Raw genomic sequence first — 57,671 nt, forward strand, 5'->3', positions numbered from 1 at the left:
AAAAAAAGAATACTGGTTTCTCATGTAAATCCATTTAAATTGTTCTCGTCATAAACGTGCTGTTCGGGTCCAATATATAATCTGCGAATGGTTCGCAATATTCAAATCCGAAGTCTTCGTACATCTTCCTTGCCGGGATAAATGAATCCATTGAACCCGTCTCCAGACTGATTCGCTTATAACCACGGTCTGTGGCAACCTCCATAATATGAGCCAAAATTTTTCTCGCTACGCCTTTTCTCAGATGAGCCGAAGCGGTACGCATCGACTTCAACTCTGCATGCTCTGGATCAAGTTCTTTGATAGCCCCGCAGCCGAGCAAGTCGTCCCCTTCCCAAGCACACCAGAAAGTAATTTCGGGCTTCTTGAGTCCATCCAGATTCAACGCATGAATACTCTCTGGGGGCGAATCCGCTGCCATCCCTTGCAAGTGCTCAGCGATTAATGCCTTAACTTGTACTCCACTTAAATCATCCACTTTGATCTCCATAACGTACCACTCCCGCCGACATTTTTATTGGTTTTATCACTGAATGTATATCAATCATTTCATCTTACTACCATGTTAGGTTTTATGACAAGAGGTTACTTATATCCACTGAAATACGCTATTGTGATCCACCTGTAATTTCCAGTATGATGAGGCTATCAGATACAAAAGGGGCGAGGTCTATTGCGAAATATACATAGAGTTAAACGCGGAACTATTGGTGAAGCAAGCTTAACTTAATTTAAAGGAGACCCCTATGACACTAACTACGGACAACCTGTTTTATAGCAAACGATTAAAAATGACTCCCCCACGTGCTGAAGACGTGCAGACCATGCTGCAATGGAACGAAGACCCGGAGTACCTTCGGAATGTGGATACTGATCTGGCCATTCCCTATTCAGAGAAACAGTTGGAAGATGAGGGCGAAACGAAGAACAAGGAAGTTTACTTCAGACTGCGCACGCATGAAGAGGATACGCTGATTGGTTTTGTCGTCATTCACAGTATTGAATGGAACAACCGCTGCGGACAGCTTGCCATTGGCATCGGACTTGCCAAACATCGCAACAAGGGATATGGCACGGAAGCGTTGAATCTTATTTTACGATATGCGTTTCATGAGATGAATCTGGACCGGGTTGGCCTTGATGTCATCGCCTACAATGCCAAAGCAATCCGTTCCTATGAGAAGGTTGGTTTTCAGTTGGAAGGTCGGGCACGCTCAGCTGTATTTCGTGATGGTAAGCGTTACGACCGTTTAATGATGGGAATCCTAAGACCAGAATGGGAAACACACAATCAGATCCATACGGAGGGTGAACAAGTATGACCAAGAATGCGGAAGTTACTGCGTTTATTGAACAGATTCAGATCCCCTGGCAAGTACAAGTCGCTGAACAATTGCGCCAGTGGGTGCATGATACCATCCCTGACGTACAAGAACGCGTGCAATACAAAAAACCTCATTTTTTGAAAAACGGAAAGTACGCTGCGGTCATCTCGCCATCCAAACAAGCCATGTCCTTCACCATCTTCAATGCAACTGGACTTGATCTCCCCGATGGGATATTTGAAGGCCCGGAAGAACGAAAAACGATCAAACTCAAGGAAAAAGATACGCCTGATTATGAATGGCTGGCGGGATTGCTGAAGCAGGCATCTGCGGACTTGTAGACGGGTGTAGTGAAGAGGCACATACACCGCAGTAGTAACTTAGGTGGTAATGTGCGGTTGGTGTATATGGGGTGAGTTTAGTTTTGGGTTTGGGTTTGGGTTTGGGTTTGGGTTTGGGTTTGGGCCAAGCGCTAACGAATCGGACACACCTTATATCGCAGTTTTAAAAACATATGAAATTCTAACGAATCTCAGCAGTCTTATTACAGAAACCCCCTTCGATTTTCTTCGAAAAACCATGACAATAGAAGCAATAACGTGGCTACGATTCGTTAGAATTTTATACTGCTGCAAATTCACCCAATAAGACGTGCTAGGTTCGTTAGACTGTGTGAGTACGACAAGCGGCCTCTGCACGTAGAAAAAACAACCCATTCTCACTCTGGCGGCTAAATAAATAGCATAAACGACTGGCTGTAGCAAAGATATCTCACATCCATCCTACGCAGGGCAAAGGGGCATCCCATGAAGTTCCAAGAACTTCGGGATGCCCCTTGGTTATAGTCTGTCTACTACTGTCATTCCAACCTTAACAGCGGTGTAATATTATTATAATAAAATGACTGCTTATAATAGCTTCTACTAGCTTCCACCATCAAGATTGCTGATACGATACGGCGGTCATCTGACACGGCTCACATATGAACATGTAATACATACCCTCACCATATTTCTCAACCTCGCCCCAGTCCAGTTGTGCGACAGCCTTCATTCTCGTGGAACAGCGTGGACATGTTGGGTACTCCGCATCTTGAACCCATCCCGGATGGCCGCCGACCTGAGATAACGATGGCTCCATCGCCCACTCACTGGCATGGAATGCATGACGCGATGCATTCGCAATCCAAAACTGCTGGCCAACATCCGGTGCAAGTTTACCATAGTCGTCCAGGTCAATCTCGTCCATTCCCGCAGGCATGACATTATGTGAACTCCATAACGGTTCCCCTGCCGCGTCCATCTCCATGTAAACCACACCGTAACTGCTGCATATCACGCAAGTCCGTATCTGAAGTTGCTGAGCATGCCAAGAAACGTCATTCAATGCTGGATGCTTAACATCCAGACTAATTAAGGTGGTTAACGCATTGCCACACCATGGACAGCAATTGGTGCTAGGGTTCAGCATCGAGAGTGAATTTCCGGTTAACTCCACGTTAGGTCCTTCATTCTCTTTTACTTTATAGAGTGAATAACTTGGGGTGATGAATAATTCCCTGCGCTGCCCGTCTTTTGTAAGCTCCCAACCAGCTTCAGTGGTGTAATGCTCAGGTGCCACGTATAACTCGTTCGCCCAAGATGGAGGAGATTGTCTCCACTGCCGGAACTGCTGCACAACAACATCATCACCGATATGGGCCAGCATGAGCAATATGTGGTTCCGATTCTCATCATCGGTGTTCACCTGCTGCAAGAGATGATCACGAACCTCACCCGAGGCACTTTTATACAAAATGGCAGGATAATAGATCTCCTGTTCCAGCAGCTCAGGAATTTCGGCAGTCAACGATATATCATGGTAGCAGACCAGATATACCAGAATGTCTTTGCCCGTATCTTCATCACCTGTACAAATCCGTTGCATCGCGTAATCCTTCATCTGATCTTGTTGCTCTACAGACAAAGATAGATATACCTGTTCCTTGGATTGTTCATAGGGCGTATAACGAATTAGTGGATCGCGAACCTGAGGTTTGTGCATGATTTTCAAAATTTCGACTGGGTCTGTGATACCTGCATACAAGTTCACGTCACGTCGATTCGCTTCAATGTATCTCTGACGCTCCTCGCGTTCCATCTCCTGCTTGCAAGGCATGCAATAACCACCCGTTTTCAACGCTGTTGCTGGTAAAATGGTATTTGCACACCCTTCCCGTATACACGGAATTCGTTCTGTCATATTCCAACCTCCTTCAACTATTGGCAATGGAAAACACGCCACAATGTGACGTGCTTGTCCCTTACTTCATATTTAAATGCTGTCGGTCTTATATCGTAAGATGCAATCAGTGATGTCCCAACTGGTCCTTGGTAAATTCGTAAAAGGCAAGCGCATCTTCACTGCTGGCAAAGCCTGCCTGAGCTATCTTTTCACTGCCGCCACCTTTGCCTTGGTATGCTCCAAGATTGCCTTTAAAGAAAGGTCCACAAGCCCATTCGGGCGGCTGTCCGTTCTGTGCCAGAACTACTTTGGCCTCTGAGATACTGGCAAAGAGTACAAGCCCCTCATGGTCTGCCGTCAGCTTCGTAGCCAGGCTCTGCATATCCTTGAGCGATTTATCTTCAAAGACCTGAGCAATCACCAGCCCTTGCCGAGCGGCCAGAAGTTCCTCCGCATAATAGGCATCGTTCGTTGTTTTCACTGCATTCAGCTCAGTTTGCAGCTGCTTTTGCTCCAGCTCCATTTTCTCAATGCGCTCCAATAACTCGTCCTTGCTGGTCTTTAATTTAACCATAATGCTATTGAGCACGTTTTGTGTAGCTGTGAATTCATTTAGAGCCCTTGTTCCACATTTGAAATAAATGCGGGTACCGCCCTTCACTTTTTCAGTTTTCAACAGTTTGATGATCCCAATCTCACCTGTCGCCGACACATGCGTTCCACCGCAGGCGTTATACTCCACACCCTCGATCTCGACGATGCGAATGTCTTCCGTTACCGTAGGTTGCTTCACCAATGGTAACTGTGCAGCTTCTTCTGCTGTAACCCAAGACGTGTTGATGCGAGCGTTACGATAGATCTGACGATTCACTTCTTGTTCAATGGCGGTTAATTGATTCGCTCCCAGTTCAGCCGTAGCCACATCAATCGTGTCATACTCCGTACCAAGATGGAAACTGAGTGTCATCGCTTCAGTAAGCTTTAGCGTGATTGCCGATAACAAATGCTGACCCGTATGCTGCTGCATATGATCGAATCTGCGCTCCCAGTCAATCTCACAATGTACCTCAGTCTCTTCAGGGGTGCGTTCCAGCTTATGCCATACTTCGCCATCTTCAATGTTCACATCCAGAACAGCGATGCCACCAATTTGTCCCAGATCACAAGGCTGTCCGCCCCCATGCGGGTAAAAAGCAGTCTCCGCCAGCGTGACATATACGCCATCTTCCTTGTCCACTCTGCCTGTAATTGTTGTATGCCACTCTCTTCTATAAGCAGAGTCATAATAGATTTTTTGCGTCATTGAATCATCCCGATCCCTTCTCGTTCAAATGGTTTTTTACCGATCTGCACCTAACCTCCAGATTACACTATCTGGAACTGTGAATCCAATTTAAGGCACACAAGATCGCTCCTCCATATCAAAAAGACCGCTCTGTAAGCCAAGCTACAGAGCGGTCCCCTTACTTATATCCACGTTTAATGTAACGTTGGATATGGTTTGACCCATGATTACACCGGAACGGAGATTGCAGACATATTACTTATTATAGACACAAGAGCGAAGCAGACAGAAAGGACCTGAAGAAGCGAAGCGTGCTCCCTTATCACCGGATTTCTACCTTCAGGGGAAAAATCATTAAAATTCGGGGATAAGAGAGATCGAAAGGTTTTCTGTCTGTGTAGTTCCTGAGTGTCAAATCAAGTATGGTCTGCAATCGGAGTGGTCAAGTGTAATCCTAGGTGCATTCCATGTCTTTTTTTACATTAAACTAAATTCCAAAACAATGCCGTATTCGCCACCGTAACCATGGTGAACAATAATGTGTTCACAAATGCGGCGAGCCATACGTTATTCGTTTTTTCAAACAATTTACGTGCATACACAGCAGCGATGATGAGACAAGGCACCAGTGCAAAGAGCAGAATGCCATTCAATGCCTGACCTGGATACAACGCCACACCTGTCATAAAGTCTTTGCCGTATTGCACTAGCAACCACAGCACCAACCCGCCAACATTCAGTACCATGGCCAGGAACATACCCCCACGTTTACCACGTGTATTGGCATTCAGGGCAACCGCGCTGACAAAGTAATATATCAGGAAGAACGGTGTATACCGCAATGCGGTAATGAAGTGTTCACTCTCGAACGTACGGACCGCAAACGTCCAGATCCGGAAATCTGTTCCGAAGATCGCCTGTACTACGAATAACAATGCGTACCCAATGACTACTGCGAGTACTGCGGTTACCAAGCTGGCAATGATCGTAACAGGGTTCAGGCTGATCCCATAATCGCTGAAGCGGGTTCCTGCATCCTTTTTGGAAAAATAGTGGAATGCAAAGGTCACCAGAATCATAATTAACGCCGACACCAGCGCCCAGTAAACAATCTGGTTCGTAGTCGGTTCATTGAAGTAAGAACTTGTAACCACAATCTTATCTGCATAGTTGAAGATGATCCACATCACGAGAGATACGATAGCCAGAATTACGCTGCCTACCGCAATATTTTTCATCCGGCGGCTTGATGTATAGTCGTTCTTCTTGCTTCCAGCCATCACGAACCCGATAATGGCTCCAAGCACACTCACGGCAAGTACAATCAGAGCGATGATGCGAAGCACATTCAATCCATTTGCTTCTTTATCCATCAAGGTTGGGAATAAGACCGCTGGAATCAGGGTGCTGAATGCGATAGCAAGCCAATAGATTGACTTTTGTTTCCCACTGACTGCTGCGGACACCGTTGCAATCTCTCCCGTTACCGTTTTGCGCAAGAACGGCAGTCTGATCAACAACGTAATCAGCGGCACAATCATCAAGAAGAATCCAATCAGAGCGACAAAGTTAAATGCCTCTTTCGCCCACCAGATCTGATTGCCCGAATCCAGATTCACATTGGTCTGATTAGGCGACGTCACACCATTAAATGCATGTGCATAGAAGTCGATTAGATGCCCAGTTGTTGTACGCGAGAAATGGTTCCATGGGTGAGTCTGATTAGGCGTAAACAGAATATGCTCACCCGTTTGGGAAGGACGTACCACTTTTCCGTCTACGGTCAGATCGCCGGATGGTACCTTGGTAAATGTATCGGTCGTGCCTCTTGGCGCATCAGGAGCAAGGCCAAGGAAGGCTTTACCCGAAGCCGTTGCTGCAAAATCCTTGCGAGTCACCGTACCTTGTACTTCTTTCTCTGCGGCTGTTTTCTCTTCATCCGATTTGTTGAAGAAAAACTCGTCATATTTCCCCGCGACCATGCCCACCGTCCGACTGCCAAATGCAGCCTGAAGCTGATCCTGTGGCGCAACCGCCGCAGCGTAAGAGTAATCCGCACCTGCTGAGATGCCTGTGTAGATCATACGGTATCCTGTTTGAAGGGAACTCATCTCGTCCATGTACATTGACAACAGCGTTGAGAACCCACCCATGGAGTGACCGCTGACTGCCACGTAGGCATTGCCTTTCTCATCTTTCTTGGTGAAGTCCTGCTCATAAATATATTTGGCTGCATCAAACTGCGAGTATATCCAGAACGTTCCGAACAGATCCTTTACCGGAATATCTGCACTCCAGCGGGAATCCCCGTGGTCATACATGTCCAGTGCAAGCACAATATAGCCGCGTCGGGACATCTCAATAGCAGGTGCATCCTGCATTTCTTTCGTATTCAGATATCCATGTGTTGTAATAATGACCGGACGTTTATCATCCGCACCTGCCCCTTTAGGCATGTAGAGCAGACCCGATAGCGTGCCATGATCGGCTTGGAATTTGATCTCTTTGACCTTAACGGAATAAAAGGAAGAGTTGAACATTCCAGCAAACAAGCTGCCGAAAATGACCAAAATGAGTGATAAAACCAACAACCCCTGCGGTTTTTTTAAGAATGATGTGACTGTTCTCATAAAGGTCCCCTTAATAAATATAAAATACTAGATAAATGAATGAATAATAGTGCATTGTAGATACGTCCAAAGAGCTATTCAAATTAGATGTAAATGATAACATGTAAAAATTGACTTAGCATGGCCTAAAAAAGGCACACATAACGGCGCCGGACGTCCGGCGCCATTACCTGTGTCACTTGCTGCATATTAGCTTAACGTTTGCTGACTCAATCTCTATACCTGTCTAATGAATGACGCTGGGCAAACCCGTGACCAATCTTATTTCATCGACTCGGATAATTCTGTGAAAATAACACCCAGCGCATACGCGCCAGCATCTGGGTAGCCCAGACTACGATCACCGACGGCGCCTGCACGTCCCATACGTGCCACGATGTCTTCGGTTTTCTTCGCACCTTCAACGGCTGCTGCTGCACCTTTGGCAAATGCTGTTTTGAAGTCATCGCCAGACTCCGCACTTTGAGTCCAGGAATCGGCACACGGAACGAGTGCATCAATCAAGGTTTTATCACCTACAACGGCACCACGTCCGAAGGAACGTTCTCCTGTAGACTGAATCCCTTGCACCGCTGCATGGATCATCTCGGCGAATTCAGCAACGTTTAATTGCTGTTTATCCCCTACTGCTTTGCCAGCCGCACGGAATGCCGAACCCCAGATTGGGCCGGATGCGCCGCCACAATATTCCATGATGACCAAGGAACATGCATCGAGGAATGATCCGATGTCTTTTTTATCTTCGTTAATGATGTGATTCCATTCGCGTTTCAACTGGCGGAAGCCTTTTGCCACACTCATACCGAAATCGCCATCACCGGCATGGGAATCCAGTTCACAGAATGGTACTTCATTCTTGATAATGATCTCACCCATTTTATCGATCAGATAGACGACATTGTCCAGTGAAAATTGATTGCCTTTGATGACCGCAGCTGATGCATCCGTCTCCACTTCGTAAGATACAGAAGCGTCTTCACCCACAACAGCTTCCAGCGCTTCGGAATACGCCACTTGTGCTACTGGAGGGCCGGATACTTTAAATGCAGGTGTATCACTTTCCTTGAACAACAGCGTTTTTAGTTCATCATCCAGTTTCAGGATCGTAACCGACGCACCCGCCATATCGATACTTGTCATGTAGTTGCCTACAAACGTAGTAGCGACCTTCAGACCTGCATGTCCAGCAAGCTCACGCTGAACGGAATTGTTGAGCAGGTACAGTTCTTGCAGTGGTGTTGCACCAAAACCATTCACGAGCACCGCAATCTCAGCGGATGCATCCTTATCTAACTTCATGTCTGCGAGCAATGCTTCGACCATGCGGGCTGCCAATTCATCCGCTGATACCAATTTCTCCCGGCGAATCCCTGGCTCACCATGTATCCCTACGCCGAATTCCATCTCATCTTCAGCAATTTCGAATGTAGGCGTACCTTTAGCTGGCACGGTACATGATGTGAATCCAAAACCAATACTGCGCACGTTCTGAGCTGCTTTATCGGCAACGGATTTCACATCTGCCAGACTGCGACCTTCTTCGGCTGCTGCTCCGGCAATCTTGTGAACCAGTACAGTTCCGGCAACGCCGCGACGTCCTACCGTGTACAAGCTGTCTTGTACAGCGATGTCATCCTCAACGCGTACATATTGTACGTCGATACCATCTTCTTCAGCCAGATGTGCTGCATTCTTGAAGTTCATCATGTCGCCGCTGTAGTTCTTGATGATCAGGAGTGTACCCTTGTTGCTGGCTGTTGCCTTGATCGCTTGATAAACCTGGATTTGGGAAGGAGATGCGAATACATCTCCACACACCGCTGCATCCAGCATGCCTTTACCCACATAACCTGCGTGAGCCGGTTCATGTCCACTGCCGCCGCCACTGATTAGGCTAACTTTATCAGCCTGAATCTCTCTGCGTTTAATGACTTTATATTTTTTCAGAAATTCAAGCTCCGGGTGTGCAAGCGCAATCCCGTTGCACATTTCCATAACAACATGTTCGGCCTGGTTAATAATTTTCTTCATTATTTTACCTCCCGGCGAGCCGCTTTGTACTCACGGCCCATGCGGTCAGCCGCTGCAATGGCAGCAGCTACTTCAGGAACGGTGATTGGGAACGGCATGGCGTGAATGGATTCTTCCGGAATACAAGCGATCTCTGCCACTTTCAACAGTTCTTCCTGACTAATCGTATCTACACCGATATCCGCCAAGCTGATCGGCAGTCCCACTTCGAGACAGAAGTCCATGACCTCATGCAGCTCTTCAGTTGGTGCATTTTCAAGAACGAGTTGTGCAATTGTACCGAAGGATACTTTTTCACCGTGGAAGAAGTGATGTGTGCCTTCCAGAACAGTCAAACCGTTGTGGATTGCATGTGCTGCGGCCAGACCGCCACTTTCGAATCCAAGACCAGACAACAGAATGTTGGTCTCAACGATATTTTCCAGCGCTTGTGTCACAACGTTACTGTCACTTGCTACTTTTGCCTTTGCACCATCAGTCAGCAGCATTTCATAACACAGTTTTGCCAGTGCAAGTGCCGCATTGGTACCTACTGCAGATGGGGTGTACCCTTCGCGGGAACCCATTGGCAGACTTGCGTTTACACGGGAATAGGATTTTGCTGTTGCTCTTGCTTCGAAGTATGTAGAGAGCGCATCTCCCATACCGGATACGAGGAAACGTGTTGGTGCATTGGCAATTACGGTTGTATCAACGAGAACCACACTTGGGCTTTGTTTGAAGTAAGCATAGTCATCAAAAGAACCATCCGGTGTGTACAATACAGCGGAGTGACTTGTTGGTGCGTCTGTTGCCGCAATCGTTGGGCAGATGATCAGTGCTTCGCCTTCTGCTACACATTTGGCCGCATCAATGGCTTTACCGCCACCAAGACCGATCGTAGAGTCACATCCTTTTTCCTTTGCGATCGCTTGCAGACGAGCAACTTCCTCACGGGAACATTCACCTTTAAAACCGCTTTCAACAAACGTAATATTAAATTTCTCTGCTGTTGCATCCAGCTTTGCTTTGACACGCTGTACATCATCGGGATGTGCAATCAGCAAAGCAGATTCTCCGAAGGATTTAACAAAGTACCCCAGGTTCAACAACTCGTCTTCGCCTTGTACATATTTAGTTGGGCTGATAAATGCTTTTCTCATAATATTATATGCCTCCTAAGGATATAAAATAGTGTAGTGATTACATCAAATTTTAATTTCTTACAATTGACCTTAATATAACGCATGAGCAGCAGGTTTACAGTGGACTTTGATAACAAATTATTATAATTTACAATCGTAATTTTTTGCTTTTTGGCACAATCATGGTATCTTAATGTCATGGGATGGTTGAATTTTGACCTCCCATTATACATTACCCGTCATCATTACTTCTTAATATGTACAACTTGCTAACTTTTAACGGCCTAAATTATGAATCAGGTTAGCCTATGGAGGTTGCACCAATGATTAAAGAATATCTGCATATCAATAAAATTCTCGACCTTAATAAATGGAAGCGCCTACAAGATTCTCTCGCAACAGTAACCAAACTGGCAATCCTCACCGTTGATTATAAAGGCATTCCCGTAACCAGTCACAGCAGCTGTCAGGCTTTCTGCCAGAATGTCCGTAAAGACCCGGAGCTTCTCCCCTACTGTCAAAAATGTGATTCACGCGGTGGTCTGGAAGCCGTTCGATTGAATGAACCTTATGTGTATTTATGCCATTTCAATATTATTGATATCGCGATTCCGATCACGATTGATGGCAAATATATCGGCGCCGTCATGGCAGGACAAGTGAAACTCGCCGATCCGGAAAAGGGTAGCGACTTGGAGCAAATTGTCACGTCCAAAAACGTACCCATGCATGCAGCCAAGCTGGAGGAATTAAAGGATGATTACGCCCAGCTACCTGTGATGACCTATGAAGAGATTGTGAAAATCTCTAACATGTTATCCCTGCTCTGCAACTACATTGTGGAAGAAGCGCTAAACAAAAATCTGTTAGTTGAAATGTTCGAGAAAGCTTCAGGCAATCAGGAGACTCTAAACCTCTCCACCATTCTGCCGGGTTACTCCATTCGTAATATCGAGTCGATCAAAAAAGAGATGACCAATGCGATAGCGGATGCTTATCTCAAAAATAGCCCAAGTGACACGGAAAGCTCCAGTCCGGTGCTCCAGCCTGCTTTTGAATACATTCACAGTCACAAGAGTGAACAAGTTTCACTCAAACAAATGGCCGATCTATGCCACCTGAGTCCGAGTTATTTCAGCAGACTATTTGCCAAGGAAACGGGTGAGAACTTTACTACCTACCTGGCTAAACTCAAGATTAAGTGGGCCAAACAATTGCTGGAGGTCACCGACATGCCTGTCTCACAGATCAGTGATGAGCTGGGATTTAATGAATCGGGATATTTTATCAAAATATTCAAAAAGTTCGAGGAAATTACGCCTGCTCTCTATCGCAAATACCTCCAGGAGAAAATGTAGATTCACTGATACTTTTTTCGTATCAAAGATGAGGTTAAAAGATATTTCACCTATTAATCTGCCATTGTTACAATGGAGTCCAGATGACTTAGGGAGGCGACATGAATGGAATATCGCAAATTAGGAAACAGTGGATTAACCGTCAGTGAGATTTCACTGGGCAACTGGATTACGCATGGAGCGCAAGTCGAGGATGGAATAGCAGAAGCTTGTGTGCGAACCGCATTGGATGCAGGTATTACCACATTTGATACCGCAGATGTGTACTCCAATACCAAGGCAGAATCCGTACTGGGACAGGCTCTTAAGGATATACGAAGAGAAAGTATTGAACTATGCACCAAAGTCTGTCACCCAACCGGCACAGGTCATAATGACCGCGGACTTTCACGTAAACACATCATGGAAGCCTGCAATGGTTCATTACGGCGGCTACAGACGGATTATATCGATGTCTATTACGCTCACCGTTATGACTACAATACTCCGCTGGAAGAGACTTTTCTGGCATTCTCCGATCTGGTGCGTCAGGGCAAAGTTCATTACATTGGCGTAAGTGAATGGAACGCGGATCAGATTGCACGAGGAGCCGCTTTGGCGAAGGAACTTCATATACCCTTCATTGCAAGTCAGCCGCAATATTCGATGTTATGGCGTGTGATTGAGCAAGAAGTGGTGCCTGCAAGCGACCAAGCAGGACTTGGACAGATTACATGGTCTCCTCTTGCTCAGGGTATACTATCAGGCAAATATGCGCCTAACGCAGCATTGCCCACCGGATCTCGCGCAGCTGCTGAGGCAGGAGCACCCTTTTTCAATAAACTGGCTGGACAGTGGTTACGTGAAGATGTTCTTACCGCTGTGCAACAGCTTGTTCCACTCGCTAAAGAGATTGGTCTAACTCTCCCCCAACTCGCTGTGGCGTGGGTTCTTCAGCATACGTATGTCAGTTCCGTCATTATCGGTGCATCCCGGCCAGAGCAGGTACTTGAAAATGTAAAAGCTTCTGGTGTGAAACTGGACCCTGCGATCATGACTCGTATTGATGAAATATTGAATCCATGGATTGAGCGTGATCCAGCCAAGACGGGTTAAACACATTCATCAACAAAGTTCATAAAACGTGATACCACTTCCTGATTCATATCCGTCCGCCATGCCGTGTACAACGGTACGGAGGGCGGATTTTCTTCTAATGGAAGAAAGACTACACCCTTACGCTGGAACACATCCACCGATGACGGAACAATGGAAATGCCCATGCCCGCCGCAACGAGATTCACAATCGTATACATCTGGATCGCTTCCTGCGTAATTCGAGGATCTACGCCATGCTCCCTGCAATAATCCAAAACGAGACGATGGAACGGGGAACCCAGATGCCTTGGGAATAAAATAAAATCTTCATCCGCCAGTTCTCGAATTGAAACTTGAGTCTGAGAAGCCTTCGGGTGATGATCTGGCAATACAGCAATCAACGTTTCCATCTGGCAGGGGCGGAACGAGACATGACGAGTATCTTCCTGATATCGCAAAAATCCAATATGGATCTGTCCGTCTTCCAGTGCCTGCAATTGTTGGGATGAAGTCATCTCACGCAGCGTCAATTCAATCTGAGGATACGCAGCGCGAAATTTCCTAAGAACATCCACCATAATGCTCCCCGAAGCCGAATCCACAAAGGCTATGGTTATATGCCCGATGATGCCCTGATCTGCTTTTTGCGTAAGCTGAATGGATCGTTCGAGCTGGGCCATGATTAGCCTGGCCTGTTCCAGAAATACCGCACCTGCCGGGGTGAGACGAACCATTTTTCTGGTGCGCTCCAACAACTTCACGCCAAGCTCATCCTCTAAATTCTGAATCTGCTGGCTCAGCGGTGGTTGCGTCATATTTAATTTTTCCGCTGCACGGTGAAAATGAAGTTCTTCTGCCACGGTGATAAAGTATCTTAACTTCCGAATATCCATAAGCCAATTGCGCATCCTTCCGTCTACCTTGTTAATTCATCTGTTCCTGAACCCAGATTGCCGACTCAGCCAGCATCGTCATCAATTCATTAAAGTCCACAGCAATTTCCCGCAGAGGAGTTTCCCCTGCATCGTGGATCAACATCAGTACCTTGCCTGAATTTTGATCCAGTATAGCCATACTTCCTTCACCAAATCCACCAATCGGGAAAGGCTGGAGGTCAGCTGGCAGCTCGTATTCTTTCTCATATTCACGGTATACTTCCAAAAAATCCGGATAAGCCCAGCTCAGTTCTTTCACCGAATACAAGGCAGGGTCGCCGAAATTACATGCACCGAATTCAAGCAAAAGTGCGCGATATGCTGCGGGCAGTTTTACATTATGCTTTTGTTCAAAATCCTCAATGCTCTGTTGCGTTTCAGGAGTACACCCTTCTCCCATTGTTGTATCGTAAGCCTTCACCAAAAGATCACGAATCGGTTCCAATTCTATCGACTTCACTTGAACTCCCCCTTAAGATACCTTTCCCCACTGATCAGCCGTTGTGAATTCAATAGTTCTCCTTGAAGCGCAACACCTTACCCAAACAAGAGTCGAGCATTAAAATCAAATTCTTATCTCACCTGTTTACGCAACTCTTGATCCAGCCATTCCAGTGCTGCACGCAGCTTGTCCTGAGGAACTTTCTCATAACGATCACCCGTAGACAGTTCAAAGGCACAGCTGTTTCCACTTGTTTTGTTCAGATATGAAGTCATTCCTATGCCATACTGCTGAGCCATTTGCACAAGAATTGGTTCAACTTCGGCCGCAGCGAGCGCAAAGTGCACATGGAACATATTTGATACCGGTACCTCGGGTAAGGTATGTATCCCGTGACACGCATTCAGTAGGGAAGCGAGTTCTTGAGCCTGCTCGTAATACAACTCCATTTTGCCAATCCGTTCATTGAAATAATATTGAGAACTCAGAATATACGGATACAGACCGATCAGATCTCCGCCGTGCCGACGTTTCCATACTTTCGATTCTTGCATCACATCCGGATCACCCGCCAATATAGCCCCCGCAATACCTCCAATGCCTTTATAAAAGGAAACATACACCGTATCAAACAAACTGCAAATCTCCGCAGGTGTTTTCTGATAATAGGGAGTGATCTCAAACAGGCGTGCCCCGTCCAGATGTAGCTTAATCCCGCGTTCACGGCAATAGGCCGAGATCGCTTCCAGTTCTTCATACGCCGGTAATTGCCCACCAATCTCACGTTGCGGAAGTTCCAACAGCAGACAGGCAATGTCCTGATCAAGCGCTTGTACATCTTCCAAACAAATCAAACGATCCTTGTCCGCAAGTAAAATTGTTTCAATCTGATGCAACTCTTTCAGTCCGTCTTCCTCATGGATTTCAAGATGACACAGGGGGTGGTAAGCTACTCGTTTTACACCTTTGCGGTCACACCAGATTCGTAATGCTATCTGCTGCGCCATCGTTCCACTTGGAAAAAATACCGCCGATTCCTTGCCAAGAACGTCAGCCATCTGTTGCTGAAATTCTTCAATGAGTGGGCCGTTCCCGTAGTGGTCACTGAACAACTCCCCATCGATCTGGTCCAGTACGTTCTGAAGTACCTTCACTTGGCGACTGCCATGACCACCTACAATAAAGTCTGCCTGATTAAATGCATCACCCAACGTTAACGCAGTTTCTTTCAAGATCACTCACTCCTTTATAGTGCATGTTCATAAACGGACTTTTGAACAACCTCTTATAGGTCTGGTTCTGTAATAATCTCAACCAAAGCGCTGAGCGCACTAGATATATGTTCACCACGGGGATACACAAATCCTACTTCCAACCGGCAATAAGGATCGGGCAAAGATAACACTGTAATCTCACCTCTTGATTCTGCTTTGGTAACCGAGGAACGTGGCAGCAATGATACACCAAGCCCGGCAGATACACCATTCAGAATGGTGTCCAGTGTTCCATATTCCATGATGTTAAGTGTGTGGATACCCTGATCTTTCAAAAAGGCTTCCGCCTGATCGCGATGAGTGCATCCGATCTCAAAAAACAACATCGGCCTGGACAATAACGTGTACATCTCATGTACTCCAGGTTCAGCGATCAACACCAATTCCTCGTCATACATCTTCATATAGTTCAGCTCAGGATGATCGATTGGGCCATATATTAACGCGCCATGCAATTCATGTTGAATCACCTTCTGGTTCAGTTCATGGGTCCCACCCGTGACAAGCGAATGCTGTACCTCCGGGTAGCATGAAGTATATTCAGCCAAGAGCGGCGTCAGAAAAGTAGAAGCTGCTGTCTCTATGGCACCCAGACGAAGCATGCCAGCTGGTGGGTTACCCACTTGTGTGGCCTGCTCTGCTTCATATAATAATTCCAATATTCTATCCGCATACCCAAGCAGGTTCTCGCCTGCTGGTGTAAGCGACATCCCCCGATTGGAACGATGAAATAGCGGTACTTGCAGTTGAGTCTCCAACTGTTTAATCCGTGCTGTTACATTGGACTGCACATAATTAAGTGAGAGCGCAGCTTTACTGATACTACCTTCGCGGGCAACCGCCTGAAATATTTTCAAATCACCTGCATCCATACCCTGATCACCTGCTCGTCGTTATATCGGCATTCTGCATCATCCGATTCATGCAAAGTGCTTATCTATTATTTTTAATGATACTGACAATCATTTTTGTTAATTTTACGTGAATCTGCTCCGTCTGTACAATGAGGCTCAGTAGTGAAATCTAGCTACACAGACAGGAGGAATATTGAACATGAAAGCTATTGTCCATTCGGCCCAGAGCGGCCTTGCAGGTCTTCAATATACAGAGTCAATCTCTCGGGCACCAGAAGCCGGGGAAGTGCAGATTCAATTAAAATCCGCTGGAATCAACCATCGGGATCTATTCATCATGGCAGGACGAGGAACCCAGGACACCCCGCTCGTTCCCGGTTCCGATGGAGCAGGTATTGTCGTAGCGATTGGCGAAAGCGTAAGAGGGTTCGCGATAGGAGATGAAGTCATTATCCATCCTACACTCGGTTGGGAACATGCATCTGAAGTGCCGACCGTACCCGATATTGTCGGTGGCCCTACGGATGGAACACTGGCTCAATATATAACGTTACCTGCTGAAAATGCCCTGCCTAAGCCAGCCCACCTGTCCTGGGAGGAAGCAGGCGTATTGCCCCTTTCAGCGCTGACGGCCTATCGCGCCTTATTCACTCGCGGTGTATTGAAGAAAGGTGAACATGTGCTCATTCCCGGTATTGGCGGTGGTGTTGCAACCTATGCCCTGCTCATGGCAGTAGCGGCTGGTGCCACGGTGACCGTCACCTCCAGAAGTGAAGCCAAAAAAAATGAGGCACTGCGCTTGGGTGCTACCCATGCATTGGATAGTCATGCCGATTGGAGTACGCAGAACGATCTGGAACCTGTGGACATCATCTTGGATAGCATCGGACAAGCCACGTTCCCAAAATATTTTGATATAATCAGACCAGGTGGACGTATCGTGATGTATGGTGCAAGTTCGGGGGATGATCTGACCCTACCCATTCGCTCTATCTTCTTCCCGCAGATCAGTCTGATCGGCACCTCTATGGGCAGCCGTGAGGAGTTTATCCAGATGCTGCAATGGGTGGAGCAACATTACATACACCCTGTAATTGATGGCGTATATCCGTTACAGGACGCAGCGAAAGCGTTCGAACGTATGGAAAAAGGCGAGCAATTTGGTAATCTGGCTATCCTTATGGAGTGACATCTATTTTGAGATGGGCCTTCATGAATTGTTGAAAATTGATTAACGATAATGGGGTGAATCCATCTGACCCGTCTCGCTAAACGTATACTAGTTGTTCTTATTGCTATTATCATTGTGGCCCAAATTCCTATGTTAAAAGAAACCTTAGCCCGAGGAGTTACTACGTTATATGTGAAGATAAAGTATCCCGAACATTCCTTTCAATTCCAAGACTTCAACTACGAGTCTCATTTCGGGAACTATATCATTTCATATACTGATCAAGACGAACAACGCATTAGTCTGATGCTTGAGCCCCAATTTTTACCGGTGCTCATTATATATGATCCATTGAATCAGCCCATGAAAGACTAGTTTGTTCACACTATGAATCATTCAGGAGGTATCGATATGGACAATAGATTACATTTGGTAGAATTGGTCCGCAAACTGATGGACTCTGAAGGAACGGAAGCCGAGTTGGATGACATGTTGACGGAGCTACAGCAGCAGGCTCCACATGCGGAGATCAGTAATCTGATTTTCTGGGATGATCGAGACCTGACGCCTGAACAGATTGTGGAAGAAGCCTTGGCTGCCCGTCCCATCCTGCTTCCACCCCAATCTTAATATTCTTCAGGAGGTGGACAATAGGATATGTCTGACATGTCTGATATGAATCATAATAACAATAATGAACACCCTGATTTTAACGAAATCAGTGGTGAAGAAAACATATTAGTCAGAGGAGCTGCCTTTGCTATTCTTGTTGCACATCAACAAGTTAATGGTGCAGCATCTGCGTTAGAATCGCTTCAATCCGACCCTGATTTTGGCTCTTCTGCAATGCGGGTACTGCAATCGAAACAACGAAGTAATAATCAATAAACCAAGTTTACCCTCCCCAATTTCCATAATTTCGTTATAATGGTAAGCAAGACACCATGCAATTGGAGGAGAATTATGGAAACGGAAGCTTTACGCAACGTGGAACAACTAGCTCTGAAGAAACACAAGATTTACAAACAAAGTTTAATCAGGTACCTTGCACGCTCCATGCTGGCCAGTATGTTTATCGGATTCGGCGTCATCGTGGCGTTTAAGACAGGTAACTTCTTTTATATGGAGCAGTCCCCGTTTACCTATCCGATGGCGGCAATTACGTTTGGCGCGGCCATCATTCTGATCGCCTATGGCGGGGGTGACCTGTTCACGGGCAATACGTTTTATTACACGTATGCGGCGTTGCGCAAGAAACTGCGCTGGTTCGAAGTGATCAAGCTGTGGATTGCGAGTTATAGCGGTAACCTGATGGGCGCAGCTGTGTTTGCCTTGTTAATCTACCTGACCGGATTGTTCGACTCGTCTCAGGTGAATGGTTTTCTGTTAAGCGTGGTGGAGCACAAAATGGAAGTTCCAACCATGCAACTCTTTTTCCGCGGAATTCTGTGTAACTGGCTTGTATGTATGGCGTTCTTTGTCCCGATGTTCATGAAGGAGAATGGAGCCAAAATGTTTGCCATGATGCTCTTTGTGTTCTGCTTCTTCATCTCGGGATACGAGCACAGCATCGCCAATATGTGTACGTTCGCGATTGCACTCGTGCTGAACCATCCGGGGACGATCTCAATTGAAGGTGTGATCCACAACCTGGTTCCCGTGACTTTGGGTAATCTCGTGGGCGGTGTGTTGCTGATGGGCTTCATGTATTATGCGGTGAACAAACCGTTTCTGGATGAAGAGACACATTAATCTCTGGCAAAAAAAGCCCTCCTTCCGGCCCGGTCCTTCGACCGTGGCGAATCGGTAAGAAAAAACCAAAACACCCCGGCAACCTTCCCATCTCAGGGAGAAGGTTGCCGGGGTGTTTCTCTATAGGCAGGCTCACGGATAAGCCGCCTGCCCTCCACACGCATAGCCATGTGATACACAATCACATGGCTCCATGCGGTGGGTTGGCAAGCAGGCAGCAATCAGGTTGCCCTGTGTTGCCCGCTTGCCAACCCCATCCGTGGCTTAGAAGTACTCCCGCCACGGAGTATATTCAATATCGTTGTCGCCGCGCGTGACCACGATCATATTCTCAATTTTGCCCGTCTCCTTATTGGTACGGTAAATCATCGTACGTGTCTCGCCTTCTTCCGGCACGGAGAACAGGAATTTGTCCGCGACGAAGGAAGAACCAAGTCCAGTGGCATGTTCTGTAAAGGCAGAGCCCGTCTTGCTTGTGAGCAGCAGACCAATCCCGTAGGCTGTAGCCGTTTGTGCTGCTTTGCCAAAGAGATGCTCGCCTTGACTGGTCGTGTGCGTTTGCTCCGAATACCTATACTTTTCCGTATCCTTGCTATAGTCCACCACATTGCCCTGTTTATCCAGACTGATGGTGGTTGTTTCGCCCTTGTCGCTTTTCACCTGATACGTACCTACGATGGAATCCTCAGTTATTTTCATCGTCTTGCCCGTATTGGGGTCAGTCTGATAGATTACATCTTCGTACTGAAGCCGAATGATGTTCATGCTGGCCTGAATCTGCTGCGCAAGTTCTTCATCACCCATCTCTTTGGCTTTCTTCAGCATTTCCTCATAGTTCTGGTATTTCTCGGCATCCTTCTCATCCCATTCATCCATGTTCTTTGGTGGACCTGGCGTTTTGTCCAGATCATCGCCTTTATTTTTGCCCATGGTTGATAGCGCCCGCGCTGCGGTCAGCGCCGTCATGATTGCCTGGCTCACCGCCTCTTCATCTGTCGTGCGGAAACGCTCGGCAATCTTCTTAAGCTCCGACTGAATGGACAGAACCAGTTCCAGAACAGATTTCATCGTGCCTTGAGCCGTTGAATAATCGTTATAAAAACGCTCACGCTCCATGCCATCCCAGTTGCTGCGCATGAAACTCATCTTACCGTCCAATGTGGACATGAATCCCAATAATTGCTGATGTGCCTGAGCGAACTGCCCACTGACCGTCTCCAGTTGTTCCGGTGTCACCTTGATCTGTGTCATCCTGCACACTCCTCTTCGTGGTCATTATATCCCGTGGTTAACCAATGTGTTGCCCGAACAGAACTCTCTCAGATCTCGACCAACTTGTCATGATCCTGTTCCCGATATTCAACGACTAACATGTCCAACTTATGCTCCTTTTCTATTAAAAGTAAAAGGTTATGTAAAAGCCCGATCCTGGGATCGGACTTGTTTAATACATCAAATTTGAAATAACTCTACGTTTATTTTACCATGTCCATCATTCAATCTGTACCCATAATTTCCAATCTTGAGTCAACGTTCTACCTCCGTTTTTGGCTTCCAACGGAAGGTTGCTGCCGATTGGGAAGGCAGTATATATCGAAACGAATCTCCGCTCATGACTACATCAAAGGAAACTTCTGCCTCACCCGTGTTAGCTGCAACCAGCACCATCGTTCCATCCGGATTGCGGAAGGTTACGTTCTCGATCTTGCCCTGTTCTTGCGTGGAATCAACTCTCACAGCTCCCGGACGTACATAACGGCTGATGTGGCCTAACACATAATACTCGACATTTCTAGTGATTTCATCACTGTCCGGGTCAATCGTCACAACCCCACGACAGTTCTCACAGCCACCGTTCGTGGGTCCACCTTGCGGATCGAGTGCGATGTTCCAGAGCAGCACATTTTTTGCCCAGTTGCGAGGTGCACCAATGATGAGATTGGACATCTGCCAGCTCAGATTCTCGCCAAAATCAGGACTCCACTCCCCACCACTACATTCGGTAAAATAGATATTCTTGTCCGGGAAGCGCTCATGCACTTCCGACATGGCAGATGGATCACCTGCATAACAGTGGAAAGCAGATCCATCGATATAAGCAGCAGCCTGCTCATCACCAAGCACCTTGCTGGTATATTCAACCGCCTGATCCCAGTTATGATCATACGCGATGATTCGCGTACCCAGTCCCGCATCCTGTAGCGCAGGGCCTAGATAATCCCGTATGAACATCGCTTGTTCATCGGCACCCATACTCATACTCGGATATTTGTCCGAGGTGAACTCCGGTTCATTTTGCAACGTGATCCCGTAGATGGGAATGCCCTTTGTCTGATAAGCTTTGATATATTTCACAAAATATCTTGCGTACGCTTCGTACACCTGAGGATCGTTGTAATCCAGATACCAACCGTTAGTGGTCTTCTCCCCATACTTCATCCAGCCCGGGGCCGTCCACGGTGTGCCCAGTACGTTAAGATCCGGTTTCAAATCAGCTACACGCTCCAGCATGTTCACAACTTCCTGATCCTTTTCGATCGAAAAGGATTCCATGTCATAGTCCTTGCCAGACTCGATATCATCATAGGTATAACTCGAAGCCACACCTGTTTCATCTACCGAATAATCGGAGGCACCAATCGTATGACGCACCATATCCATGTTCAGCCCTTCTGTTGTAAACAGTTCCTTCAGCAGTTGCTCTTGTTGTTCCTCTGGGAGCTCGTTGATCAGATGTGCCGATGAACCCGTCATCGCTGCGCCAAAACCATCCATGGTCTGATACGTCTTGTCCGGGTCAATCTGTATGGTGAACGCCGACGAAGAAATGTCTGGCCCCTGCGTTGAAGAAACTGAAGAACTTGTGTCTGCATCATGGTGATCGGTAATTGGAATGGGCTTCTGTCGTGCAAGCAGATTTTGCTGATCTCCCGTGGTTAACCAGACTTCGGCCGTTCTCTGTTTGTCCACAACCGGTGGCGGAGCGGGTTGTTCACTTCGGTTGAAGATAAGCCAGATTCCTATACCGACAAAACAAACAGCAGCGATCAACAGGATCATCCATCGTTTGGGATATTCTCGCCAACCTATGTTTATCATGCTTCACTCTCCTTCCATTGTGGAAAAAGCCGCGGCCACTAGGCCACGACTCATTTTCCTAATCTATATGAAGTAGAACAAACTGCATTTAACGAAATAACTTCACTGGGAGAACAACCTTCCAATCTCCCTTATTGAACTTTTATTTACCGGACTTGCTTCCGATATTCACACTGCCTGTCAGACGGATATCATCCGATGCACTGCCAACATACACTTGGACTTTACCCTTAGGCATTACCCATTCATGGGATGTTTCATCCCAGTAGGACAATGCGCTGCGATCCAGTTGAATGTTGACCCGTTGTTGCTTGCCTGCTTTCAGATCAACCTTCGCCCAGCCAGCAAGTTGTTTCTCCGGGGTCTCGACTTTGGTTGGCAGATTGCCAACATAGACCTGTACAACTTCTGCACCGTCAACTTTACCGGTATTACGCAGGTTGAGGGATACTTCTACGGTTTCCTTATCGCCTTTACCAGTGTTCTTCACATGTAGATTACGATAATTAAAATCGGTATACGACAGTCCGTGTCCAAAAGCAAACGCCGGTGTCATGCCTTCTTTGTCATATCCTTTATACCCTACAAAGATACCCTCGGAATAGTTGCCCACCCCGTTCACACCCGGGAATTGTTCCCCAGTGGATACCGGGGTCTGGGAATCATCTGATGGGAACGTCACCGGCAACTTACCGGATGGATTCACATCACCAAACAGCACACGTGCCACTGCATTACCTTGTTCCTGACCTGCATACCAAGCCTGAACGATGGATGGCACTTCTTTTTGCCAGGAATCCATTTCAACAGCGCGACCACTCATTTGCACCACGATCGTTTTGGGATTGGCTGCTGCTACCTTGCGGATCAGCTGCTCCTGGTTATTCGGCAGCTCCAGGTCGGAACGGTCGACGTAACCTTCACTGTCATACGTACGAGTTACCACGACGGCAACATCGGATTTTTTCGCCAGCTCAACTGCTTTTTGCATTTTAATATCCACAGCGTCGTCTGGAGCTTCCCAGCCGAAACGAACCTGTGCACCCATATCATGATTGGTCTGTACCGGGAAATCCGTACGATACTCAATTCGAATAATGTGGAACTCGCCTTCTTTGAATGTGATTTCTTTCTTCGTTGTACTCAATGTTTCACCTTGATTGTCTACGAGTAATTTATCATCCACATACAGTTTCGCAGAACCTAGACTGGTCAGGGACAGTTTATATTCACCCGTTTGAGGTGCTGTGATCGCCCCTGTCCAACGAGCAGACATTTTGGCATTGAATTTCGTAGGTGTCACTGGAAGCTTGGAAGACTGTGCGTTAAAACCTTCATAGTTGTAGAATCCAAGATTCATGTTGACCTGATGATCTGTACGGACCAAAGAAGGATTACCCTCCATATCTTTATTCGTCCAGTATTCAGCACGCAGACCGTATTCCGCACGATCTGTACCATAGTCTCTTTCACTTTCCTGAGCATCCGCTGGTGATAAAAGAGTAGAAGGTACGGCGGATGGTCCATTAAATGCATCTCCTGCGGAGATAGGATCCGTTCCTGCAGCATATTTTACATCCACACCGTTACCGGCACGGTTACGAATGCCTTGAAGTGGACTTACGGTATAAGTCGGATTAACCAGACTGCTACCTCCACCAGCAGCAGATGCGTTATCTGCATCCGGACCGATGACAGCGATGGATTTCACGTTTTTCTTGGACAGCGGCAGCACATTATCGTTGTTTTGCAAAAGAACCATGCTCTCTTCTGCAATTTCACGTGCCTGTTTGCCGTCTTTCTTGGCATTGATTTGTGTATTCGTTACAGGGTTATCAAACAGCCCTTTATCGAACATTTGAAGCAAAATGCGTCTAACCTTCTTATCAATGGTTTGCTCGCTGACTTCGCCATTGTTTACGGCTTCCAGCAATTTGTCTCCCCATTTGCCGTAAGGCTCTCCCGGTGTCTCCAGATCCAGACCCGCATTGGCGGACTTGGTTGTGCTGAAGTTTGCACCGTAGTCACTCATGACAAAACCTTCGAAGCCAAACTGATCCCGAAGGACATTGGTCAGCATCTCCTTGTTCTCACAAGCATATGTACCGTTCACCTGGTTAAATGAACACATTGCTGAACCAAGATCCGCTTTTTCGACCATCGCCTGGAACGGACGTGCATAGACTTCCTGAATGGCACGTTCGCTGGCTGTTGCATTGGTCGTGAAACGTTCCGTCTCCTGGTTGTTCAGGATATAGTGTTTCGCTGTAGCGATAACTGGATTACTTTGAATCCCGTTCACATACGCTGCACCCATGCCGGAAGCCAGTAGCGGATCTTCCCCGAGAGATTCGAAGTTCCGGGAACCCCATGGTGTACGTGCAATATCCAGCCCAGGGCCGAGCACTACATTATGTGTTGTATCATGTGCTTCCTGACCGATCAGATCGCCATATTTCTTGGCCAGATTGGTATCCCAGGAAGCCGCAAGCGCGATGGGTGCAGGCAATGCCGTGGACTTTTTGTCCTGCACATCCGGGTTAGCCACACGTACTCCTGCGGGTCCATCTGCCATCTGTAATGCCGGAATGCCGAGGCGCTCCAATCCATCATTATAGAAACCATAATAGTTATTTACTTTACCGGTTACGAATCCAACTTTCTCCTCCAGCGTCATCTCCTTGAGTAGCAGCTCGGTACGTTCCTCCGCTGATAGAGATTTGTTCATCCAAGGCCGATTGGCCCCAGATTCCGCCTCCGCGGCGAAGGCGTGCAGCGGCATAGCCGCAACCGCCACGATGATTAATAACATAAACCATCGTTTGAGGAAAATCAGATTGAGTCTTCTGTTCATGTTGTAAGTTCTCCTTCTCTCTTGATCATTTTTCTTGTGCACATATTGAATACATGTATACAAGGGAATGCGAACTGGCTTGATCCCAGTCTTTCAAGCATTCAGGTCGTCCTGCACATGGCTTCTGAAACTGCAGCCTGCAAGCAAGTCAGCAGATTTCGCTTCCTAACGATAGCCGACATGATCATGAATTACATCCCCTTAAATTTGGTAAATGACCGATTAGAACAAGCCTAGTTCTTTGGAATCACCATGTTAACAATTCAGATAACAAAACAAGAAAACGAATTATTTACATTTCCGTAACTACTTTCGAACAAATTCTTTACTTTTAAAAACAGTCGGTTCGACCCACTCCCGATCAACCAATTAATGCAATTAATTATCAGATTAAGGAATATATCGACACACTCTGGGTCCTAAGTCTATTTGAAAACGGAACCAATCCGGTCCATTGAAATATCCAAAAATATAAAAGCAACTGAGGTCCCTTTTAACAGGTTCTTCAGCTGCCTTTATGTTGGAATTGCTCCATATTGTTCACTCCGTCCATGATTCTTGTTCTACACTCGTTATATTGAGATTTGAAGTTACTTTGAAAATCGGAGTAGCAAATAATAAAACCGCCCCACAGGGCGGTTCAATTCTAGTTCGTTCACTTCTAATTCTGTAACTGTGCAAGAATCTGCGGGTCCTTGATCTTTTTATCTTCGGCGAGCAACATCACCTTGGACAGAATCTCAGCTGTTCTCGGATCTTCATCGAGGAATGGCAGGAAGATTCGACCCCGATGCTGACTGTGCACCGGTACGATATGAAGTGCACCTGTGGCTTGTTTGAACACATTACCACTCCCCAGATGAACAGCATACTCACCTAATTCACCATCAATTCGTGCGTAATTCCCGTCCAAACGTACATTGTCGATCTTCAGCAGACGTAACGACTCGTTCACAATGACGTGGCGCATCTCGATTGTTGTCAGGCTAGCTTCTGGATCTACGCCTCCCACATGTGCAACGCTGACCACCAGATCGATATCACGCATAACTTCGGAGAAGAACGTCAGCGGCACATCTTGCAGCGCTACAGGTTTGTAACTCTTGCGATCGTAGAACTGCACCGTCTCCAAGGTAGGTGCCTCGGTATCTGCTGGTGAGAACCAATCTGCCATAGCATAGAGATTCGCAATCAGATTATGCTCATAACTTACCTTCTGCAGACCTTCCTCATAACTGACAGTCCATTGGCGTCCTTTAAGCAGAGCTACTGCTTTTTTCGGTTGAATCTGATACCCGGCGTATCGGCGAGACACCGTACCATTAGCCAATTCGTCCTCGTTAGGAAGATATAGCTCACGGAATACCTGCTTAAACGGCTGACGCTCCTGACGGGTGAACAGATCCCGCTGGAATTCACTCCAGCTTCCGCTCTGATACAGATGAAGCGGATGAGCAATCAACAGTTGATCCTGTTCCGCTAGTGCATGGATCGTACCCTCCAGTCCTGGTGCAACCAAACCATTGGATGATACATCGAATCTTCCCGTCTTGTCACCTGACTGGAAGACAAGTGTTCTTACCAGCGGTTGTATAACCGGATTTTGCATCAGACTGGCAATTTCCTTACGTGTAAAGGACGTTCCGGCAGTCATCGAACGTTCCAGCTCCTGTCGTGCCCGGCGATACTGATCCACCAGATCCGCTTTCAGCTCTTTCAGTTCAGCGATATATCCATCTTTTTTGAACCGGGCAGGTACAGATTTGAGTGTCTTCCCTTTGCTAACGATAACCATCTCGGGTTGGCCTTCCTCATCAATGACCAATTGCGCTGTCGTGTCAGCATCCAATGCATGAGGTTCAAAGAAAGATTTCATCTCATCCAACTTACGTGCTTCCATGTCCCACATCAGCCGCGTAACATCGGCATAACCTGCATTACGAGCAAGATTGCCCAGTGCAATCTGCGATGCCACACCTTCACTGGCACGGCGTTGCGCACCGAATTGTTTGCTCTGCATCAGGAACTTCTGAATGAAGTCGTATCGCTCACGCAGATCCTGTTCGCGATTTACAGCGAATGGAATCAAACTGTAGGTTAACAAATGATCCTTGTTTCGCTTGTCTGACACGGACTCACGCATATCGTCCAATCGAAGCTTGCCCAGTGCAGCATCTGCGAACAATTGGGATCTGCGGTGGTTAGATCCCCCGGAAATGTACTTGGCACAATCGTATAACAGATTGAATCGTTCCTCTCCGACAGCAGCATAGGCTTCTTCAAACCATGCGATATCAAACGCACCTTCATTAAAGTCCTGTGGTGAGATTGGAGAATAGTGGGCCACGATGGTTTCTTTCTCGGCAGTAAAGCGTTCATTAATATGGGCATGGAAGTACCAGGCTGCACTGCGTAGACCTTCCCATCCCAGATGTTTCGCTACAATCTCCATCCACTGCGGGGCGTACATGGCTGCTTCCAGCAATTTTTTCTCATTCACCGGATACTTATGGAGCAACTCCCCAAGACGCTTCTCATCTTCTCCATCCCGTGGATGACAATTCTGAATTAAATAGCTAAACGTCTCTTTACGTGTTGTGTTGTCTCCATAACTATAGATATATCCACGGACAAATGTATCCTGATCCATCGCCGAGACCAGATGTACCCAGTGTTCCATGCCTTCAATTCGATCCAATTTCATGGCAAGTGTGCTTACTTCTGTAGAGAGTTCTCCCCGGGTCAGCTCAATCTCCAGAATGCGATCGACCACCGCATCTCGCAATTGAACAAGCTTCGGATCACTCGCGATCATTTCTGTACGAGTGGATGTTAAGTCCCGAATAAACAACAGACGATTCCCACCGACCAGCACCTGTCGATATATCTCTTGATCATCAATCAGGTTCAACTGGTACGCACGCAGGAAATCTTCAAGTGACAGTAAAGACAGCGGTTGACTACTCTCTACAAGACTGGTGAACTGGTAAGCTGTCTGGAAGAAACGTTTGAAGCTGTTATCGTCATGGATTTTGCCACGAACTACATAATTCCAAGGTCCAGTCAGAATATGAAGCATGCCTGACTCTTTTTCGAGTCGATCAGCAGGCATACTTGCGATGATGGAGGCCCAGGTTTTCTCAGCTATTTCAAACGTGTCGATCGGATCGCTATCCTGAAATGCCGCCGATATCAGTGCCACTACCTGATCCTTATACGTTAACGAATCCAGCATCTGCTGTAGCTTTTCGATGTCATCTAGAGGATAGATCCGTTCGGCAAACGACTTGCGCCAGCCTTCCAATAACGGAATCTTCTGCAATTCGTCATAGTCATACTGCTCACGGAAATAACTGTAATGGTCGCTCAAATTGCCATTGAACTCCCCGAGCTGTATAGCCATGTATAGTTGCATCAGTTCCACACTGTTGAACTCGGCATGTTGAATATAGTTCTCCCATACGTCATGAAGCGGGAACTGTTCCATCTGCTTCATTTCATTCCGCTCTCCATACGGAACCTTGGAGCGAAGACTCGCTCCGACTAACAATGTGTCTTTATAGCCAGCGTAGTATTCCACTTGATACTCATAATCCCTGTGTTCATGCACTAATTCACTAAGTCCCTCCAGAAATGGTCTGGTCTTATCCAGAGAGAGTGTAAAGATATCCTTCGGATTATGGCCCTTGAGATCACGCTTCTCATCCAGCAATGGCTCACGTCGCTTCGGATCAAATAAACCAAATCCATTAGAAACTGTGAAACGACTCCCCTGATCAGTCAGCTTATCCAGTAGTTTCTGTTCCTTGGCAGTGGGTGTCTCAATCAGCTGCGCCAATGGCTGCAATTGCTCCTGCTGATCTATCCGCTCTGGATCTGCCGCAATCTCGGTCAATAATTCTAGCGCACCCAAGCGCTGCAGTTCACTCTTGGCCTGCAAAAGTCGCTTCAGCGAGACCTCCAATTGGTCCACGGGTTGCAGTAACAATACATGGATGACCTTCTGACGAAGTGAGCCTGTTTTGAGCTTCATCAACGCCTCCATCTGTTTCATCTCATCAACCGTCAACGTGAGCAGCTTCGCTTTGGCGAGTGCACTCTCCCGATTACTGATGCTTTTATCAGACAAACTCTCAAACACAAACTGTCTTTGCACCTCATTATTGGGATGCTGAACAAACTGGGACAACAGTTCTCCGCGCAGTTCCGGGCTTAAACGGTCCTTGATTGCGATGACCTCCCCGATCCATTCCGGGTCCATATCATAAGCGGCCAAATATAACATTTTCTTGACTACATCATCCGTATCAATCCGGTAGTGAACATACTCAAGTACACCCGATGGTCCACCTGACCCGCCTTTTGGAATGGCAGCCAGCATCTGTTTGAACCGATCAAAATCCTGACGCCGCAAGCCCTTATCTCCAAGAGCAGGCAATGGCCACACGTAGACGCTACGCTGATTCTCTCCATTCTCGAAACTCCAGTTGTACATATACATCGCATCATAGTTGGTCACAATCCAGTGCATCAACTCGGTATCCTGCGCCTCCAGATAACGACGTGCAATGTCCAAACGAAGCTCCCTGTTCTGGCTGTTAGCCAGTACATATTGAGCAACAATCTTCTGATATAACTGACCTTGATCCATAATCTCGATTATCTTGCTCTTCAATTCATTCTCTTCAATGACCGCTGTCGCCCAAAGACTGATAAAGAGTTTGTTGGCGTTAGCTTCCTGCTGCCAGGCCTCGCGTACTTCTGGTTGCACAAGCGCCTGATAGGCCTGTTCAATCAACTGTGCCGCAACACGCTGGTTGGCTGCTTCTATACCGATCCCCGTCCATACGGCAAGCGCTCTTACCACGGAACTGAAACGAATCAGGTTGTTGTCGATAATGATTTTTAATATGTAAATATAGGCTTCCAGTGTCCCTTCATCCATCCGCTCCACAATGCTTTGGCGAAGCCCTTCCTGCAACCTTGCTGCAACGAGTAGCTCACCCACCATCTGATAGGCATCCGCCTGATCGCTCATGAATATACCTTTGATCATTTCATGGGTTAACAGCGCCGTCTGATTGTCACCATAGATAATATCATGTAGCGCCTGCTTCATATCTCCGCCCTGATGATCCAGTTCATAAGCGATACAATCCGCCAGGACCCAACGGATCTCATGCAAATAATCCAGCTTGTACTCACGAAGTGACACATATTCTTCCAGCGAGAAATTTTTCATTTCCATACGGAACAATCCCATCAGTTTACGGATGACTTGTTCTACATGCTGCTCCGGATCGGATGTGCGGAAAGGGCGGCGTTCATAGTTGTTACTGTATGGGAAACGAGTCGCACGCTCTGCGATATAACGGAATCGTGCAACCAATGACTCGCTCGCCAGATGCTGGAGCACATCCAGTAGTGGCTCGAATAATGGTTTCTGTGTTTCTGCAGCCAACCTTCCAAGCAACTTATCAGTATTCAAAAACATCTTTTCGTCTCCACGTAAATACGTAGACCCGGCGATCTCCACAACATAGCCTGCCAGCTCAAGCTGTACCCCTGTTAACGACTTGGCTCTTTCCTGCAATCCATCCATATACACCTGTACTTGCTCTTCCTGATTCATCCTGTTCTCCTCCTTCATCGTTCTCTACCACAGACGTCCGGCTAGCATTGTAAAACGAATAAACACCACGTTATCTCCGTCTTTTACAACAAGTGACTCATCCAGTTCCTGCAATTCTTCATCGTTGAGAAACACTTTGTACAACCCATCCTCATATGCGGTTATAGCTGTCTCCATCGCAACTTCCAGATCAGGAACACCCTCATTGTATACTGCGCCAAACCCGACTTTCCCCACCGCTCCTTGCGCGTCAATATCATCCGGCATCAGGTAGGCGAACAATTCTGCCTGTTGTTTCTTTTCCTGAAGCGCTTTTACTTGTACAGCCACCATGTTCTCAATGAGCTGCCTTAACGTATGAGTTGTTTCCGGAAGTTCGGCAGCTTGCTTGGCAAGTACCGGCTTGCGCTTTCCCAGACTTTTTACCGTTATCCATACGTTCACTGCATTCCCTCCCTTATCCTGCTCTATTTGAAGAAGCTTCCATAAGCCCCGATATCTATACCACGATGCGGAATAACCTAAACTCGAAATGATTATCAGTCTCTAAATAAAATATAAAATACGTACATATGTACCCCTAATGAACATCATAACTAAAATTCAATCCATATTCATGAGCCAATCCTCATGTTTACGTGGAACCACGGAACTAGGGCCTACTTGCGTACATATACGCAAAAAAAGCCGCACAGTGTCATATAAATATGGACTGCGCAGCCGCTAAGCTACCATTAGAACAGTTTATGTCGCCGGTAACCTGTAATTTTATGAGTCATCTCGCCAGACGCAACGGTCGAATGGTTACAGCTGCTGTCTTGAAGCCAGGCATCCGACAGAACGGATCTAGCTCTGGTCTGGTGGCCCGATTCACATTCTGAATGCCGCCCCAATGCATCGGCACGAACAAGGTATCCTCCCGAATGGAATCCTTGATGCGCGAACGAACCGTGAAGCTTCCGTACGTCGATTGAATCTCTACCCACTCTCCATCGTGAATACGATAACGGGCAGCGGTAGCCGGGTGAAGTTCAACAAAGTTCTCCAATTCACGAGCTGCCAGTGCCGGACTTCGATGTGTCTGCACCCCTGTAAGATAATGAGGTAGCACACGCCCATTGGTGAGAATTAAGGGGAACTCGGAAGATATATCATTCCAGCCCGGGCTGGATTCAAATGTGAATGCCGCTTTGCCGTCCGGGTGAGCGAATCGTTCACCGAACAGCAGCCCTTCTCCCTGATCCTCCAGGGCAGAACACGGCCAGTATACCCCTTTCTCGTTACGCAAACGCTCATAGGTAATGCCATAGTAATCAGCCACTCCGCCACGACTCGCCACCCGAAGCTCATTAAAGATATCCTCAGCAGTGTCATATTCAAAATAAGAAGCTCCACCCAATTGCGCGGCAATCCGGCATAATATATCCCAATCATCAAGCGTTTCTCCCGGCGCAGGCCGCCCCTGTTCACGGAGCAGAACACGCCCCTCCAGATTGGTCAATGTACCTTCATTCTCCATATAAGATGTAACCGGCAGAACCAGATCAGCCATTCGCGCTGTCTCGGACAGAAACATGTCTGCCACGATCAGAAAGTCCAGCTTGCGCAGACCTTCTTCCACCAAACGCACATTGGGGTTGGATACGACCGGGTTGGAGCCCATTACAAGCAACGCCCGAATCTCCTGATCATGGGCCTTCTCCATCATCTCGTAGGCGGATACCCCTTTGCCTGGCAAACTTGCAGGGTCCACACCCCAGACGGATGCCACATAGGCACGATCGGCTTCATTTTCAATGGATCGATAACCCGGTAACTGGTCAGCCTTCTGACCATGCTCCCGTCCGCCCTGCCCATTGCCTTGACCTGTGATGGCACCATATCCGCAGCCTTCTCTACCAATTTTGCCAGTTGCCAGCACCAGGTTCAAAAAGTGTCTCACTGCCATATGTCCATCCGTCTGCTGCTCCACACCACGTGCTGTCATGATCATGCCTGTCTCTGCCTCACCGTATGCCATCGCCGCCTGACGAATCAGCGCCAGATCAACCCCGCACGCTTGTGCCGCCTGTTCGAGTTGCAGATCAGCCAACCCTTGTATCAATTGATCGTAACCATGCGTTCGTTTGTCTATAAAATGAGGCTTCACCAATCCGGCATCCATAATCACCTTCAACATGCTGTCCGCCAGCAGAGCATCCATGCCAGGCTTCACCTGTAAATGAAGGTCGGCAATGGCAGCGGTTGCCGTCTTGCGTGGATCAATAACGATAATGAACGCCCCGTTCTCCTTGGCCTGATTGAAGTAGGGCAACAGGGTAGGTTGGCATTCTGCAATATTGGTGCCTGCGAGTACAATACAGCCCGCCTTGGGAATATCAGACAGTCGGAACGTCAACCCACGATCCATCCCGAACACTTTACTTCCAGCTGAAGCCGCAGCTGACATACAGAACCGTCCATTATAGTCGATATATTTTGTCCCCAATGCAACTCTGGCGAACTTACCGAGCAGATAGGCTGTTTCATTGGTCAGAGATCCGCCTCCGTATACTCCGACCGTATCTGCTCCGTATAAATCCCTCAAGTCCTGAAACCGCTCTGCGATGGTCTGAATGGCCTCCTTCCAGGAACAGGGTTCAAGCTCGCCATTACGACGAATGAGCGGATGCATTAATCGTTGACCACTGAGCGCATGTTGATGAGCATTCATGCCCTTCACACACAACCTGCCCTGAGAGGCTTCATTCGGAACACCCTGAACCGTATACTCACCACGACGCTGGCCTGCAACAGGTGCAGCCAGTTCTTCAACAGTCATCTTGCACTGCACACTGCAATACGGACACTGGGTTTCCTTTACATACAGCTTGGAGGCTGTTGGTTCTGAACTCACGGATAATCCCATCTTTCCATCCCCGCCTTTCATCTATATATCAGCTTGAAGTGTAGCTGCAAGTTCCTTCTGTAACTGGTCATCCAGTAGCGTTTCCCGAATCGACATGAATCCCAATCGTTCCGTCCATGCCCATAACGGCTCATCATACCAAGCGGTTTGGCGATACCATTGAAGACAGGCTGATGCGAGTATGGCCGCTTGCACCTCTGTTTCAGCCACCCCAATCAAGCCACCTTGTTTGACCGGATGCTCTGCATGACCGCCTGCGTAGATCTCCCATCCAGCTGGTGAAGCCAGCAAGCCAATATCCTGCACCAGTGCGCTCACCAACGAACCGGGCCCTGGTGCAACTCCCATATTCACCGGCGACGGCATCGCAGCGCCGATCCAACTCTCACGAAGTTGTGCAGCCAAGCCACCCGCATCCCTCGCATAGGATGATATCGGGATCTGATCATCCCAACGTATCTGGACCTCTGAGTGACCTTCGATCTCTCGAACAACCACCGTTCCACCGGATACCTGCATGTAATAGTGGATCACCGAACGACATACCGAGCAACCATGTTCCGAACCCCAACCCAGCTTCTGCAAGATCAAAGATATCTCTGGTAGCCCTGTCTCCAGAACATCGATGTCAGCCAGGATTCCCTTCAACTCTGCATGCCCAAGATCCGTACAACTGCAAACAGGCATTGGAGCAGGTTTATCTGGTGTGGCTACCACGCCAGTACCCCCGTTATTTTTCAGGTTGTGCGTATGTTTCAACAGAGCAGCCACCATCGGGCGACAGCCACCGCATGAACCTGACGCTTTGGTCTGCTCCTTCACCTGATCTGCCGTTTCCAGACCCTGTTCCTGAATAGCTTTCATAATGGCAGCCTTGGTCACATTGTTGCAGGCACATACGGTCTCCTGAGCCGGTAATGCCGCCGCAGCCATCTCAGCCGGGTCCGGAGCCCCTTCACGCGGAGCCAATTCCGCCACATCTGCGCCTCGTTGCACAAGTCCAAGCAATGCCGTTCCTTCGGTTGTATCTCCAAATAAAATGGCTCCACGCACTTTGCCAGCCTGCATCAGCACTTTTTTATATGTGCCTTGAATGCCATCCAGATGTTGAATTGCAGTCTGCATGCCTTCCCCACTGATCTCACCCGCTGAGAAAACATCAACCCCCGATACCTTCAACTGTGAGTAGGGAATTGATCCTTTGTATTCAGGCGTTTCCTGTCCACAGAGCGTACGTGCGAGCACCTTCCCCTGTTCGTATAAGGGGGCCACCAGACCATAACTAATTCCCCGATGTTCAGCACATTCCCCAACTGCGTAGATATCCGGTACACTGGTGCACATATAGTCATCTACCATAATTGCCCGATTGGTTGCGATTCCACTTCGTCTGGCCAGATCCACATTTGGCCGAATCCCTACAGCGACAATGACAACCTGAGCTTCAAGCTTGGAACCATCTGTGAAGAGCAGCCCCTGCGCCTGCGATCGTCCGGTGATTTTTTGCGTATTTCTGGTCAAAAGAAAGGACATACCCTGCCTTTCAAGTTCCTCCTGAAGCATCGTGGCAGCCTTCTGATCCAACTGCCGGTTCATAATGTAAGGTGCGTTATGTACCACCACAGCTTCCATGCCCAGATGCAGTAACCCGCGCGCAGCCTCCAGCCCAAGCAATCCACCACCAATGACGGCGGCCTTGCGATAGGTTTTAGAATAATCAGACATGCGCGTACAATCGTCAATCGTTCGGAAGGACATGACCCGCTCTTTATCAATTCCCGGAATCGGTGGGATAAAAGGTGAAGACCCTGTCGCCAGAATCAGGACATCATAGGTTTCTTTTAGTCCGGATTCCGTCTCTATATATTTTCCACGGGTATCAATGCGGTGTACCGTTTCACCTGTACATAGCCGTATATGATGCTCGGCGTACCAAGTCCAATCATTGATAATGATATCCTGTAACGAATGCTCACCCTGCAATACTTTTGATAACATGATCCGATTGTAGTTGGGACGGGGTTCATTGCCGTAGATTACAATCTCATACGTATCAGGCTCCAGTGCGATAATCTCTTCAACACACTTCACTCCAGCCATGCCATTCCCGATAATCACCAGTTTACTTCTGCTCATGGGCTGCCCCCTATCTCTCTCACCTGAAAATAAACAGAAAAATCCCTTCTCCATGATTCGGAAAAGGGCACCGTTGCCTCCGGAATCCACACGCCTTTGTGTGGATTCATATTAGATTCAGATTAAGGGAATCTCAATCTAATGTCAACTAAATTAACATTAAAAATGCGAATAACGATTAAAAAACGAATCATTTAAAATTTCATGTAATTTTTATTGACATATATATTTTCTCTTGATTATAATTTGAATCAAAATCACAGTGCTGTGATCAACTCAGATGCGGGAACACAATGACGTGTACCGCCTGTCGGCAACGGGGCCGCAAATCGTTCAGATCTGGACGAATTGCGGCCTTTTTCTGCCTCAACAAGCACATAGACAAATCACGAAGATCTCAATTGGATGAGGAGCGATGATGGATGATGGAGAGCAAAAGTTTTTGGAAAAGCGGGCATAAGCCCACCCTCTTCGGGGCGTTTATGTATTTTGACATCAGTTTTATGATATGGGGGATGCTTGGTCCACTCGCAGTTGTCATAGCGTTGGATTATCCGATGACTCCGCTGGAAAAGGCCAATCTGGTCGCATTGCCTATTCTCGGCGGTTCCATCCTGCGCCTTGTGCTTGGCTTCATGTCTGATTATATTGGTCCGAAACTGACCGCACAGATCGGGATGCTCGTCACCTTAGTTCCTTTGTTACTCGGCTGGTTATGGGTTGACTCTTTAAGCCAACTGTACGTGGTGGCACTCTTGCTTGGTGTCGCAGGCGCCTCCTTTGCTGCTGCGCTACCTCTGGCAGGCCAATGGTATGGCAAGGAGCATCAGGGTCTGGCCATGGGTATTGCCGGGGCGGGTAACAGCGGAACCGTACTTGCGACGTTGTTTGCCAATCGCTTGGCTACGCATTTTGGCAGTTGGGAAGTTGTGTTCGGACTTGCTATTATACCGATTGTTATTGTATTCATTCTCTTTTCTATCTTTGCCAAGAATAGCCCTAACCGGCCTGAACCCAAGAAATTATCCCAATACGGAAGTCTGCTTAAACAAAAAGATGCTTGGGTATTCTGTGCCTTCTATTGTGTAACCTTTGGTGGTTTCGTTGGATTATGTAACTATCTCACCATCTTCTTCAACACCCAGTATGGGCTCTCTCCTGTTCGTGCCGCAGACATTACTACCTTCTGTGTAATCGCAGGCAGTTTCTTCCGGCCTGTTGGGGGTTATCTGGCGGACAAAATTGGCGGAACCCGCATGTTGACTTTCCTGTATACAGGAGCCTGTATCATGTTGATCGGTGTATCCTTCATGCCACCACTTCCTGTAGTGGTAGTCATGTTGTTCCTCGGCATGATGTGTCTGGGAGCCGGAAATGGCTCCGTGTTCCAACTGGTTCCCCAACGTTTCGGCAATGAAATTGGCCTGATGACAGGTATTGTAGGTGCCGCTGGCGGATTGGGCGGGTATGCACTGCCACTGATTCTCGGTCAACTGTACAGCAGCTATCAATCTTATACACCAGGTTTTGTCATTCTTAGCCTGATTGCAGCAGCTTCCCTGTTCCTGGTTCTCTTCATGCAATCCCGCTGGCGTGTGAGCTGGTTGAATCGGGGCAGCAAAGGCATGGCGGAATCAACATCTCTCTCTTCCTGAGGCGTACAACCACTCGGCCGTTAACCAATGGTACGGTGTATGTGGATGATCCCGAAGTCGAAGTAAGCAAAGAACAGCGCAGCCTGATGGGGCTACGCTGTTCTTTCTGCTTAAGATGAATATTTTTGAAGGACAATAACCGCATTATGACCGCCAAAACCAAATGAATTAGACATCCCAATCCGCAGCTCTGCTTTTCTTGCCTCGTTTGGTACATAATCCAGATCACATTCGGGGTCCCTCTGCTCCTGATTGATGGTTGGAGGAATGATGCCATGCCGCAGACTTTGAATAAGTGAGATCGCCTCTGCTCCACCTGCTGCACCAAGCATATGTCCCGTCATGGACTTATTCGCTGTGACCGGAATATCATAGGCACCTGTCCCGAAAAGTTGCTTAATCGCTCTTGTCTCAGACAGATCACCTGCTTCCGTACTGGTGGCATGAGCGTTAATTACATCAATGTTCTCAGGTCCAATCTGAGCTTCTTTCAGTGATGCTTTCATCGCCAGATATGCACCCCGTCCTTCCGGGTGGGTAGCTACCATATGATACGCATCTGAACTGGCACCATATCCTATCACTTCGGCAAGAATATTCGCCCCTCTTCCCAGTGCATGAGACAGTGATTCCACGACCAGAATTCCGGCGCCCTCTGCCATGACAAAACCGTCTCTCCCTGCATCAAATGGACGGCTGGCTGCTTGGAACGCTTCATTTCGTGTAGACAACGCTGTCGCATTACCGAAGCTTGCCAGGGACACTTCGGTTACAGCCGCTTCTGTTCCACCAGCAATAATAACATCGGCTCCGCCATGACGAATTAACCGGAAAGCCTCTCCAATGGCTGTATTGCCAATGGAACAAGCCGTTACTGGTGACAATGTCGGTCCCCAGCAACCAAACCTCATACTGACCATAGCTGCCGCCATATTGGATATCATCATAGGTACCAGTGTTGGGCTGACTCTCGCAGGTCCCCGTTCTGACAGGACCTTGCCTTGTTCCATCAATGTCTGGATGCCGCCTATGCCTGAACCAATATATACACCTACCCGTTCACGGTCCAGTTCATCCATCACAAGACCCGATTGTGATACAGCCTGATCCGTAGCAGCAACAGCAAATTGAACGAATCGATCCATACGCCTTGCTTCCTTGCGTCCAAAACGCTCTTCACCATCAAAATCACGGACCACTCCTGCGATTCTGGTTTTGTACGAAGCTGTATCAAAATGTTCTATAGGTGATACACCTGATCTACCCTCAATCAATCCGTTCCAGAATGTATCTACATCATTTCCCAGAGGAGAGATAACTCCCATACCTGTAATCACGACTCGTTCCATGTCCATCCTCCTTCAGCGCTGTTGTCTACCTTACTCTTACGCTCTGCCACTAATAGTGCACTTTTGAATATCCTATTACAAGTTGTCAATTATAATAGTATAATGACTACCATGATAACGAGGATTGAAGGTGATGGATTGAACTACGATGTCAGGTTACAGGCATTGTCCACTTTTCTGAAAACACAGCGTTCCAAAATTTCCCCCGAATCGGTCGGTTTACCCACTGGAAGTCGGAGAAGAACGCCTGGGCTGAGGAGAGAAGAGGTTTCCCAACTGGCAGGAGTGAGTACAACATGGTATACCTGGCTTGAACAAGGTCGGGATATTCAGGTATCCCATTCCGTGTTGGATAACATTGCTTCGGCACTGAGGCTTACTACAGATGAACGAAAATATCTGTTTTCGCTCGCCATGGAGCATCATACGGAGCTACCCACACTGGAAGAAGAACCGGTTCAACTTCACCCTTCCTTGCAGAAAATTTTGCAAGAACTTCACCACTGTCCTACCGTGATCTCGGATCGGCGTTGTTACATTGTCGGCTGGAATGATGCAGCCCGGCATGTTTTTATCGATTTTGAACAGATTGCCCCCGAACAGCGGAATATGATCAGTCTGTTATTTGATCGAAAGGAGTTTCGCAGGCTCGCGGTGAACTGGGAGGATTTTGTTAGCGGATTTCTGGCAATTTTTCGTGCTTACTATGGCCAGTATGTTGATGATGAATGGTATAATTTATTTTTGGATGACATGATGAACAGACATCCCGATTTTCATACCCTTTGGAAACAAAGCAGCGTCAGTAGTGCCCCGGACGTTTTAATCGAATTCAGGCATTCCAAAGCAGGCAAAATGTTGTTTGATCTGACTTCGTTGCAGGTTCAGGGTAGTTCCGATCTGCGTTGCAGTGTCTACACCCCTGCGCCAGAGAGCGCTACCGAGCGTAAATTGATGCGCCTGATCGAGCGTGAAGCTGATCCACATCTTGGCAAGCATTAAATCGGAGTCTCTCACCTTCTTGGAGTCATGTTAGAGCCTTGACATCCTCATGTTGCATGTTTTAAATATCAGGTATATTAAGTAATCCATGGATCTTAGTCCTTCTACAAGAAGGGGGTTCAGAAAGGAATATCATGACGAAAGTGCTTATCATAGAGGACGACAACATGTTAGGCGATACATTATCCTTGTATTTGCAAGGTGAAGGGTATGATGTTATCCGTGTCGATAACGCAAGAGATGGTCTTCTACAGCTTCAAGCGCGGCCTGATATCCTGCTTCTTGACTTGATGCTCCCTGATTCGGGTAATAAGAATCCTAGTTCTCTCATGCGCCAACATACGGCAATCCCCATCATTGTCATCTCTTCGTTAACCGAGGTTTCTGAGCGGATTCGATCATTAACAGACGGGGCTGATGACTATGTATGTAAGCCTTTCAGTATGCAGGAGCTGAAGGCACGTATTGAGGCCGTATTGCGTCGTTACTCTATATTGAACAGCTCTGTTGTCACTGAACAGGAATCCGGAATATCTCTCGATCTGGCCCGAAGAACTGTTTTGTTGAATAACCGGCGCGTGGAGATGACGTTTTCCGAATTTGAGATCATGAAGCTGTTTATTCTCAATCCTGGCAAAGTCTACAGTCGGTATGCCCTGATCGAAGCCATTCGTGGTATTGATGCCTACATTAATGATCGCACCATCGATGTGCACATTACCAAGCTTCGCAAAAAAATTGAGGACAATCCAAAAAACCCCCAATACATTCAAACCATCTGGGGGGTCGGATATAAGTTCACACCTTAAAACAACACAGCTTCATTCCGATCACCATGGAAGAGACTCGGTAATTTTATCAATTTCCTGTTGTACCTTCTCCAATACTGAACGCTGTTCCTCATCTTTGAATAACGGACGGGACAAGAGCGATTCCAATTGGAGAACTGCACACATCAGGTCCACTGCATGCAGATTCGCAGCTACGCCTCGAAGAGAATGAACACTACGAATGACATCAGCAATCTGCTGTTGCTGAAGTTGAATCGCCAGTTTTTTCTGAAACGAGTCATACTCCATTCTGAATTTCGTGAGTGCATATTGCAGAATATGTGGCTTGCCGTCCATCTGTCTGATCGCCTTATCTGCATCAATTCCATTGATCTCCCTTATGCCTTTTAGATCAATCCATATTTCCAAAATGTCTGTGAGCTGTTGTTCATGTATGGGCTTAGTCAGGATGGCATTCATACCTGCTTCAAGATATAATTCATGGTCCCTTTTTAAACCATTCGCTGTAAGCGCAATAATGGGTGTACGATCATATTTCCTCATCTTGCGAATGTGTCGCGCTGCATCAATTCCGTTCATAGCTGGCATATAGAGATCCATCAGAATCAGTTCCCATGTTTGTTCGTCCAATTTCTTCAAAACCTCTGTGCCACTGTCTGCCAGTGTCACCTTGAATCCGGTATGTTCCAGCATGGCCCGAATGACCAGTTGATTGATTTCATGATCTTCAGCGATCAGAATGTGCCCTTTGGATTTAAGCAAGTAGGATTCATCACCTTCTATCATCCGCTTTTTCTCCAATGGCCCTTCACCCTGAAGTGCAAGTAATACTTCGAACAATCCCAGACGTGTAATCGGTTTGATCATTCTGAGATCCGGGCGAAAGGATCTCTCCTCACTCCACAGGGCATTTTCACTAAAAGCATGGGTATAACCCACCATTTGAAATTTGGTTTGATTCATTCGCTTCATGAAACTATCCCATGACGATCCGTTGACGGTCTCCTCTGTATCCATATCCAACATGATCAACATCGAACTTGCCCCATCTACATGATGGACATACCAATCACTTTCCATCATATGGTTCAAGGAAGTATACAGCATCGGATTCATCCCGAATGAATAGAGCAGCTGCTTCAGATTTGCGCCCATCCGTTCATCATCTTCAATGATAACCACATCATTCGCACCATATAGGAGAGGGTGTGTCTGCAGGGAGAAGCTCTCTTCTTCTTCCGAATCTGCAAGTTCAAATATCAAGTCGAATGAAAACAGACTGTACTCTCCCAGCACACTATCCACCCGCAAGCTTCCTCCCAAAGAGGTGACCAGAAGGTAACAGATGACCAGCCCAAGACCAGAGCCACCATATGTTCGATACGTCGAGGGTTCCGCTTGAGTAAACGGGACAAAGAGCCGTTCCAATTGTTCGGGTGACATTCCGATTCCCGTGTCCTGTACCTCAAAACGGACATGAACTCGCTCCGCCTCCAATGAAAGAACCTCTGCCTGCAACGTTACATATCCATGCTCCGTAAATTTAATCGCATTACTGAGCAGATTCAATAACACCTGTTCAAGTCGGAACGGATCACCAATCACCGTTAATGGCAGATCGGGATCGGTTGTAAAGATCACTTCGATATCTTTGTGCCCGATGGCCACACCGATCTGATCTGCGACACGTTTGATCACATCCTCTGGTGAAAAAGAGACCTTCTCCAACATCAGCTTGCCTGCCTCAATTTTCGAAAAATCAAGAATATCATTTACGAGGGCAAGCAAGGTTTGGGAGGACGCATTGATTTTACTCAAATAATCCTTTTGTTGTGGAGATAGATCTGTCCGTTGAAGCAACAACGAAAAGTTGATAATACCGCTCAGTGGGGTACGAATCTCGTGGCTCATGAATGCGAGAAACTCACTCTTCGCCTGGCTTGCTTTGTCAGCCTTAACACGTCTATAGTGATCCGAAATGTCTTGAATGACTGCCTTGATTTTCTCACTCGAGTTTAATACTTTAACAGGGGATAGGTGAACCCGAACATGCTGCTCATGACCTTCTCCAACAATGAAACTCAGTTCCGTATCCAGTGCTATATTGTGATGTAAGGCTTTTTGGAAAACGAACAACCAGTTCTCCAGCTGCTCAATGAACAACAATTCTTCAAGCTGACGCCCAATCACTTCCTGCCTGCCGAGACCAAGAACATCCAGAAATTTCTGATTCACTGACACAATACATCTGTTGTTATCCAAACCGACAAACCAGTCTGTCGACACTCGTTCAAGTGTACGATATCGCTCTTCACTTTCTTGAATCCTTCGTTTAACCGCTCTGTGTTCCGTAATATCAAGTCCATACCCCACGACATATTTCACCACACCCTCTTCTCGCAGCGGACTAAGCTTCACCAGTGAGTAGTAACCCCCATGCTCAATCTCGTAAAAAAAAGACTCCCCTTTCCATGCCCGGTTAAACTGCTTTCGCAGAAATTCTACCTTTTCCTGAGGTAAAATATCCAATGTGCCCAGTTTGTAATCTTGCTTCAGACTACTCATATCCAAGCCCAGTCGGGAGAGCATCTCTCCCTCAAGCACAAGATACTCGAATTTTCCGTTCTGTTTTCGGATTTTAAAAGTAAAACCCGGCTGCATACGAAGCATCTCTAGCATTTCCTGATCCCTCTGAATGACCAATCTCCTATATCGATGATTTTGGTTCAGATAATACAGGAATAATATGACGGACAGCAGGCAGATACATTGAAAAAAGAGAATCTGCCCCATCATTAGCAGAGAAGGGGAATTGGTCTTTAGTGCAGAAAACTCATACACAGTAATCAACAGCAACGCTCCGGACAACCACTTCTGTATAAATCCCCTGATATACTTAAAGATCAGACATATGGCTACGACAAATAACAACTCTGTCAATGCATACTGCCAGTTCTCCAACAAGGGATTACGCCCCATATTAATCCGAAACATCCACATGAATGCAAAAGTAACGAAAGCAGAGCCACTCCCACCAAAATAAGCAGCAAGCAGATACACACTGCCCCGGAAATTCAACAATGTACCATCCTCAAGCACAATAGAGAAATAATAGAGCGCCGTGCCCAACATGCTCAGCGTAATACCAATAATGATCCGAGTCGTGATGGATGTTGAACGGGTAGCATTTGTATGGTTCAGATAGTGATGAATTAGGAAAACAAAGATCAAAATTAGCGTGAAATTTAATACAAGATCGCGTAGCAAATGGTCACCGTCCACATTACGACTTCAGGATTTCATGCATTCAATGAATGTTGTCAGATTCATGGTCGCAGTTCCTCAGTACACAAATCATAGTATGCCGTGCTCCCTTATTCAATTGACGATATTGACCATTTTTTTGAAAATAATTACTACTTTCAGCTAACATCCCCTTATCACCAAACAACGTTTTTTTTCATGAAAATTCATCATTAAATATGCTGATATAAAAAAGAGAATCATCCAAATGAACCGATGTAATCGTAACTTGGGCTTCCCACACTTCCTGATCAGCCTTCATCAGTTTGGCTACGCCGGACCAGGTCTGATTTCCTCTCCAGTGGGTATCCATTAACAATCGGGCAGGCTGACCTATGGTGCTCTCCCGTGAGAATCCTGTTTTGGTTACATAAACGGAATTCACATCCAGAATCACACCCTCCTCATCTGTAATCATGACCGCATCCGTTAGCAGTAAGAAGGCTTTGAGTTCCAGTTGCATGGTTGTCCACTCCCTCTAATGAAACATGATGTGATGCTGTCCCTGTGTGATAATCTCTTCTACGATCCCGTTTAATACTTAAACTGTCTAATCAGGCGCTGCAGCTCTTCAGCCAGGGTAGACAAGCCACGAGCCGAGGAAGAAATCTGCTCCATCGCTGCCAGTTGCTCCTCTGAGGAAGCGGCCACTTCTTCGGAAGTTGCGGCGTTGCCTGACGCAATTCCTGCCAACTCATTGGATACAGCAGATACTTCCTGTACACCTGCTGTGATCTCTTGCGACGTGGCAGCAATCTCTTCAATCTGAGGTGTCGTTTCCCGCATGCTATCCAGAATACGTTCAAACTTCCGAATCGCTTCTGTAGAGATGTCCATGCCCTCTCCAACCTCTGAAGTCACCTTCTCCATCATGCGAACGGAAGCAGCCATATCTTCCTGTACCGCCGTAGTCAGCACGGTGATTTCATTGACGGACTGCCCGGATTGCTCTGCCAACTTGCGAACCTCTGCTGCTACAACAGCGAATCCATTGCCATGTGTACCTGCACGAGCAGCTTCAATGGATGCGTTCAGCGCGAGCAGGTTTGTCTGTTTGGCTATATTTCCGATTAACTCCGTGATCGCTGAAATTTGGTGTGATCGTTCATATAACGCTTGAATCAATTGGTTTGTCTGTGCTACCGTCTCTTGAATCGATTGCATCTGACTCACCGTCTGCTTGACGGTGTTGCCGCCTTCTTCTGCTTGTACGGTTGTATGTTTCGCCAAATCAGCAACTTGTATGGAACGTTCGGCGATTCGTGTTATCCCAATTGTAATTTCATTCATGGCCTGATGGTTATGTTCAATACCTTCGGTCTGTTTCTCCGCACCACTCGCAATTTCCTGAATGGCTAGCGCTACCTGCTCACTGGCTGCACTGGTTGATTCCGCACTCTGAGTCATTTCATCCGATGAGATGACTACCTGACTAGCGCTGTTCTCCACATTTTGAATCAGCACACGCAGATTGTGCTGCATTTTGCCAAAGGCATCACTCAGTTCACCAATCTCATCATGGCTTGTGCTAGTAATGGTTTGGGTTAGATCCCCTTCACTCACCTGGATCGCCTGATCCTTCAACTGACGAATGGGTCTAATGATGGATCGCATCACAAGCCAGATAATCACAATACCAACGACGAGGCAGGAGACAATAACAATAATCATTCGTTTTAGAATTGGTGCTGCCGCATCGTCTACCTCAGAAGAGAACATGGTGCCAGCGACCTTCCATCCCGTGGATGCATTCGTGGCGTAATACATCACTTTATCCGTTTGATCAACGGTATATTTGAAATTGCCCGATTCATTCGCATACACCGGTTTCCAAAAATCCTCTGTTGCATCTGTTCCGGGTTCTACCGTGGGATGGTAGATATACTTTTCGCTGGCATCCAATAGGATCAGATATCCCTGTTCTCCCACGTTAATTCCACTTACCAAGGTACTGATATTCGACAGATTCAGATCCAGCTGGACTACACCAGATCGGCCATTCAATGCCTTGGCGATGGTGATGGTGATTTCGTTTGTCTCGGCGGAAATATAAGGGTCTGTAACAATGACCTGCTCTGGAGTACCCATCGCTTCTGTGTACCATGGTCTTGTTCGCGGATCGTAATCTTCAGGCATCTCCGCATCAGAGGACATCAGATACACTCCTGCCTCTGTGCCTACACCTATGGTGATGATATCTGTGTTCTGCGCAGCATACCCCTTCAATTCGTTCACAACCCGAACCTCGGCATCTTCTTGTCGTAATTGCTCTGCAAGTGTATTCGCATAATATTCAATGTGATTCCGCTTGGCATTGACTGAAAGATCTATCGTTGCACTGGCAAGGTTCACATTTTCCATCGCACTATGTAAAATTTGCTTCTCCACTTCATCTTTTGCACTGTTATACGATAAAACTCCAATACTGAACGAAGGAATGGCCAGGAAAGCAATAAAGGACACCACCAGCTTGGTCTTAAAGTTCTTATGCATCTTGTTGAACCAGGTCGATTTGCTATTTTTTCGGGACAAATTTCTCTACCTCTTCCAGATTAATTTTAGTTTTACTTGATCTACTTATAAGTTGAACTAGTGATTATTTACACTTGCCACTCCGATGACAGAACAACCTTCCAATCGCTGAATGATTCATACAACTTATATAGCTCTTGTATAGCTCTCATAGATTGTAAACCATCTTTTCAAAAAACTAGGTCTCACTTCTTGTGAAAAACACTCTTTACACTACAAAACTCGAACAAATCTCTTAATTTATAATCCAAAAGAACTATTTTCAAACAAATTATACGAAAAAACTATTAAATAAAGTGTTCCGGGGATATGACCAAAATGTTAACTTTCTAAATACTTGTTAATAAGCACGCGGACGACAAAAAAAAGATCCAAGCGTTATCGCTCAGATCTAAAGGTTATTTACATTGGACCAACGTATTCTCTATTTAAATGCCGGGATCGCGATATCTGCATATTTCTCTTCGAAGAAGGCTTTGACCTCTGGACCCGCCATGCGTTTGGCCAGCTTCTGGATCGCTTCGGAGTCCTTGTTATCCTCACGGGCAACCATGGTGATCGCAAAATGGGAATCATCCTTCTCGGTTAACAATGCATCCTTTTTCGGTGTAAGACCAAGCGGACTGGCATATGCCGGAGTCATGGCTACCAGATCAGCATCATCCATCATGCGAGCCAGCATCAACAAATCCACTTCCTCAAACTTGAAGTTCTTTGTATTCTCGGTGATGTCTGCCTGTGTGGCGTTAAAACCTACGCCCTCTTTCAGCTTAATCAATCCGTTCTGCTCCAGCATCACAAGAGAGCGACCAATGTTGGAAGGATCGTTTGCAATTGCAATCGTTGCACCTTCTGGCAATTCCTCAATCGTTTTGTACTTTTTGGAGTAGCCGCCATAAATGGCATTATAGATAGGCTGTACAGCCACCAGATTAGCATTGTTCGCTTCATTATACTGGGTCATGTAAGGCACGTGTTGGAAGAAATTTGCATCCACTTCCTTGTTCGCCAGTGCCGTATTCGGCTGTACGTTATCTGATAACACAACAACTTCCAGGTTAACGCCATCTTCCTTCAATAGCGGTTTAACAATATCGAGCACATCTGTCATCGGTGGAATCAACGTGGCTACCTTCAGCGTAACTTCTTGTGCAGCTTGTGTATCTTCTTTTGTTCCTTCAGCCGCAGGTGTTTCTTCTTTTTTGCCACAAGCAGCTACAACCAGCATTACTGCAAGCAACATAAGCATCATTTTCACTTTCATTTCATGTCTACCCCTCATCGTATAATCTGTATTGGTTATTCGTAATAATGCACGGTCCAACCGTTCAGGATCTGCGATCCAGCCAGTGGGACAGTCTGCTACCTGTGAATTGGATCATCTGTACCAGGATAATCATAATGATGATCGTAAATACCATAATCTCCGTTTCGAAGCGCTGATAACCGTAGCGAATGGCAAAATCGCCAACCCCGCCGCCACCTACAATACCCATCACCGTCGAGTAAGAGATGAAGCTAATCGTAGCTGTCGTGAGTCCCAGTACAAGACCAGATCGTGCCTCCACGTACAAGAATTTCACCACAAGTTGCATCGTTGATGCCCCCATGGAAGCAGCAGCTTCAACCACTCCCCTCGGTACATCCAGCAACGCTTGTTCCACCAGTCTGGCGTAGTAGGCAATCGCAATAACCGAGAGTGGCACGGTTGCCGCCAGTGTACCTATGGATGTTCCCACAACAATCCGAGTGAATGGAATCATGAATACAACCAGTAGTAAGAATGGAAACGAACGAACGATGTTAACGATACTTCCGAGTACAAAGGACAGCGTTTGGTTCTGATACCGTTGTCCTCTCCGAAATAAGTACAACAGAGTACCCAGAGGTAACCCAATCAGAACAGCTGCCGCAATGGAGATGCCCACCATGACAAAAGTCTCTCCGATCGCCTGCCATATCTCATGCTGATATTTCAGCACAGACTCAGGTAACTTCATGACTTGTCCTCCTGTTCTGCCTGACGGAACAGAGACGAACCTGTCATCCCGTATTCGTCCCCCGCAAGCAAGGAGGTCAGCAGATCAGGCTGCGGAGCAGGGATACTGCTCACTTCCGCTTTAGACAACGTACGAACGAGTCGCCCATCCTTCATGACGGATATCCTGTGACATAGTCTGCGAGCCACTTCCATCTCATGCGTCACTACAACAATGGTCACGCCCAGCGTTTCATTGATATGACGCAGCACATCCAGGATACCGTTCGTGGTCTGTGGATCAAGCGAAGAGGTCGGTTCATCACAGAGCAGCACATCCGGACGACTGGCCAGCGCTCGTGCAATCGCCACACGTTGCTTCTGTCCTCCGCTAAGCTGAGCAGGATATTGACCCGCCTTGTCTTCCAGTCCAACAAACCGCAACACCTCAAGTCCACGTTCAACTCGCTGCGCACGGGGCGTACCCGCAAGCTCCAATGGCATGCAGACATTGCCACTCACCGTTCGGTTACTGACAAGATTGAAGTGTTGAAAGATCATGCCAATGGATCTTCGTGCCTGACGCAGACTCTGTTCATTCATCTGGGTCAGGTGCTGCCCATTCACAACAACCTCACCATCATCCGGCTTTTCCAATCCGTTGAGCATCCGCATAAGCGTGGATTTGCCTGCACCACTCGATCCGATGATGCCATGTATTTCTCCTTGTCCCACTTCGAGGGACACCGAGCTTAATGCTTCGAATCCCTGACTTGCACGGGAACCGCGCTCGTTATAACGTTTGCTTACACCATATAATGAGATCATGGAGAGTCCTCCCGTGAATGATCATGCATGGTTCTTCAAGAACACATGAAGAAAGCCCGCACAGCCGATAACCGGAGCGCGAGCAAGCCTGTTCATTTATAATAAATCAACATCCCTTACGAGACAAGCTTTTAAGGTGAGATTGCCTCCTGCAGGCGGCTGGCTTCATATACACGAAAACGTCCGTTGGACGAACCCACATACACTTCATTACTGATCCGGTTAATCATTCCATTCTTCGCATCCCGGTCCCGGTGCTCCGGGTTTCCCATCACAACGTCATGTACACGACCTAACAGTGCTCCATTCTTTTTGTTCATTACGAGCAAATTCTCGTCCATGGGCAACAGCAACTGATCATCAATGACCAGATAACTTCCCTGATTCGTCGGATGCCTTAGTGTTGCAATCGTATCTTTGGCATTCCAACGCGTCTCCCCCGTTTTATAATCCACAGCCGCCGGGTAGCCATTCTTAATCACATACAACTGATCCTCTTCCACCAGTCCTCGTTCAATCTTGCCCTTGAGCGTCCAACGTGTTTTGCCTGTCTTGGCATCATACAGGGTAGTTGTAAAATCTTCATATTCTCCGTAATGATTGCCGTTCTTGTTCTCACGGATCAACAACATGCCATCATTCAGCTCCTCAAATCTCTGTCCTACCCGAGCAGGGAATTGGGCAAGCTTTTTCCCCGTGTTCAGATCAAGCAGAAGCCACTGATTATCTAGTGATAACCATCTTTCAGCATTCGTGGTTGCAAAGGGATCCAGACGTTCGATTCCATCAAAATATGGATCATTCACAAATTGTTCTATGGTAGATCGTTTAGCTTTCAAGCTCCATACGGTTCGGCCCGATTGCGGATCGGCTGCAACTAGCTTATTCTTTTCCCAATACAACACATAGGGGTCATCTGCACTCTTGTTCAATAATTCATAACCCGTAGCCAGTTTTCGCGTCCACAATGTTTTTCCGTTTGCACTGTCCAGAACCGTTAACCAACTGTTGCTTGAGCTCTCAACAACCGGGTTATCTACAACCACAATGTTCTTCGCAGCGGTGATGCCATTTAGTTTAAAATTTTGCTTAGGAGTGTACGTCCACATGACCTTTCCGTTCTTCAAGTTCAGATGACGAATACGATCCACGTATTTTTTCTTATCAGGGTCATAATCGGTGTAGATTGTAACGTATTTGCGCTCTGCATCCACCACTGCCTGCTGTCTTCCAAAACCCCCGTTGATCTCCCATAATTGCTGGCCGGAATGTCGGTCAAGGGCATATATAGAACCTTCGTAGTAACCCCCGCTGAATCCACCGTCATCCCCTTTCATCAGGAGCACATCATCCGTGGCTGCTTGTAAAAAAGTATAGTTAATATCCCCCTGGTTGGTCCAAACCGGTTTCCAAGGGATTGTCGTTGGCAGTGTTGTGCCATAGATTTTTGTTGTGAACCCATATTCATCCGCCCGACTGATGTTCCAATCGGAAACAACAGCATTTCGATTATCCTGTGCTAAATTCCAGCGTGTTCTGACCAGTCTGCCATTCTTGTTGAATGTGACCAGAAATTGCGCATCTTCCCGCTCATATCTCCAGGTCTGTCCAATACTCATTGAATAACCCGTGAAATTTAGATTGCTTGAACTCTCTTTCCAATCCGGCTCGCCTAACCACCCAGCCACTTGTTTGGAGGTGGTTGCCTTGTTCAGCTTCATATCTGTCAGATGGCGTATAACCGAAGTTGGCAGCGATGCCTCCTGATTGAACCAACCATCCGCCACATTCATCCGCTGTTCTATAGCCTGTGCCTTGATCCAGAAGAGTCCTGGCCGATACGTGGAGGATTCTTTATTCCAGACTCGTGGGGCAATGGATACCCCATACCAACCTTTCCACTTTGCAACAATAACAGCCTTATCTGTTAGCGCTTTCTCAAAAGACCAGGTTGTAGAACTATCTGGAGCCAGATAGAACTTACTGCCTGATTGGAGTGTGAAGCTTTGGAGAGCTGTTTCCCTCATGCTTCTACTCTCCTTCAGTGCATACCAACTTGGCAACCAAAAGTTTCCATGATCGGTTGACTTAAGCTGCACCCACTCGCCTCGAACCGAGGCCAACGTATACTTTTCGTTTTTTGTTGTATAGTATTCAATCCCCATCTGGTCAGCAGCCACACTGCCATCCCTTCTGTTTTTGAACAGAGGGATGGCATTAATAAGCGTAACGGTGTCTCCTTGTTTGTAAGCTAACTTTGCAGTTAAGACTTGGGAACTTGCCCCCAATGCTTGTGGCGTTGTAGCCGAAGCTTGTCCTTCAAGGGCGACCATTTTGGAATCCAGCAGCATCCAGCCCGTCAACAGCATAGCTGATAATCCAGTCATGGTAATCCATTTGTACCCCGTTCTCTGCCAATCAGGACCCGTCTTCACTCTCGTTCATCCCCATTCATTAGAAGCTATTTCCAATAGAGACGCAGTAAAAAGGAAAAAGTTACCGTTTACCTCAATATATTTCTATCTATCTGCCCGTATTACCTTACATCCACCATCGTAGCATGATAAGGGAAGGTAACCCCGATGTAATAAGCAGCTGTTAAGGTGAGCATATAATAAAATACAAACCACAGATCAGCTCGCGAATAGCCAATCTGAATGTAATACGTTCGGCTCGCGCCATCTGTGAACCCTTTCGCTTCCATCGCTACCGCCATTCGCTGTGCACGACGAATGCTCTGTGCCAGCAGCGGAATAGCGTAACGCTTGAGTGTACCATACAAATTCCAGCGAGAGCCGCGTTGCTGTGTTCCACGAATACGAATCGCATAACGGAGCGTCTGGAATTCATCCAGCAAAATGGGGATCATGCGCATCGCGGCCAGAAAGCTATAGGCATATTTTGAGGGAAGCTTCCATTGCTGCATCAGGGAATAAAACAGCCGGACTGGTTTTGTCGTAAGACCAAAAAGTAACCCAGCCGCGGCCATAGTCAGCGAGCGAAAACCCAAGTGCAGACCGCGATAGAAACTCTCTTCGGTTATGTGGATCAGTCCCCACTTATACCATGTGGTCTCGCCCTTACCAAACATCATCATGCCTGTAGACGTGGAGATAAACACCAGAATGAATGGTGATGCGTACAGCATCAATCTGTACCACGGATGACCTGTCCAGCACAGTAATAGCATCATCGCCACCGCAACGTTGGCCATTACATTCAGATTGTGAATGAGGATAACGATGACAAACATCATCGTCAGAATGATCATCTTTAATCCCGGATTGACATTATGAAGCCAGGTTTCACGGTGAGGAAACGACAGTTGCATCAGATAACCTCCCCTCATCTACCGTCCAGATTCGGGTGCAATATCTTTTTACAATTTCACGATCATGGGTAACCATAACAATAGCTGTTCCCTCTCTCCGCAATTGCTCCAGTTGTGCTAACATGGCAAACGTATTGCGGGCATCCTGTCCAAAAGTAGGTTCATCCAACAGCAGTATTCGCTGCTCTCTCACCAGTGCAGAGGCAACGCTCAAGCGTCGTTTCTGCCCCATCGATAATTGGTAGGGATGGCGCTCGGACAGGTCGATTAATCCAAATTGATTCAGCATATGATCAGTCCTGACAAGTCTTTCTTCCGTTGTATGCCTGCCCCCCAGTAATGAGAATTCCACTTCTTCCGCGACCGTGTTGGTCACAAATTGAAACTCCGGGTTCTGAAATACAAACGCAATTCGATCTGCAAGCTGCTCCGTTTTGCCAGAAGGCTGACCGTCCACCTCATAATGACCTGTTGTTTTCAGGATATTCATCAGAGATAACAACAATGAACTCTTGCCAGCTCCATTAGCTCCGACAATACCAATCCAGTCTCCATGCCATACCTTGGCCTGCTCCACCTGAATGAAAGGTGTTTTCCCACGCCATCCGGTGAACTGCTGCAAGTCCAGTGCAGGCAGATAGGCGGGAGATACAGGCGAAAAGGATGAGTCGTGAGATATGGGGGATATACCCGGTGTATCGGATAAGCCAGACGATCGCTGTGCTTCCAAATTTGAGATGCCGTGATCCACACACACTTGAATCTCTCCAGAAGCACTTCCCTCTTCTTGCTTAGCTGCCTGCTCTTGCTCCTCCCATATGCCTGGATACCAGATTCCATAAGCCTTTAGCTTTTCCCGTTCATGCGTAAATACCTGCTGTGCTGGCCCATCCGCCACAATCTTTCCTTCAGGTGATAACACAATGATGCGGTCGACCATATCCACAATCTCGTTTATTTTGTGTTCAACGATGATGATCGTTTTGTCACTGGCGATCCGTTTGACCGTATCCCACACCTGGGAAGTCCCCTCATCATCCAGCAGTGCAGTGGGTTCATCCAAAAACAATACCTCCGGGTCCATGGCAAGCATCGAAGCAATCGCAAGACGCTGCTTCATCCCCTGAGACATGGACTGGATCAATACACGATTCTGTTCAAAGGATAACCCCACTTGTTTCAGATAATATTCAATCAGAGCAGGCATCTCTTCACGCGGAATATTTCGGTTTTCCAGAACAAATGCGATCTCTTCATCCGTAAAGGACATACAGAACTGGGTATCCGGATCTTGAAAGACCACTCCTGCTTGGGCGGGAACCTGAATATCATCACATTTCATCGGAATCTCAACCGAACGTGGTATCAGACCGCTCAGAATTTGCAATAACGTTGATTTACCGGAGCCACTTGGGCCAAGCAACAGCACTTTCTCCCCTTGACGCACAGAAAGAGACAAGCCTTGAAATACCAAGGCTTCCTCTCCCGGGAACTTGCATCTTAGATTTGTGACACTTACCGCTTGCGAATTCCCTTCCCCGTTCATCTAATCCAGCGCCTCATAATCTTGTTTGGATACCGGTCTGAGCGAACGCGTTACACCAGTCAGTTCCAATGCTTTGGCGAGATAATAAGCAAACACTCCAGCAATCAAGATGCTTCCGATGAAGCGGAATCCGATAAATAACGTATAGTTCCAGGCCGAGAGTGAATCAATATACCCGTACTGGTAATCCAGCAAAAGCGAAGCCGCTGCGGCTCCTATGGCTGCAAGACAGGTGACAAACAGATTGGTTTTACGATACAAAAATGCGGCGAAGAATATCTCGGCTCCCAATCCTTGCAACAGACCGTATACAAGTGTGGACATGCCCCATTCACTACCCAGAAAAGCACTTACCGTTGATGCCGCAACTTCGGCAAGAATAGCCACGCCTGGTTTACGAATGATAACAAAAGCAAACGTGCCCGCCATAAACCACATGCCGTAGATCATCTGCTCCGCATGAACGCCAAATGGTTTCATCAAGTCATATGTAGGTCCCCATATCTTGTAAATCACCCCAAACACTACTGCGATCACGATGGTTACCAGAATATCCGTTAGTTTCAATCGCTTGTTGCCTGCTGTTGTTGCCATGTTCTCTACGTCCTTCCTTTGTTCCCTGTGAGGGTTATCAAAATAAACGAAAAAGCCTCCCCGGTTCCGGGCAGGCCTTACGTACAGTGTACAATCCTCACAATGATGTATTGGATGGATGTCGAAAATACGGAATATCAACCAGCACCCCTCCGTCATGGCAGATACACCACCACAGTTCAAAGAGGTCTGTTGTTCATCCACGTTCATTCCCACAATTCACCCTTACATATCGCAAATCCATGTTCTCTACGCTGGCATTACCCAGATCAGATGTACGGTCAGCGGCACAAGGCCACTCTCTCAGCCCAACTTCATTGAGCTCCCGGTTCACTTATTTCATTGCTTCTAATGTACATCAGATGGGTATTTGTGGCAATCCCTAGAAAAATCATCATGCTTCATTTGGGGTAACAGGGGAAAGAATCTGATGGTTCACTTTCCATAATATGAAACATTTAGGTTATGTAGTCCGTCTTAAACATTAGAAGGGAGATTGATAGTGATGAAAGATTACAATTCTGTTTGGCAGCTTAAAACATGGAAAATGGTCCTTGCCGCTTCGATACTCACCGCAGGCACGGCACCTGCCTTACTCTCATCCACTGTGGCGGAAGCCGCAACAACTAAACCTAAACCGACAGCTTATATTAACAATGTTCAAGCTCAATATGATGTTGTCATACGGCAGGGTATTACGTACGTGGCATTGACGGAGCTTCAATTCCTCGGCAACTATACGTTTGGTTACAATAACAAAACAAAAGAGATCAGCATTAGCACAGGCAGCGATAAGTATGTCCTTACACCTAACAGCAAAACAATGAAGAAAAACGGTCAGAATGCGACATTATCCTCAGCGCCGATTCTGGTGAATGGTAAAGCGATGCTTCCGCTCCGTGCCATCGGTGAAGCTTTTGGTGCCAAGGTGCAGTGGAACCAGAAGGCCAAGGAAGCCTACATTTACACTACCGATGCTACGATTGTAAAAGAATATAACAGTTCCGATCTGACTGTGGCGCGTGAAGCCGCACTGCATCTGCCACGCTTCTCTGAACTGGGACAAGCACGTCTGGACATTCGCAACCCTTTGGGTCCAGTGGATTCATCCATTGAATACATCTTTGAGCAAGGTAAAAAAGATCGTTTCTTCGTTGTTGAGGATAACGATCTGATCAGTTATTATATCCTTAAAAATGGAAGTGCACTGTTACAATGGCAGGCTAACATCAGCAAAAATGCCGGAACCATCGGTGACCTGTTCTTTATTAAAAACAAAGCCGTTGCTGAAGCAGGGACTCGTCCTTCCGTAGCAGGTCAAACACTCGTATCATTTAAGTACTCTCGCATGCTTGAAGAAACCTCTTACGAAATCATGAACAAATTGGACTCTATTGATACCGGTTCTGTTGTCCCCGAGAAAGGCAAAGTCATCGTTGAAGTTCCGGGAGAGCAATAATTTGAGCATCCTCTATAAAACATTGCTCAGCAGAACTATACTATGACATCTGCATTACAAAGAGCGTCCCACAAAGTCATTGTAACAATGACCTTGGAACGCTCTTTTTGGCGTTATATTTTAACTTCAAATTACAAGCAGAGCTTAAACTTTTACCAACTCCAGCGATTCAATCTTCTGTCTAATATTGCGTGTTCCCAGACTGGCTCGTTTTCCCTGAAGCAAACCCCTTGAACAACGTTGGTACTTTGGAATAACGGGTATTCGTAATTTTCCCTTGTGATGTGCTGCTGTCTGTACGCATAATCGAATCTTTTACATTGGAAATGTTGGAGTTATCCAGCGTCATGTTAACTGCAAAGGAAGTTCCACCATTTTGGCGAACCAGTTTGCCAATATCATCTGCACGGAAATTTTTGATGTTAATTGTTCCAGCTGCATTCATCTGGAACACTTTATCATAAGCCTTATACGCTGCCCCACCGGTAATGTTAACCGTTCCGGCAGACTTCAATGTCAGTGCATCCTCGCCCACGTCCTGCCAGACCACATTCGATATATTACAGTTGCCATAACAGTGAACACCATCAGCAGCTGGTGATCCAATGTTTACGTTTTTGAGCGTGGCCCCTGCCTCCAGACGGAAGACTGGCTTCTGATTTTCTGCTTGAGATCCGTCGCCAAGTGTGGAAGGATTAGCTACAAATGTTTTGCCTTGACCATCATAGGTCGTGCCCTTTGGAACAATAATAGTTGAATTTACAACCGTAGGCGCAGCCGCAGCCGGAACTGCACCAAATATAGAAGCAACCAAACCAGCGGACAGTAACAACGTCAACATTTTTTTCATAACTTTATTCCTCCCTTATTCTCTCGTTTTTTGGTAATGTACAGCCTGGGCTTGTACTGGAAGTTCGCCAGAGGTGCACCTCTGTCCGACCAACAACCTAATCCTACCAAATAAGGAAGGTAACTAGAATAATCATTAGATCAGATATATCATGACATCGTACAATCCCTGTCATATCGGCATTTTTTGCATGCTAGGTCTCTCAAGCAATATGCTGATATCAACCTCTGGTATGCTCATTTGTAACGTATGTACCCCTCACTTAATCCCCAATAACAAAGAAAGACCACTACATTTGTCTCCAAATGTGTGATCTTGAATGTCTTCTGGCTTGCTGATATAA

41 protein-coding genes are annotated in these 57,671 nt (G+C 46.9%); 12 read left to right on the forward strand and 29 right to left on the reverse strand.

Going from position 1 to position 57,671, the window contains the following annotated elements:
• Positions 1–34 precede the first annotated feature (34 nt).
• Entirely contained in the window at positions 35–490 is a 456-nt protein-coding gene (locus tag C161_RS21475; protein WP_036672628.1) for a GNAT family N-acetyltransferase, read from the reverse strand.
• Positions 491–746: 256 nt separating this feature from the next.
• Here C161_RS21475 and C161_RS21480 point away from each other — a divergent pair, with 256 nt between their 5' ends.
• Together C161_RS21480 and C161_RS21485 are read left to right on the forward strand one after the other, a co-directional pair.
• Positions 747–1,322: a GNAT family N-acetyltransferase gene (locus C161_RS21480; protein ID WP_036672630.1), complete on the forward strand. Its 576-nt coding sequence runs from the start codon at positions 747–749 to the stop codon at positions 1,320–1,322.
• Complete coding sequence (locus C161_RS21485; protein ID WP_036672632.1) at positions 1,319–1,666, forward strand: DUF1801 domain-containing protein; 348 nt, start codon at positions 1,319–1,321, stop codon at positions 1,664–1,666. The genes C161_RS21480 and C161_RS21485 overlap by 4 nt, the downstream gene beginning before the upstream one ends.
• Positions 1,667–2,261: 595 nt before the next feature.
• On the opposite strand, the gene C161_RS21490 is transcribed toward C161_RS21485, so the two are convergent.
• From C161_RS21490 to C161_RS21510, 5 genes are all read right to left on the reverse strand, one after another.
• Positions 2,262–3,566, reverse strand: coding sequence for a hypothetical protein (locus C161_RS21490; protein WP_036672634.1), 1,305 nt, complete (start codon positions 3,564–3,566; stop codon positions 2,262–2,264).
• A 106-nt stretch (positions 3,567–3,672) separates the two neighbouring features.
• A complete protein-coding gene (locus tag C161_RS21495) occupies positions 3,673–4,851 on the reverse strand; it encodes an alanyl-tRNA editing protein (protein WP_036672635.1) in 1,179 nt (392 codons plus the stop codon).
• A 464-nt stretch (positions 4,852–5,315) separates the two neighbouring features.
• Entirely contained in the window at positions 5,316–7,463 is a 2,148-nt protein-coding gene (locus tag C161_RS21500; RefSeq protein ID WP_036672636.1) for a hypothetical protein, read from the reverse strand.
• Between the two features lie 261 nt (positions 7,464–7,724).
• Complete coding sequence (gene dhaK, locus C161_RS32055) at positions 7,725–9,494, reverse strand: dihydroxyacetone kinase subunit DhaK (RefSeq protein ID WP_036672637.1); 1,770 nt, start codon at positions 9,492–9,494, stop codon at positions 7,725–7,727.
• Positions 9,494–10,636 (reverse strand): glycerol dehydrogenase, encoded by a 1,143-nt coding sequence (locus C161_RS21510; RefSeq protein WP_017690500.1) that lies wholly within the window; start codon positions 10,634–10,636, stop codon positions 9,494–9,496. Before C161_RS21510 ends, dhaK begins: the two co-directional genes overlap by 1 nt.
• A 305-nt stretch (positions 10,637–10,941) precedes the next feature.
• Between C161_RS21510 and C161_RS21515 the strand changes: the two genes are divergently transcribed.
• The gene (locus tag C161_RS21515; RefSeq protein WP_036606178.1) at positions 10,942–11,976 is read left to right on the forward strand and encodes a PocR ligand-binding domain-containing protein; all 1,035 of its coding nucleotides are present in this window, start codon (positions 10,942–10,944) and stop codon (positions 11,974–11,976) included.
• Positions 11,977–12,081: 105 nt separating this feature from the next.
• A complete protein-coding gene (locus tag C161_RS21520; protein ID WP_036672638.1) occupies positions 12,082–13,071 on the forward strand; it encodes an aldo/keto reductase family protein in 990 nt (329 codons plus the stop codon).
• Here C161_RS21520 and C161_RS21525 read toward each other — a convergent pair.
• The 4 genes from C161_RS21525 to C161_RS21540 all read right to left on the reverse strand — a co-directional run bounded on the left by C161_RS21525 (position 13,068) and on the right by C161_RS21540 (position 16,576).
• The gene (locus C161_RS21525) at positions 13,068–13,946 is read right to left on the reverse strand and encodes a LysR family transcriptional regulator (RefSeq protein ID WP_036672639.1); all 879 of its coding nucleotides are present in this window, start codon (positions 13,944–13,946) and stop codon (positions 13,068–13,070) included. The two genes, C161_RS21520 and C161_RS21525, sit on opposite strands and share 4 nt — an antisense overlap.
• Positions 13,947–13,977: 31 nt before the next feature.
• The gene (locus C161_RS21530; RefSeq protein WP_036672641.1) at positions 13,978–14,448 is read right to left on the reverse strand and encodes an SMI1/KNR4 family protein; all 471 of its coding nucleotides are present in this window, start codon (positions 14,446–14,448) and stop codon (positions 13,978–13,980) included.
• Between the two features lie 113 nt (positions 14,449–14,561).
• Entirely contained in the window at positions 14,562–15,662 is a 1,101-nt protein-coding gene (locus C161_RS21535) for a threonine aldolase family protein (RefSeq protein WP_036672642.1), read from the reverse strand.
• 53 nt (positions 15,663–15,715) lie between these two features.
• Positions 15,716–16,576 carry a LysR family transcriptional regulator gene (locus C161_RS21540; protein ID WP_036672643.1) on the reverse strand — a complete coding sequence of 287 codons (861 nt, stop codon included), beginning with the start codon at positions 16,574–16,576 and terminating at the stop codon, positions 15,716–15,718.
• Between the two features lie 181 nt (positions 16,577–16,757).
• On the opposite strand from C161_RS21540, the gene C161_RS21545 reads away from it, so the two are divergent.
• The 4 genes from C161_RS21545 (at position 16,758) to C161_RS21565 (ending at position 19,481) form a co-directional block, all read left to right on the forward strand.
• The gene (locus tag C161_RS21545) at positions 16,758–17,747 is read left to right on the forward strand and encodes a quinone oxidoreductase family protein (protein ID WP_036672644.1); all 990 of its coding nucleotides are present in this window, start codon (positions 16,758–16,760) and stop codon (positions 17,745–17,747) included.
• Positions 17,748–18,140: 393 nt separating this feature from the next.
• Entirely contained in the window at positions 18,141–18,359 is a 219-nt protein-coding gene (locus C161_RS21555) for a bacteriocin immunity protein (RefSeq protein WP_083669856.1), read from the forward strand.
• A gap of 36 nt (positions 18,360–18,395) precedes the next feature.
• Positions 18,396–18,617, forward strand: a complete 222-nt coding sequence (locus tag C161_RS21560) for a hypothetical protein (RefSeq protein ID WP_156946147.1) — start codon at positions 18,396–18,398, stop codon at positions 18,615–18,617.
• 75 nt (positions 18,618–18,692) lie between these two features.
• Entirely contained in the window at positions 18,693–19,481 is a 789-nt protein-coding gene (locus C161_RS21565) for a formate/nitrite transporter family protein (RefSeq protein WP_036606169.1), read from the forward strand.
• Positions 19,482–19,745: 264 nt separating this feature from the next.
• Here C161_RS21565 and C161_RS21570 read toward each other — a convergent pair whose 3' ends face one another.
• From C161_RS21570 to nirB, 7 genes are all read right to left on the reverse strand, one after another.
• Positions 19,746–20,732, reverse strand: coding sequence for a WXG100 family type VII secretion target (locus C161_RS21570; RefSeq protein ID WP_036672649.1), 987 nt, complete (start codon positions 20,730–20,732; stop codon positions 19,746–19,748).
• 276 nt (positions 20,733–21,008) lie between these two features.
• Entirely contained in the window at positions 21,009–22,580 is a 1,572-nt protein-coding gene (locus C161_RS21575) for a glycoside hydrolase family 30 protein (RefSeq protein ID WP_036606166.1), read from the reverse strand.
• 142 nt (positions 22,581–22,722) lie between these two features.
• The gene (locus tag C161_RS21580) at positions 22,723–25,434 is read right to left on the reverse strand and encodes a beta-glucosidase (RefSeq protein WP_036606165.1); all 2,712 of its coding nucleotides are present in this window, start codon (positions 25,432–25,434) and stop codon (positions 22,723–22,725) included.
• Between the two features lie 661 nt (positions 25,435–26,095).
• Positions 26,096–31,066, reverse strand: a complete 4,971-nt coding sequence (locus C161_RS21585) for a DUF4132 domain-containing protein (protein ID WP_036606164.1) — start codon at positions 31,064–31,066, stop codon at positions 26,096–26,098.
• A gap of 24 nt (positions 31,067–31,090) precedes the next feature.
• Entirely contained in the window at positions 31,091–31,510 is a 420-nt protein-coding gene (locus C161_RS21590; RefSeq protein WP_036606163.1) for a hypothetical protein, read from the reverse strand.
• Between the two features lie 331 nt (positions 31,511–31,841).
• Positions 31,842–33,974, reverse strand: coding sequence for an assimilatory nitrate reductase catalytic subunit NasC (gene nasC / locus C161_RS21595; RefSeq protein ID WP_051446991.1), 2,133 nt, complete (start codon positions 33,972–33,974; stop codon positions 31,842–31,844).
• A gap of 21 nt (positions 33,975–33,995) precedes the next feature.
• Entirely contained in the window at positions 33,996–36,110 is a 2,115-nt protein-coding gene (gene nirB, locus C161_RS21600; RefSeq protein WP_036606162.1) for a nitrite reductase large subunit NirB, read from the reverse strand.
• Positions 36,111–36,535: 425 nt separating this feature from the next.
• Between nirB and C161_RS21605 the strand changes: the two genes are divergently transcribed.
• Entirely contained in the window at positions 36,536–37,765 is a 1,230-nt protein-coding gene (locus C161_RS21605) for a nitrate/nitrite transporter (RefSeq protein ID WP_036606491.1), read from the forward strand.
• 110 nt (positions 37,766–37,875) lie between these two features.
• On the opposite strand, the gene fabF is transcribed toward C161_RS21605, so the two are convergent.
• The gene (gene fabF, locus C161_RS21610) at positions 37,876–39,114 is read right to left on the reverse strand and encodes a beta-ketoacyl-ACP synthase II (protein WP_036672650.1); all 1,239 of its coding nucleotides are present in this window, start codon (positions 39,112–39,114) and stop codon (positions 37,876–37,878) included.
• A gap of 138 nt (positions 39,115–39,252) precedes the next feature.
• Here fabF and C161_RS21615 point away from each other — a divergent pair, with 138 nt between their 5' ends.
• Together C161_RS21615 and C161_RS21620 are read left to right on the forward strand one after the other, a co-directional pair.
• On the forward strand, positions 39,253–40,116 hold the full coding sequence (locus tag C161_RS21615; protein WP_036672651.1) for a helix-turn-helix transcriptional regulator: 864 nt from the start codon (positions 39,253–39,255) through the stop codon (positions 40,114–40,116).
• Positions 40,117–40,250: 134 nt separating this feature from the next.
• Positions 40,251–40,925 (forward strand): response regulator transcription factor, encoded by a 675-nt coding sequence (locus C161_RS21620; RefSeq protein WP_036672653.1) that lies wholly within the window; start codon positions 40,251–40,253, stop codon positions 40,923–40,925.
• A 21-nt stretch (positions 40,926–40,946) separates the two neighbouring features.
• Here the strand turns inward: C161_RS21620 and C161_RS31675 are convergent, their stop codons facing one another.
• The 10 genes from C161_RS31675 to C161_RS21670 form a co-directional block, all read right to left on the reverse strand.
• The gene (locus C161_RS31675) at positions 40,947–44,138 is read right to left on the reverse strand and encodes a hybrid sensor histidine kinase/response regulator (protein WP_235193882.1); all 3,192 of its coding nucleotides are present in this window, start codon (positions 44,136–44,138) and stop codon (positions 40,947–40,949) included.
• A 229-nt stretch (positions 44,139–44,367) separates the two neighbouring features.
• Positions 44,368–44,673 carry a PAS domain-containing protein gene (locus tag C161_RS21630; RefSeq protein WP_036672654.1) on the reverse strand — a complete coding sequence of 102 codons (306 nt, stop codon included), beginning with the start codon at positions 44,671–44,673 and terminating at the stop codon, positions 44,368–44,370.
• Positions 44,674–44,744: 71 nt separating this feature from the next.
• Entirely contained in the window at positions 44,745–46,742 is a 1,998-nt protein-coding gene (locus C161_RS21635; protein WP_081745825.1) for a methyl-accepting chemotaxis protein, read from the reverse strand.
• A gap of 424 nt (positions 46,743–47,166) precedes the next feature.
• The gene (locus C161_RS21640; RefSeq protein WP_081745836.1) at positions 47,167–48,024 is read right to left on the reverse strand and encodes a MetQ/NlpA family ABC transporter substrate-binding protein; all 858 of its coding nucleotides are present in this window, start codon (positions 48,022–48,024) and stop codon (positions 47,167–47,169) included.
• Positions 48,025–48,070: 46 nt separating this feature from the next.
• Positions 48,071–48,742, reverse strand: coding sequence for a methionine ABC transporter permease (locus C161_RS21645; RefSeq protein ID WP_036606156.1), 672 nt, complete (start codon positions 48,740–48,742; stop codon positions 48,071–48,073).
• Positions 48,739–49,548, reverse strand: coding sequence for a methionine ABC transporter ATP-binding protein (locus tag C161_RS21650; protein WP_051449857.1), 810 nt, complete (start codon positions 49,546–49,548; stop codon positions 48,739–48,741). The genes C161_RS21645 and C161_RS21650 overlap by 4 nt, the downstream gene beginning before the upstream one ends.
• 131 nt (positions 49,549–49,679) lie before the next feature.
• Positions 49,680–51,983, reverse strand: coding sequence for an outer membrane protein assembly factor BamB family protein (locus C161_RS21655; protein WP_036672655.1), 2,304 nt, complete (start codon positions 51,981–51,983; stop codon positions 49,680–49,682).
• Between the two features lie 101 nt (positions 51,984–52,084).
• Positions 52,085–52,879, reverse strand: coding sequence for an energy-coupling factor transporter transmembrane component T family protein (locus C161_RS21660; RefSeq protein WP_036672656.1), 795 nt, complete (start codon positions 52,877–52,879; stop codon positions 52,085–52,087).
• Entirely contained in the window at positions 52,854–54,425 is a 1,572-nt protein-coding gene (locus C161_RS21665) for an ABC transporter ATP-binding protein (RefSeq protein WP_036672658.1), read from the reverse strand. Before C161_RS21665 ends, C161_RS21660 begins: the two co-directional genes overlap by 26 nt.
• A complete protein-coding gene (locus C161_RS21670) occupies positions 54,426–55,019 on the reverse strand; it encodes an ECF transporter S component (protein ID WP_036672660.1) in 594 nt (197 codons plus the stop codon). It lies immediately after the preceding gene.
• 505 nt (positions 55,020–55,524) lie between these two features.
• Here C161_RS21670 and C161_RS21675 point away from each other — a divergent pair.
• On the forward strand, positions 55,525–56,478 hold the full coding sequence (locus tag C161_RS21675; RefSeq protein ID WP_051449858.1) for a copper amine oxidase N-terminal domain-containing protein: 954 nt from the start codon (positions 55,525–55,527) through the stop codon (positions 56,476–56,478).
• 181 nt (positions 56,479–56,659) lie between these two features.
• On the opposite strand, the gene C161_RS21680 is transcribed toward C161_RS21675, so the two are convergent.
• On the reverse strand, positions 56,660–57,328 hold the full coding sequence (locus C161_RS21680; protein ID WP_036672662.1) for a pectate lyase: 669 nt from the start codon (positions 57,326–57,328) through the stop codon (positions 56,660–56,662).
• Positions 57,329–57,671: the final 343 nt, after the last annotated feature.

Origin of the sequence: Paenibacillus sp. FSL R5-192 (assembly GCF_000517845.1) — a bacterium.
GTDB lineage: Bacteria > Bacillota > Bacilli > Paenibacillales > Paenibacillaceae > Paenibacillus > Paenibacillus amylolyticus.

Bases quoted from the DNA above. Each gene is read 5' to 3' on its own strand.
- C161_RS21475 (WP_036672628.1), bottom strand. From the start codon at position 490: ATGGAGATCAAAGTGGATGATTTAAGTGGAGTACAAGTTAAGGCATTA.
- C161_RS21480 (WP_036672630.1), top strand. From the start codon at position 747: ATGACACTAACTACGGACAACCTGTTTTATAGCAAACGATTAAAAATG.
- C161_RS21485 (WP_036672632.1), top strand. From the start codon at position 1,319: ATGACCAAGAATGCGGAAGTTACTGCGTTTATTGAACAGATTCAGATC.
- C161_RS21490 (WP_036672634.1), bottom strand. From the start codon at position 3,566: ATGACAGAACGAATTCCGTGTATACGGGAAGGGTGTGCAAATACCATT.
- C161_RS21495 (WP_036672635.1), bottom strand. From the start codon at position 4,851: ATGACGCAAAAAATCTATTATGACTCTGCTTATAGAAGAGAGTGGCAT.
- C161_RS21500 (WP_036672636.1), bottom strand. From the start codon at position 7,463: ATGAGAACAGTCACATCATTCTTAAAAAAACCGCAGGGGTTGTTGGTT.
- dhaK (WP_036672637.1), bottom strand. From the start codon at position 9,494: ATGAAGAAAATTATTAACCAGGCCGAACATGTTGTTATGGAAATGTGC.
- C161_RS21510 (WP_017690500.1), bottom strand. From the start codon at position 10,636: ATGAGAAAAGCATTTATCAGCCCAACTAAATATGTACAAGGCGAAGAC.
- C161_RS21515 (WP_036606178.1), top strand. From the start codon at position 10,942: ATGATTAAAGAATATCTGCATATCAATAAAATTCTCGACCTTAATAAA.
- C161_RS21520 (WP_036672638.1), top strand. From the start codon at position 12,082: ATGGAATATCGCAAATTAGGAAACAGTGGATTAACCGTCAGTGAGATT.
- C161_RS21525 (WP_036672639.1), bottom strand. From the start codon at position 13,946: ATGGATATTCGGAAGTTAAGATACTTTATCACCGTGGCAGAAGAACTT.
- C161_RS21540 (WP_036672643.1), bottom strand. From the start codon at position 16,576: ATGGATGCAGGTGATTTGAAAATATTTCAGGCGGTTGCCCGCGAAGGT.
- C161_RS21545 (WP_036672644.1), top strand. From the start codon at position 16,758: ATGAAAGCTATTGTCCATTCGGCCCAGAGCGGCCTTGCAGGTCTTCAA.
- C161_RS21555 (WP_083669856.1), top strand. From the start codon at position 18,141: ATGGACAATAGATTACATTTGGTAGAATTGGTCCGCAAACTGATGGAC.
- C161_RS21560 (WP_156946147.1), top strand. From the start codon at position 18,396: ATGTCTGATATGAATCATAATAACAATAATGAACACCCTGATTTTAAC.
- C161_RS21565 (WP_036606169.1), top strand. From the start codon at position 18,693: ATGGAAACGGAAGCTTTACGCAACGTGGAACAACTAGCTCTGAAGAAA.
- C161_RS21570 (WP_036672649.1), bottom strand. From the start codon at position 20,732: ATGACACAGATCAAGGTGACACCGGAACAACTGGAGACGGTCAGTGGG.
- C161_RS21575 (WP_036606166.1), bottom strand. From the start codon at position 22,580: ATGATAAACATAGGTTGGCGAGAATATCCCAAACGATGGATGATCCTG.
- C161_RS21580 (WP_036606165.1), bottom strand. From the start codon at position 25,434: ATGAACAGAAGACTCAATCTGATTTTCCTCAAACGATGGTTTATGTTA.
- C161_RS21585 (WP_036606164.1), bottom strand. From the start codon at position 31,066: ATGAATCAGGAAGAGCAAGTACAGGTGTATATGGATGGATTGCAGGAA.
- nasC (WP_051446991.1), bottom strand. From the start codon at position 33,974: ATGGGATTATCCGTGAGTTCAGAACCAACAGCCTCCAAGCTGTATGTA.
- nirB (WP_036606162.1), bottom strand. From the start codon at position 36,110: ATGAGCAGAAGTAAACTGGTGATTATCGGGAATGGCATGGCTGGAGTG.
- C161_RS21605 (WP_036606491.1), top strand. From the start codon at position 36,536: ATGGAGAGCAAAAGTTTTTGGAAAAGCGGGCATAAGCCCACCCTCTTC.
- fabF (WP_036672650.1), bottom strand. From the start codon at position 39,114: ATGGAACGAGTCGTGATTACAGGTATGGGAGTTATCTCTCCTCTGGGA.
- C161_RS21620 (WP_036672653.1), top strand. From the start codon at position 40,251: ATGACGAAAGTGCTTATCATAGAGGACGACAACATGTTAGGCGATACA.
- C161_RS21630 (WP_036672654.1), bottom strand. From the start codon at position 44,673: ATGCAACTGGAACTCAAAGCCTTCTTACTGCTAACGGATGCGGTCATG.
- C161_RS21640 (WP_081745836.1), bottom strand. From the start codon at position 48,024: ATGAGGGGTAGACATGAAATGAAAGTGAAAATGATGCTTATGTTGCTT.
- C161_RS21645 (WP_036606156.1), bottom strand. From the start codon at position 48,742: ATGAAGTTACCTGAGTCTGTGCTGAAATATCAGCATGAGATATGGCAG.
- C161_RS21650 (WP_051449857.1), bottom strand. From the start codon at position 49,548: ATGATCTCATTATATGGTGTAAGCAAACGTTATAACGAGCGCGGTTCC.
- C161_RS21660 (WP_036672656.1), bottom strand. From the start codon at position 52,879: ATGCAACTGTCGTTTCCTCACCGTGAAACCTGGCTTCATAATGTCAAT.
- C161_RS21665 (WP_036672658.1), bottom strand. From the start codon at position 54,425: ATGAACGGGGAAGGGAATTCGCAAGCGGTAAGTGTCACAAATCTAAGA.
- C161_RS21670 (WP_036672660.1), bottom strand. From the start codon at position 55,019: ATGGCAACAACAGCAGGCAACAAGCGATTGAAACTAACGGATATTCTG.
- C161_RS21675 (WP_051449858.1), top strand. From the start codon at position 55,525: ATGAAAGATTACAATTCTGTTTGGCAGCTTAAAACATGGAAAATGGTC.
- C161_RS21680 (WP_036672662.1), bottom strand. From the start codon at position 57,328: ATGAAAAAAATGTTGACGTTGTTACTGTCCGCTGGTTTGGTTGCTTCT.